At 37.0% G+C, this 57,671-nt stretch carries 49 protein-coding genes and 1 rRNA gene (1 of these 50 running past the window's edge); 37 read left to right on the plus strand and 13 right to left on the minus strand.

The window, feature by feature from the left end:
• From FA727_RS11275 to dnaA, 9 genes are all read right to left on the minus strand, one after another.
• A 16S ribosomal RNA gene (locus tag FA727_RS11275) occupies positions 1 to 196 on the minus strand; the annotation flags it as partial.
• 293 nt (positions 197 to 489) lie between these two features.
• A complete protein-coding gene (locus tag FA727_RS11280; protein WP_136831070.1) occupies positions 490 to 1,584 on the minus strand; it encodes an HD-GYP domain-containing protein in 1,095 nt (364 codons plus the stop codon).
• Between the two features lie 162 nt (positions 1,585 to 1,746).
• Positions 1,747 to 4,314, minus strand: a complete 2,568-nt coding sequence (gyrA, locus tag FA727_RS11285) for a DNA gyrase subunit A (protein WP_136831071.1) — start codon at positions 4,312 to 4,314, stop codon at positions 1,747 to 1,749.
• A gap of 126 nt (positions 4,315 to 4,440) precedes the next feature.
• Complete coding sequence (gyrB, locus tag FA727_RS11290; protein WP_136831072.1) at positions 4,441 to 6,372, minus strand: DNA topoisomerase (ATP-hydrolyzing) subunit B; 1,932 nt, start codon at positions 6,370 to 6,372, stop codon at positions 4,441 to 4,443.
• A gap of 108 nt (positions 6,373 to 6,480) precedes the next feature.
• Entirely contained in the window at positions 6,481 to 6,738 is a 258-nt protein-coding gene (gene remB / locus FA727_RS11295; protein WP_306461669.1) for an extracellular matrix regulator RemB, read from the minus strand.
• 1 nt (position 6,739) lies between these two features.
• On the minus strand, positions 6,740 to 7,858 hold the full coding sequence (gene recF, locus FA727_RS11300) for a DNA replication/repair protein RecF (RefSeq protein WP_136831074.1): 1,119 nt from the start codon (positions 7,856 to 7,858) through the stop codon (positions 6,740 to 6,742).
• Positions 7,859 to 7,963: 105 nt separating this feature from the next.
• Positions 7,964 to 8,176: a S4 domain-containing protein YaaA gene (gene yaaA / locus FA727_RS11305; protein ID WP_136831075.1), complete on the minus strand. Its 213-nt coding sequence runs from the start codon at positions 8,174 to 8,176 to the stop codon at positions 7,964 to 7,966.
• A gap of 135 nt (positions 8,177 to 8,311) precedes the next feature.
• Complete coding sequence (dnaN, locus tag FA727_RS11310) at positions 8,312 to 9,448, minus strand: DNA polymerase III subunit beta (RefSeq protein ID WP_136831076.1); 1,137 nt, start codon at positions 9,446 to 9,448, stop codon at positions 8,312 to 8,314.
• A 294-nt stretch (positions 9,449 to 9,742) separates the two neighbouring features.
• Entirely contained in the window at positions 9,743 to 11,089 is a 1,347-nt protein-coding gene (gene dnaA, locus FA727_RS11315; protein ID WP_136831077.1) for a chromosomal replication initiator protein DnaA, read from the minus strand.
• A gap of 632 nt (positions 11,090 to 11,721) precedes the next feature.
• Here dnaA and rpmH point away from each other — a divergent pair.
• The 11 genes from rpmH (at position 11,722) to FA727_RS11370 (ending at position 21,866) form a co-directional block, all read left to right on the plus strand.
• Positions 11,722 to 11,856: a 50S ribosomal protein L34 gene (gene rpmH, locus FA727_RS11320; RefSeq protein ID WP_009796313.1), complete on the plus strand. Its 135-nt coding sequence runs from the start codon at positions 11,722 to 11,724 to the stop codon at positions 11,854 to 11,856.
• 150 nt (positions 11,857 to 12,006) lie between these two features.
• Positions 12,007 to 12,372, plus strand: a complete 366-nt coding sequence (gene rnpA, locus FA727_RS11325) for a ribonuclease P protein component (RefSeq protein WP_136831078.1) — start codon at positions 12,007 to 12,009, stop codon at positions 12,370 to 12,372.
• A gap of 130 nt (positions 12,373 to 12,502) precedes the next feature.
• Positions 12,503 to 13,282, plus strand: coding sequence for a YidC family membrane integrase SpoIIIJ (gene spoIIIJ, locus FA727_RS11330; protein ID WP_136831079.1), 780 nt, complete (start codon positions 12,503 to 12,505; stop codon positions 13,280 to 13,282).
• Entirely contained in the window at positions 13,279 to 13,896 is a 618-nt protein-coding gene (gene jag, locus FA727_RS11335; RefSeq protein WP_136831080.1) for an RNA-binding cell elongation regulator Jag/EloR, read from the plus strand. The genes spoIIIJ and jag overlap by 4 nt, the downstream gene beginning before the upstream one ends.
• 236 nt (positions 13,897 to 14,132) lie before the next feature.
• Positions 14,133 to 15,518: a tRNA uridine-5-carboxymethylaminomethyl(34) synthesis GTPase MnmE gene (mnmE, locus tag FA727_RS11340; RefSeq protein WP_136831081.1), complete on the plus strand. Its 1,386-nt coding sequence runs from the start codon at positions 14,133 to 14,135 to the stop codon at positions 15,516 to 15,518.
• A 52-nt stretch (positions 15,519 to 15,570) separates the two neighbouring features.
• A complete protein-coding gene (gene mnmG, locus FA727_RS11345) occupies positions 15,571 to 17,460 on the plus strand; it encodes a tRNA uridine-5-carboxymethylaminomethyl(34) synthesis enzyme MnmG (RefSeq protein ID WP_136831082.1) in 1,890 nt (629 codons plus the stop codon).
• A 57-nt stretch (positions 17,461 to 17,517) separates the two neighbouring features.
• Positions 17,518 to 18,234, plus strand: a complete 717-nt coding sequence (rsmG, locus tag FA727_RS11350; protein ID WP_136831083.1) for a 16S rRNA (guanine(527)-N(7))-methyltransferase RsmG — start codon at positions 17,518 to 17,520, stop codon at positions 18,232 to 18,234.
• Positions 18,235 to 18,357: 123 nt separating this feature from the next.
• The gene (gene noc, locus FA727_RS11355; protein WP_136831084.1) at positions 18,358 to 19,233 is read left to right on the plus strand and encodes a nucleoid occlusion protein; all 876 of its coding nucleotides are present in this window, start codon (positions 18,358 to 18,360) and stop codon (positions 19,231 to 19,233) included.
• Between the two features lie 213 nt (positions 19,234 to 19,446).
• Entirely contained in the window at positions 19,447 to 20,208 is a 762-nt protein-coding gene (locus FA727_RS11360; protein WP_126410923.1) for a ParA family protein, read from the plus strand.
• The gene (locus FA727_RS11365; RefSeq protein WP_136831085.1) at positions 20,201 to 21,061 is read left to right on the plus strand and encodes a ParB/RepB/Spo0J family partition protein; all 861 of its coding nucleotides are present in this window, start codon (positions 20,201 to 20,203) and stop codon (positions 21,059 to 21,061) included. The genes FA727_RS11360 and FA727_RS11365 overlap by 8 nt, the downstream gene beginning before the upstream one ends.
• A 97-nt stretch (positions 21,062 to 21,158) precedes the next feature.
• Entirely contained in the window at positions 21,159 to 21,866 is a 708-nt protein-coding gene (locus tag FA727_RS11370; protein WP_136831086.1) for a DUF554 domain-containing protein, read from the plus strand.
• Positions 21,867 to 21,914: 48 nt separating this feature from the next.
• On the opposite strand, the gene yyaC is transcribed toward FA727_RS11370, so the two are convergent.
• Complete coding sequence (gene yyaC, locus FA727_RS11375; RefSeq protein ID WP_136831087.1) at positions 21,915 to 22,544, minus strand: spore protease YyaC; 630 nt, start codon at positions 22,542 to 22,544, stop codon at positions 21,915 to 21,917.
• A gap of 195 nt (positions 22,545 to 22,739) precedes the next feature.
• Here yyaC and FA727_RS11380 point away from each other — a divergent pair, with 195 nt between their 5' ends.
• The 20 genes from FA727_RS11380 to rlmH all read left to right on the plus strand — a co-directional run bounded on the left by FA727_RS11380 (position 22,740) and on the right by rlmH (position 44,944).
• The gene (locus FA727_RS11380; RefSeq protein ID WP_126410919.1) at positions 22,740 to 22,937 is read left to right on the plus strand and encodes a DUF951 domain-containing protein; all 198 of its coding nucleotides are present in this window, start codon (positions 22,740 to 22,742) and stop codon (positions 22,935 to 22,937) included.
• 226 nt (positions 22,938 to 23,163) lie between these two features.
• Complete coding sequence (locus FA727_RS11385) at positions 23,164 to 25,176, plus strand: molybdopterin-dependent oxidoreductase (RefSeq protein ID WP_136831088.1); 2,013 nt, start codon at positions 23,164 to 23,166, stop codon at positions 25,174 to 25,176.
• 111 nt (positions 25,177 to 25,287) lie between these two features.
• A complete protein-coding gene (ychF, locus tag FA727_RS11390; protein ID WP_136831089.1) occupies positions 25,288 to 26,388 on the plus strand; it encodes a redox-regulated ATPase YchF in 1,101 nt (366 codons plus the stop codon).
• Positions 26,389 to 26,536: 148 nt separating this feature from the next.
• On the plus strand, positions 26,537 to 26,824 hold the full coding sequence (gene rpsF / locus FA727_RS11395) for a 30S ribosomal protein S6 (RefSeq protein ID WP_136831090.1): 288 nt from the start codon (positions 26,537 to 26,539) through the stop codon (positions 26,822 to 26,824).
• 69 nt (positions 26,825 to 26,893) lie between these two features.
• The gene (gene ssb, locus FA727_RS11400) at positions 26,894 to 27,385 is read left to right on the plus strand and encodes a single-stranded DNA-binding protein (RefSeq protein WP_136831091.1); all 492 of its coding nucleotides are present in this window, start codon (positions 26,894 to 26,896) and stop codon (positions 27,383 to 27,385) included.
• A 45-nt stretch (positions 27,386 to 27,430) separates the two neighbouring features.
• Positions 27,431 to 27,667 carry a 30S ribosomal protein S18 gene (rpsR, locus tag FA727_RS11405; protein WP_126410939.1) on the plus strand — a complete coding sequence of 79 codons (237 nt, stop codon included), beginning with the start codon at positions 27,431 to 27,433 and terminating at the stop codon, positions 27,665 to 27,667.
• A 409-nt stretch (positions 27,668 to 28,076) separates the two neighbouring features.
• The gene (locus FA727_RS11410; protein WP_136831092.1) at positions 28,077 to 29,018 is read left to right on the plus strand and encodes a YybS family protein; all 942 of its coding nucleotides are present in this window, start codon (positions 28,077 to 28,079) and stop codon (positions 29,016 to 29,018) included.
• A gap of 89 nt (positions 29,019 to 29,107) precedes the next feature.
• Positions 29,108 to 31,081, plus strand: a complete 1,974-nt coding sequence (locus FA727_RS11415) for a DHH family phosphoesterase (protein WP_136831093.1) — start codon at positions 29,108 to 29,110, stop codon at positions 31,079 to 31,081.
• Positions 31,078 to 31,527, plus strand: coding sequence for a 50S ribosomal protein L9 (gene rplI, locus FA727_RS11420; protein WP_136831094.1), 450 nt, complete (start codon positions 31,078 to 31,080; stop codon positions 31,525 to 31,527). Before FA727_RS11415 ends, rplI begins: the two co-directional genes overlap by 4 nt.
• Positions 31,528 to 31,972: 445 nt before the next feature.
• Complete coding sequence (gene dnaB, locus FA727_RS11425) at positions 31,973 to 33,334, plus strand: replicative DNA helicase (RefSeq protein ID WP_126410911.1); 1,362 nt, start codon at positions 31,973 to 31,975, stop codon at positions 33,332 to 33,334.
• Positions 33,335 to 33,522: 188 nt separating this feature from the next.
• Positions 33,523 to 34,815, plus strand: coding sequence for an adenylosuccinate synthase (locus tag FA727_RS11430; protein WP_136831095.1), 1,293 nt, complete (start codon positions 33,523 to 33,525; stop codon positions 34,813 to 34,815).
• A gap of 302 nt (positions 34,816 to 35,117) precedes the next feature.
• Complete coding sequence (locus FA727_RS11435) at positions 35,118 to 36,578, plus strand: M23 family metallopeptidase (RefSeq protein ID WP_136831096.1); 1,461 nt, start codon at positions 35,118 to 35,120, stop codon at positions 36,576 to 36,578.
• 313 nt (positions 36,579 to 36,891) lie between these two features.
• Positions 36,892 to 37,599: a response regulator YycF gene (gene yycF, locus FA727_RS11440; protein WP_126411059.1), complete on the plus strand. Its 708-nt coding sequence runs from the start codon at positions 36,892 to 36,894 to the stop codon at positions 37,597 to 37,599.
• 9 nt (positions 37,600 to 37,608) lie between these two features.
• Positions 37,609 to 39,450 (plus strand): cell wall metabolism sensor histidine kinase WalK, encoded by a 1,842-nt coding sequence (walK, locus tag FA727_RS11445; RefSeq protein ID WP_136831097.1) that lies wholly within the window; start codon positions 37,609 to 37,611, stop codon positions 39,448 to 39,450.
• Positions 39,447 to 40,769, plus strand: a complete 1,323-nt coding sequence (locus FA727_RS11450; protein ID WP_136831098.1) for a YycH family regulatory protein — start codon at positions 39,447 to 39,449, stop codon at positions 40,767 to 40,769. Before walK ends, FA727_RS11450 begins: the two co-directional genes overlap by 4 nt.
• Complete coding sequence (locus FA727_RS11455; RefSeq protein WP_136831099.1) at positions 40,756 to 41,559, plus strand: two-component system regulatory protein YycI; 804 nt, start codon at positions 40,756 to 40,758, stop codon at positions 41,557 to 41,559. The genes FA727_RS11450 and FA727_RS11455 overlap by 14 nt, the downstream gene beginning before the upstream one ends.
• 6 nt (positions 41,560 to 41,565) lie before the next feature.
• On the plus strand, positions 41,566 to 42,360 hold the full coding sequence (locus tag FA727_RS11460) for an MBL fold metallo-hydrolase (RefSeq protein ID WP_136831100.1): 795 nt from the start codon (positions 41,566 to 41,568) through the stop codon (positions 42,358 to 42,360).
• 496 nt (positions 42,361 to 42,856) lie between these two features.
• A complete protein-coding gene (locus FA727_RS11465; protein ID WP_136831101.1) occupies positions 42,857 to 44,065 on the plus strand; it encodes a S1C family serine protease in 1,209 nt (402 codons plus the stop codon).
• A 160-nt stretch (positions 44,066 to 44,225) separates the two neighbouring features.
• On the plus strand, positions 44,226 to 44,384 hold the full coding sequence (locus FA727_RS11470) for a CxxH/CxxC protein (protein WP_126411053.1): 159 nt from the start codon (positions 44,226 to 44,228) through the stop codon (positions 44,382 to 44,384).
• Between the two features lie 80 nt (positions 44,385 to 44,464).
• Positions 44,465 to 44,944: a 23S rRNA (pseudouridine(1915)-N(3))-methyltransferase RlmH gene (rlmH, locus tag FA727_RS11475; protein WP_126411052.1), complete on the plus strand. Its 480-nt coding sequence runs from the start codon at positions 44,465 to 44,467 to the stop codon at positions 44,942 to 44,944.
• On the opposite strand, the gene FA727_RS11480 is transcribed toward rlmH, so the two are convergent.
• The 3 genes from FA727_RS11480 to FA727_RS24035 form a co-directional block, all read right to left on the minus strand.
• On the minus strand, positions 44,846 to 46,597 hold the full coding sequence (locus FA727_RS11480) for a recombinase family protein (RefSeq protein ID WP_136831102.1): 1,752 nt from the start codon (positions 46,595 to 46,597) through the stop codon (positions 44,846 to 44,848). The genes rlmH and FA727_RS11480 overlap by 99 nt on opposite strands.
• 69 nt (positions 46,598 to 46,666) lie before the next feature.
• On the minus strand, positions 46,667 to 48,187 hold the full coding sequence (locus FA727_RS11485) for a recombinase family protein (protein ID WP_136831103.1): 1,521 nt from the start codon (positions 48,185 to 48,187) through the stop codon (positions 46,667 to 46,669).
• Complete coding sequence (locus tag FA727_RS24035; RefSeq protein ID WP_019382834.1) at positions 48,180 to 48,356, minus strand: hypothetical protein; 177 nt, start codon at positions 48,354 to 48,356, stop codon at positions 48,180 to 48,182. Before FA727_RS24035 ends, FA727_RS11485 begins: the two co-directional genes overlap by 8 nt.
• Positions 48,357 to 48,925: 569 nt before the next feature.
• Between FA727_RS24035 and FA727_RS11490 the strand changes: the two genes are divergently transcribed.
• From FA727_RS11490 to pglX, 6 genes are all read left to right on the plus strand, one after another.
• Positions 48,926 to 49,348, plus strand: a complete 423-nt coding sequence (locus tag FA727_RS11490) for an NUDIX hydrolase (protein ID WP_136831104.1) — start codon at positions 48,926 to 48,928, stop codon at positions 49,346 to 49,348.
• 480 nt (positions 49,349 to 49,828) lie between these two features.
• Positions 49,829 to 50,410, plus strand: coding sequence for a recombinase family protein (locus FA727_RS11495; RefSeq protein WP_136831105.1), 582 nt, complete (start codon positions 49,829 to 49,831; stop codon positions 50,408 to 50,410).
• Between the two features lie 154 nt (positions 50,411 to 50,564).
• The gene (locus FA727_RS11500; RefSeq protein WP_136831106.1) at positions 50,565 to 51,161 is read left to right on the plus strand and encodes a BrxA family protein; all 597 of its coding nucleotides are present in this window, start codon (positions 50,565 to 50,567) and stop codon (positions 51,159 to 51,161) included.
• Positions 51,162 to 51,163: 2 nt separating this feature from the next.
• Positions 51,164 to 51,706, plus strand: coding sequence for a BREX protein BrxB domain-containing protein (locus FA727_RS11505; RefSeq protein ID WP_136831107.1), 543 nt, complete (start codon positions 51,164 to 51,166; stop codon positions 51,704 to 51,706).
• Positions 51,707 to 51,718: 12 nt separating this feature from the next.
• Positions 51,719 to 55,306, plus strand: a complete 3,588-nt coding sequence (gene brxC / locus FA727_RS11510; RefSeq protein ID WP_136831108.1) for a BREX system P-loop protein BrxC — start codon at positions 51,719 to 51,721, stop codon at positions 55,304 to 55,306.
• A gap of 46 nt (positions 55,307 to 55,352) precedes the next feature.
• A protein-coding gene (pglX, locus tag FA727_RS11515; RefSeq protein WP_136831109.1) for a BREX-1 system adenine-specific DNA-methyltransferase PglX crosses the window boundary here: on the plus strand, positions 55,353 to 57,671 show its 5' portion. 1,209 nt of this gene lie beyond the right edge of the window; only the first 2,319 of its 3,528 coding nucleotides appear in the window; it begins with the start codon at positions 55,353 to 55,355; the stop codon falls past the right edge of the window.

Here is a 57,671-nt window from a genome sequence, read left to right on the forward strand (position 1 = left end):
ACATGAGTTCAAAAGCATTATCCGGTATTAGCTCCGGTTTCCCGAAGTTATCCCAGTCTTACAGGCAGGTTGCCCACGTGTTACTCACCCGTCCGCCGCTAATCTTTGGGAGCAAGCTCCCAAAGATCCGCTCGACTTGCATGTATTAGGCACGCCGCCAGCGTTCGTCCTGAGCCAGGATCAAACTCTCCAATAAAGAGTAAGAATTAGCTCTTAATTTTTTCGCGTTAGCGAAAATATTTTTCATTAAAATAAAACTAACGTTGACGTATGATTTGTTTAGTTTTCAAAGTACAAGATGATACCTTATTTAATTTGCCGCTCAGAAGCGACTTTAATAATATATCATTTTCAGCTTTTCTCGTCAACACTTTTTTAAAATTAATTTTTAAAAGCATTTCGACGTCATCGAGCTGACTTTTATTATTATAACAGCCTACTATTGATTATTCAAGGTGAAATATTATGGTAATTTATCCCTCTTAAGTCCTAACTTTTAATAACTTCATCAATGAACACATCACGATGTTTTTCTAATTGAATAATCGTTTGTGACTCCACTAGTTTAATCAAAGGTCTTGTCGGTGATTTTTCTTCTATAAAGACAATTTCAGCTGTTTGTCCATCTGATAGTTTTACTTTGCTACCGATAGAAAAATTCATAATTCCTGACTGTAACGCTTTGATTGCTGCGATATCAAATTTCCCGAAGTTATCCTCTATTATCTTTTCTAACACTCGGAAAGGAGACTGCTTTTTACGATAAAGACGTGCTGATGTCATCGCATGGAAAGTATCTGCAACTGCAATGATTTTCGCGAATGGATGGATTTTTTTACTTTCACCTAAAGGGTATCCAGTTCCATCAAGTCTTTCGTGATGTTGGAAGATTGCTATTTTTGCAGCATCCCTTAACAGTGGGCTGTTTTGAATCATTTTATAGCTGTATGTAGGGTGTTTTTTTATTTCTTCAAATTCATAGCTTGATAAGGCACCCATTTTATTTAAGATTTGCGGAGATATTTTTGCCATTCCACAATCCGCTAAGCAACCAGCTAATCCTAACTGAACGATATCTCCTTTGCTATAGTTAAGCTTTTTTCCGATAAATGCGCTTAACAGGCCAACAGCAATGGAGTGCTGGAACAAATACTCTTTCTCAGTGGAAAGATGGTGAAATAGAAAGATCTCACCCGATTGAGTATCTAGTTGTTCAATTAACGGTAATAATATCGACCTTACTTTTGCTAAATCTGGTGATAGACCTGATTGCCATTGCGTGAATTCTTTCTTGTAATCCCTTGTTGCGCTTAAAAAGGCGTCTGCAAGATTAGTAGTTTTTTCAGTAGTACTGTTCGGTTGGGCCTTCTCTTTTTCTTCCTCAATCACTTCAGAAGGAACAAAAGGTAGTCCAGTAACAAGCGTTTTTTGAACTTTAACTTCTCTAATTAAAAAAGCTTTTAATAACTCTATTAATTCTTCAGTTAAAATTGTTTTATTAGGAATGATAGGGCGATTTGTTAGACTTACAACGTCTTCTGTTAAAATACATCCCTCTTGAAGCTCTTTTATATGAACACGCATTGGGAACCACCTCAAAGCAATAGTAGGTTGTAGAAAATTTTGAAATCTCTATTCTATTTTACTTGATTTTTCCTATTAAGGCTATGAAAAGAAGTCCACTTCATAAAACGAGGGCCACAAAAACAAAAAGCTGTAGAGCATTTACGCCCTACAGCCTCTTTGCTATTCTTCAGAATTATCTTCGGAACTTTCTTCAGAACTATTTTCAACAACTTCTTCGGAACCTTCCGAAGAAACGTTCTCTACAACTTCTTGAGAATCATTTTCTTCATTTTCATTTTGTTCTTGCTCTTCTTCTTTTTCAACCTTCGCCACAGTAGAAACAAATTCGTCGGCACTTTCATTAAGACGAATCAGCCTTACACCCTGTGTGCTTCTACCAGTCATCGAGATATCTTTAACTGCCATACGGATAATAACTCCGCCAGTTGTGATGATCATAAGATCCTCTTCACCGGTAACAGCCTTCATCGCAACAAGGTCACCGTTTTTCTCGGTAATATTACATGTCTTAATCCCTTTACCACCACGGCCTTGGATACGGTATTCTTCAGAAGGGGTACGCTTCCCGTAGCCATTTTTCGTTACGATCAGAATTTCGGAACCTTCTTCTAATACTTCCATTCCAACGACTTCATCATTTTCATTCTTAAGCGTAATTCCTTTTACCCCTGTAGCTGTTCTACCCATAGAACGAACATCGGATTCTGGGAATCGAATGAGCATACCATTTTTCGTACCAATAATAATTTCCTTATTTCCGTCAGTTAAACGAACAGAAATTAATTCATCGTTTTCGCGAAGATTTACGGCAATTAGACCATTGTTACGAATATTAGCAAATGATGAAAGTGGGGTACGTTTTGAAATCCCTTCTTTTGTCGTAAAGAATAGGAACCAATCGTCCACGAATTCAGAAACAGGGATTATCGCATTGACCCATTCACCCTTATCTACTTCTAAGAGATTAATAATTGGAAGTCCCTTAGCTGTTCTTGAAAATTCAGGAATCTCATAACCTTTCGCACGGTATACCTTTCCTTTATTCGTAAAGAATAAAAGCGTGTCGTGCGTAGAGGTTGTGATCAGATGTTCAACAAAATCATCTTCATTTGTTCCCATTCCCTGAATCCCTCTACCACCACGTTTTTGTGCGCGATAAGTGGATACAGGAAGTCGCTTCACATAGCCGTTATGTGTAATCGTCACAACGATGTTTTCGCGCGGGATCAAATCTTCATCCTCGATTGTTTCAAGACCTGCCGTCACAATTTCTGTGCGGCGCTTATCGTTAAAGCGGTCTTTAATTTCAAGTAATTCTTCGCGAATGATTTCTAAGATCTTTTCTTCATCCGCTAAAATAGCTTTTAATTGCGCGATTAATTGAACTAAGTTTTGATACTCTTCTTCAATTTTGTCACGTTCTAAACCAGTTAAGCGTTGTAAACGCATATCTAGAATCGCTTGTGCTTGCTTGTCTGATAAACCAAAGGTTGACATTAAACCTTCACGAGCAATTTCAGTAGTTCGTGAGCTACGAATTAAACTAATCACTTCATCAATGCGATCAAGAGCTATTCGTAACCCTTCTAAAATATGAGCACGTGCTTCTGCTTTGCGAAGTTCAAATTCCGTTCTACGACGAATAACAACCTGCTGATGCTGTAAATAATAGTGTAAGCATTCTTTTAAGTTCAGAACTCTTGGATGTCCATCCACAAGGGCTAACATATTGATTCCGAAGCTTGTTTGTAAGGCTGTTTGCTTATATAAATTATTTAAAAGGACATTTGCATTCGCATCCTTACGAACTTCAATGACAATACGCATTCCTTTACGGTCTGATTCATCACGTAAATCCGTAATGCCCTCAATCTTCTTATCACGAGCAAGTTCAGCGATTTTTTCAATTAATCTTGCTTTGTTTACTTGGTAAGGTAATTCCCTAACGATAATTACTTCTTTACCATTTGATTTTTGTTCAATTTCCACCTTTGCACGGAGAGTAATAGAACCTCTTCCTGTTTCATAGGCCTTCCGAATACCACTTCTGCCTAAGATGAGTCCAGCAGTAGGGAAATCAGGTCCAGGGATAATATCCATAAGTTCCTGAATCGTTATTTCTGGATCTCTACTGATCGCTAAAACTCCATCGATAACTTCGCCAAGCTGATGAGGTGGGATATTTGTCGCCATTCCTACCGCAATTCCCGTCGTTCCATTTACTAATAGATTCGGGTAACGAGCTGGTAGTACAACAGGTTCTCTTTCTTCACCATCATAGTTATCTTGATAATCGATTGTATCTTTGTTCAGATCTCTTAATAATTCCATCGCAATTTTAGACATACGAGATTCTGTATAACGCATCGCCGCTGCAGAATCACCATCGACAGAACCAAAGTTACCATGACCATCAACAAGCATATAGCGTTGGTTGAAATCCTGCGCCATACGAACCATCGTTTCATAAACAGCGGAATCACCATGAGGGTGGTACTTACCAATTACATCTCCAACAATACGGGCCGATTTCTTATAGGGCTTGTCTGCATGAATTCCTAGATCATGCATAGCATATAAAATACGGCGGTGAACAGGTTTCAATCCATCACGAACATCAGGAAGTGCACGAGAAACGATAACGCTCATCGCATAATCTAAGAATGAAGCTCGCATTTCCTGGCTTATATTGATTTCTTTTATTTGAGAATTTGATGTTTCAGACATGGAGGAACCTCCTTTTCAAAATAAAATCTGCACCTGAACTTCAAGTAATAAAGAGGATAGTGGGCATACCAGCTATCCTCGTAGATTTAAGAATTTAGCTTACTAATAATGACGAATAACCAATAATTAGATATCTAAGTTTTTCACGTACTGGGCGTTTTCTTCGATAAAGTTTCGTCTTGGCTCTACCTTGTCACCCATTAACATTTCAAACGTTTCATCCGCTTCGATCGCATCTTCCAAACTTACCTGCAGCATCGTTCTTTTCTCGGGATCCATAGTAGTTTCCCAAAGCTGTTCAGGATTCATTTCTCCAAGACCTTTGTAACGTTGAATATTTGGTTTTGGCTGGCTCGGAAGCTCTGCAAAAATGCGCTCAAGTTCTTTATCGTTATACGCATACTCAACTCTTTTACCTTGTTGAACCTTGTATAGGGGAGGCTGAGCAATATAAATATAGCCTGCCTCAATAATTTTTCTCATGTATCGATAGAAGAAGGTTAAGAGCAGGGTACGAATATGCGCACCATCAACATCGGCATCGGTCATAATAACAATCTTATGGTAACGGGCCTTCGAAATATCAAATTCATCCCCAATACCAGTACCACAAGCTGTGATCATCGCTCGAACCTCGTTGTTTGATAAAATGCGGTCAAGACGCGCTTTTTCAACATTGAGGATTTTACCTCTTAGTGGCAAGATCGCTTGAAAATGACGATCACGGCCTTGCTTTGCTGAACCACCGGCAGAGTCACCCTCAACGATATATAATTCACTGATAGATGGGTCTTTTGATGAACAGTCCGCTAACTTACCAGGTAGACTCGAAACCTCAAGGGCGCTTTTTCTTCTTGTTAATTCCCTTGCCTTTTTCGCAGCTAGTCTCGCTCTCGTAGCCATTAAGCCTTTTTCAACGATTTTCTTTGCATCTGAAGGGTTTTCAAGCAAGAATTTTTCTAAGTGCTCCGCAAAAATCGTATCTGTTGCCGCTCTTACTTCAGAATTTCCGAGCTTCGTCTTTGTTTGCCCTTCGAACTGTGGATCCGGGTGCTTGATCGAAATAATCGCTGTTAAGCCTTCACGCACATCATCACCAGTAAGGTTCGCATCGTTTTCTTTAACAAGTCCATTTTTTCTCGCATAATCATTAATGATTCGCGTTAAAGCCGTTTTGAAGCCGGATTCATGCGTTCCACCTTCATACGTATGAATATTGTTGGCAAAAGAATAAATATTCTCAGTATAACCTTCGTTATACTGAAGAGATACCTCAATCGTAATGCCATCTTTTTCACCTTCGATAAAGATTGGCTCTTCATGAAGAACTTCCTTTGTACGATTCAAATGCTCTACGTAAGACTTAATTCCACCTTCATAAAGGTACTCATTACGCTTCTTTTCTTCCACACGTTTATCTTCGATAGAGATTTTTAAGCCTTTGTTTAAGAAAGCAAGCTCACGTGTACGAGCTGCAAGTGTATCGAAATCATATTCGATTGTCTCTGTAAAAATTTCTGGATCTGGTTGAAAATGAACCGTCGTTCCTGTATGGTCTGTATCCCCAATCACTTTTAGATCCTCACATGGGACACCACGCTCGTATTTTTGATAGTGAATTTGACCATCACGATGAACATAAACTTCAAGATAAGTGGATAGGGCGTTTACTACCGATGCACCAACCCCATGCAGTCCTCCTGAAACCTTATATCCTCCGCCACCAAATTTACCGCCGGCATGAAGCACGGTCATAATAACCTCAACGGCAGGGCGACCCATTTTCTCTTGAATTCCTACTGGAATACCTCGACCATTATCGACTACTGTAATACTGTTATCTTTTTCAATAAAAACGTCTATTTCAGTACAAAAACCTGCTAAAGCCTCATCAATACTGTTATCAACGATTTCCCAAACTAAGTGGTGGAGTCCTTTCCCACTCGTAGATCCAATATACATACCTGGACGTTTTCGAACCGCTTCTAGACCCTCTAATACCTGTATCTGGTCAGCACCATAATCTTGTGCTTGCACTGCTTCCTGTTCAGTTGCCACAGTCAATCACCTACACTTTCTAATGTACTTCGTAAAAAGCCTGTTTCGGCCACTTGATGGTGCTAGTGTAAATTTTTTCTTAGGAAAAAAGTAATCATTCTATATTCATTAAAATTCTTGAATAGCAAGCTTAGCAGAGCGTTTTTTCAATGTTCCAGAAGCTAAAGGGGAGTAATAAACAGCGTCCACTGTAATAACAATGGACTTAAAGTCTCCTTTTGTGAGTGGAACAATTTTGTTGCTCTCACTTTCTAATAGCTCTTTCATAGATTGGGAAGATTTCACGGTTTCTTTATCAAGAATGGCGACTATATCTTTTGTTCTCACAAGGATATCTTCTCCTAAATGAACATACAATGTTCTCACCTCACTGAAGTTTTTCAATCCTTCCAGTTTCCACTTTAAAAGTCGAAGCTTCCTTTAAGGTTTGATGATCGATCCCATCAACACTTGTTGTCGTCACAAATGTTTGAACCTTGCCTTGAATGGTATTTAACAAATGGGATTGCCGATAATCATCCAGTTCAGAGAGAACGTCGTCCAATAATAGGATTGGATATTCATCGATTTCTGAACGAATTAACTCTATTTCAGCAAGCTTTAGAGATAAAGCTGTCGTTCTTTGTTGACCCTGTGAGCCAAATGTCTGCACATCTCTATTATTCACATGAAAAAGGAGATCATCTCGGTGTGGACCGAATAAAGTCACACCTCTTTCGATTTCCCTTACTTTTGACTTCACATATTTTTCTTCGAATACTTCTACCATTTTCGACAAAACTTGTTCTTCTGATACGTCTACAGAGGGTTTATAGTGAATTTTCAACGTCTCTAAATCTCTTGATATTCCTTTGTGAATGGGGATCGCCCATTTTTCTAGTAACTCAAGAAATTCGAACCGCTTCGAAATAATTTTCACAGCCGTCTCAATAAACTGCTCGGTTAAAATATCGAGCATGGTCATATCGGTCTGTTTTTTTAATTGTAGTAGTTTCAAATAATGATTTCGCTGCTGTAATATTTTCTGATATTGACCGATATCATGTAGATACACAGGGGAGACCTGCCCAATTTCCATATCAATAAAACGACGCCTTACTTGAGGGCTCCCTTTTACTAAATGGAGGTCTTCCGGCGCGAACATGACGACATTCATATTTCCAATGTATTGACTGAGCTTTTGCTGCTCAATATGATTAACTTTTGCTTTTTTTCCTTTTTTTGAAATCACTAACTCCATCGGGATGGAACCGTGTCTCTTTTTAACCCTACCTTCTATTTTAGCATATTCCTCGTCCCAGCAAATAAGATCTTTGTCATTTGATGTTCGATGGGACTTCGCCATGGCTAAAACATAGATAGATTCCATAACATTCGTCTTCCCTTGAGCATTTTCTCCAAGAATAACATTGACCTTATTATCAAAGGGAATTTCTGTTTCGTTATAATTCCGGTAATTTTTTAATTTCAAATGCTCAATATACATCGACGATACATCCTTTTTTTTACCTCTTAATCGCGCTATGAAAAAATAATAATTCCGGGGTAGAAGGAAAGAACTATTTCCTGTACCAACCACCAATAAGCCTTATCAGACTATGATAAAAGCACCGAAATTTTGTATTTCAATTTTGTCACCGACTCTTAGCTTTCGACCTCGTCTTTGGTCTTGTTCACCATTAACGAAAATCTCGTACTCACTTAAGAACCATTTAGCCATACCACCAGAATCAATTATTTCTGCTAACTTCAGAAATTGTCCTAATGTAATATATTCTGAGTTAATCTGAATTTCTTTGTTCACCGTTTCACCTTTTCCAATTCGTCTTCTTATTATATTTTACTAAATATTTCACACATAGACAAAGAAAAGAAAATTTCGAAGAGGGGACATGAAAAAATAAAAGCCACCAGTAGCATTACTGGCAGCTTTCATAATTTAGTAAGTTCGTACAGGTAAAATAAGTTGAAGAAGCGAATCATCATTCAGTGGACGTATCAAGAATGGTCTCATCGCACCAGTAAAGCTTATTTTAATTTCATGGCCCTCTAATGTTTTTAGTGCATCCATCACATACTTCGCACTAAAAGATATTTTTAGTTCCTCTCCATCAATCGATTGAGCTACTAATTCTTCAATAACTTTTCCGATTTCTGGCGTGTTAGAAGAAATTTCAATTCCCTTGCTTTCTAACGTTGCTAAACGAACCACATTATTACGACCTTCACGTGCTAATAGGGAAGCACGATCGATAGCATGAAGGAAATCTTTCGTATTCACGATTACTTCTGTTTTGCTTTCAGCTGGAATTAATCTTGAAGTATCAGGATAGTTTCCTTCCAATAATCTTGAGAAGAATAATAGATGCTTCGCTTTAAACAAGACTTGGTTCTCAGTAATAACGATTTCTACTAATTCATTGTTGTCATCAAGAATTTTGCTTAATTCGTTTAAGCTTTTACCTGGAATGACAACATTATAATTATGAGCTGTTTCGATTTCGATCTTCGCTTTTCGTAATGCTAGACGATGACTATCTGTTGCAATACAGATTAATTCGCCGTTTTCAACTTTCCAGTTTACACCTGTCAACACAGGGCGTGTTTCTGAGGTGGACACTGCAAAAACTGTTTGTCGAACCAATGCTTTTAAAAGGTCTGTTGGGATTTCAAATGCATTTTCTTCTTCAACTTGTGGCAATCTTGGATACTCTTCAGGGTCTAGACCATTTAAGTTAAACTCTGATTTACCAGAACGGATCACGACTTGCAGCTGATTTTGTACTTCCATTTCGACAAAATCAGTAGGAAGCTTTTTCACAATTTCACTAAAGAATTTAGCTTGTAAGACAATTGAGCCAGTTTGTTTGATCTCAACGATCTCATCTCCAGCTTCTTCTTTCGGAATATAAGATTCAATCGATATATCTGAATCACTACCAGTTAGTGTCACTCCTTCATTAGTTGCAACAATTTTGATCCCTGTTAAAATCGGAATCGTAGTTCTGCTAGTTACAGCTTTCATAACATCTTGAACACTTTGAACGAGGCGGTCCCGTTGGATTATAAATCTCATTTTTTTAATCCTCCGTTTTAGCTTATTTTATATATATTTTTTTTATAAAAAGTAATAGAAGTACTAGTAGGGCTTGTGGATTTGTGGATAACTACTGAATTCGAAAGGAAACACAGCCTATCCACATGTGGACAGACTGTGCGTAAACATTCGAAAGTTATTCACAGAATTAAGATCCTCTATTTTATTCATACACATTCAAAAAGAAAAAAACGAACTCTAGTAGAATAAATAACATGTAAAAATGCATTAGTTATGGTTCGTTTTTTTGGAATAGATAAATTGGTATAGGAACTATATTTTTAATCGCTCATTGATTTCTTTCATTTGGTTCTGGAACTGTAGATCGGTTTGAAGCAGATTTGAAATCTTTTCATGAGCATGGATGACGGTAGTATGGTCACGGCCTCCGAATTCTTCCCCAATCTTCGGAAGTGAAAAATCAGTGAGCTCACGTGCCAAATACATAGCAATTTGGCGAGGAAAAGCAACGGACTTTGTTCGTTTTTTTGCTTTGAAATCCTCGAGCTTCACGCTGAAATATTCCCCAACAGTCTGCTGAATATCCAAAATCGTAATGATTTTCGGCTTCGAACTTGGAATGATATCCTTCAAAGCTTCTGCAGCTAAATCAGCATTAATATCCTTATTGATTAATGATGAATAGGCAACAACACGAATAAGTGCACCTTCTAGCTCACGAATATTCGAATCGATTTGGTTGGCGATATATAGCATCACTTCATTCGGAATGTCTAATCCTTCTGCCTTTGCCTTTTTTCTTAAAATCGCAATCCTGGTTTCGAGATCCGGCGGTGTAATGTCGGTAATGAGACCCCATTCGAATCTTGAACGCAAGCGGTCCTCTAATGTTGGAATTTCCTTAGGTGGACGGTCACTGGAAATGACGATTTGCTTGTTTTCTTCATGCAAAGTATTAAAGGTATGGAAAAATTCCTCTTGAGTTGATTCTTTTCCTGCCAAAAATTGAATATCGTCTATTAATAGGACATCCACTTTGCGGTATTTATTGCGAAACTCAGCTGCTTTATTGTCACGAATGGAATTAATAAATTCATTCGTGAACTTTTCAGAGGATAAATACACAACTTTTGCAGCTGGATTATGCTCTAGAACATAATGTCCAATCGCGTGCATTAAGTGTGTTTTTCCTAATCCTACTCCTCCATAAATGAAAAGGGGATTGTAGGCCTTCGCCGGAGCTTCCGCAACCGCTAATGATGCTGCATGAGCAAAACGGTTTCCAGATCCAATAACGAATGTATCAAACGTATTTTTTGGATTGAGCATTGTTAATGGCAGTTCAGAAGGTTCCTCATCCTTTTTAAATGTCTGTGGAGGATTAGGAAGATCGATCTCTTCCTCGTTTTTGTTTTGCGGAATGATAAATTTAACATTCAATTCTTCTCCAGTAAGTTCGTACAAAATGCTGGAGATCAATTCAGAATATCGCTCTTCTAGCCAATCTCTAGCAAATTCATTTGGGGCTGTCACGGTCAGCGTGTCTTTTTTCAAAGAATGAGCTGTAGTAGCCTTTAACCAAGTGTCGAAGCTTGGTTTGCTTATCATTTTTTCAATGCTAGAAAGAGCTTGATTCCAAAGATCCGCAATATTTTCCAAGTGTTTTCCCTCCTTTTCTTTTTATAGAATCTGTCTAGCCTTATGGAAAGACCTTGTCTGTTATACATAATCCAAGTGCAATGGCTAAAAATATAGCATTATAAGAATTTAACCTGTGGAAAAACATATTATAAGGAAATAAAGTGGTATTTCGACAGTATCCACTATCTGTGGACAAAGTTCTTCAAGAGGAGTGAATAAACTGTCCACAGATTATCCACAGTTTGTGGATAAATTAGTTATACACAAAGTTATATCCAAGGTGAAAACACAACTATAATATCAAATAATCCATTGAGGTGCAATGGGTTTTCTTGCTTTATCCACAAGAAGTACAGCATGTGCATGAAAATTATCCACATAAATCTAATGTGTGCAAAAGCTGTCAATATGTGTTGTGGATAATAAAAAAGTTGTCGAAAGTTATACACAACTTGATAAACAAAAGGATTGCAGACAAAAAAATACTTTCGTGGTAGAATAGATTCTTGTGTTCCTTAGCTACAAAAATAGTTCCAAAAATATTTTGCTCAGGGCGGGATAATTTTTAATTGAGGTTGACATTTTTAGGGTTTGGTTTATATAATTATTTAGACTGTCTTTAACAGCTATTCCTCAGGGAGGTGTCATATATGAAAAGAACGTTTCAACCAAATAAGCGTAAGAGAAGTAAAGTTCATGGATTCCGTAGTCGTATGAGCTCTGCAAACGGACGTAAAGTTCTAGCTCGTCGTCGTCAAAAAGGAAGAAAAGTATTATCTGCTTAGGCCACTGAATAGTCAGTGGTCTTTTTTCTCATTCTAGAAGATTTTATTTTCTGGATAGGACGTATAGATATGATCGCGAAAGATGATAATCTTAAGGTGTTGTCTATATAATATTTTGTTGGTGAAGTTGCGTAGGTTGTAGGTGATAGTATGAAGAAAGAAAATAGAGTAAAAAAGAATAAGGATTTTCAAGAGATTTTCAAAAAAGGAAAGTCTTTTGCCAATCGACAATTTGTTGTTTACTCATTAAGAAGACCAGGGCAGACGCATTTTCGAATTGGTTTATCAGTCAGTAAGAAGCTAGGGAACGCAGTGAAGCGAAACCAAATTAAGAGATACATACGCCAAGCTTTTTTAGAGCTTGAAGATGATTTACAAAATGAATTCGATTACATCATTATTGCGAGAAAGCCAGCAGCTGATATGGATTTCTTTGAAATCAAAAGTAGTTTAACTCATGTTTTAAAGCTGTCAAAGGTATTAAATGTGAAAAAGATAAATAAAAAATCACAATAAATTTCTAGATCATCCATATTTCTAAAGCATGGCCTATAAAAAGATGTTACAATACTCTTGATTCGTCAAAAATAGGCCTTTTTGTTTAATAGCGAACTAATGAAATTTAAATATAAGGAGGAAATTACGGTTGAAAAAGAGAATGTTTTTTTTAATCGGATTGGTTTTACTCACAACCTTGCTGACAGGGTGTACGGAATATAACCAGCCAATCACTTCAGAAAGTGAAGGGATTTGGAATGAGTATATCGTTTATCCATTGTCACAATTTATCGTAATGGTAGCAGAGTTCTTAGGAGGAAACTTCGGACTTTCCATTATTGTGGTAACCATCTTAATTCGTTTGCTCATTTTACCACTGATGATTAAGCAAACAAAGAGTTCAAAAGCGATGCAAGCGATTCAGCCTGAAATGCAGGCGTTAAAAGAAAAATATAGCTCCAAAGATCAAAAAACACAGCAAAAACTTCAGCAGGAAACAATGGCATTGTTCCAAAAGCATAATGTCAATCCGATGGCTGGATGTTTCCCGATCTTTATTCAAATGCCAATTTTAATTGGTTTTTACCATGCTATTTCAAGAACGAGAGAAATTGCGGAACATGACTTCCTATGGTTTGATTTAGGCTCTCCAGATCCAATTTATCTGTTACCATTAATTGCAGGTGTTACGACGTTCATTCAGCAAAAAATGATGATGGCTGGTACAGCTAATCAGAACCCACAAATGGCGATGATGCTTTGGATTATGCCAATCATGATTATCGTTTTTGCAATTAGCTTCCCAGCAGCATTATCTTTATACTGGGTAGTGGGGAATATCTTTATGATTGTACAAACGTATTTCATTAAAGGTCCAGATTTAAAAACACAAAAAGAAACTGGTAAAGCGGGAGGAGCAAAAAAGTGAGACAAGTAACTGCTACCGGACAAACCGTCGTAGAAGCAGTCAAATCGGCTTTAGCTCAATTGGAAACAACAGAAGACCGCACAGAAGTGTCGATTATTGATGAAGGTAAAAAAGGGATTTTCGGTTTTGGATCAAGACCGGCAATTGTGAAAGTAACCGTTAAAATTGATCCAGTAGAAGAAGCACAACAATTTTTGCTAGATGTTAGTGAAAAAATGGGTGTCGCAGCCAATATTGAAGTGAAAAGAGAGGGAAAACAAGTTCAATTTCTCCTTTCTGGAGAAAAAATGGCTCTTTTGATCGGAAAAAGAGGACAAACTTTAAATTCACTTCAATACTTAACACAACTTGTTATTAATCGTTTTGCCGATCAGTATTTTACAGTTATTCTTGATGCAGAGGATTATCGCAAGAGAAGAAATGAGACATTGATTCATTTGGCTGAACGTCTTGCTGAAAAGGCACAGAGAACAGGCCAAAAAGTTACGTTAGAACCAATGCCTTCTTATGAAAGAAAAGTCATTCATACAGCATTGATGGGGAATAAGCGAATCAAAACTTATTCAGATGGTGTAGAACCGAATAGGCATATTGTGATTACGCCAAATAAGTAATCTTTAAACACTTTACTCTTAATTTCGAGTAGGGTGTTTTTTTATGTCTGCAAATGGTTCGTGGATAAGGGAGTTTTATTGTTATTCACATGTGGATAAGATAAAATAAAGCATATTGACGATAAAAACATGTGGATAACTAAGGAGAAAGGCTTTTTCTGAAGAAAAGCATGTGCTATTCTATAATTTTGGAATAGGTATTTATAGATTTTGTTTGACGAAAAGAGGTGTCAAGGGTGCAATTAGATACAATCGCAGCAATATCAACTCCAATGGGAGAAGGCGCAATTGCTATTGTACGTTTAAGTGGTGAGCAAGCAATCGAAATTGCAGGAAGGCTTTTTCAAGGAGTTGGTGGGAAGAAGCTAACGGATGTTGCATCCCATACCATACATTATGGGCATTTAATCGATCCACGGACAGAAGAGGTTGCTGAGGAAGTAATGGTTTCTGTGATGAAGGGGCCAAAAACTTTTACAAAAGAAGATGTAGTTGAAATAAATTGTCATGGTGGCCTCGTTTCAGTTAATCGTGTGCTACAGCTTGTCTTAAATGCAGGAGCAAGATTGGCAGATCCAGGTGAATTTACAAAACGAGCTTTCTTAAATGGGCGGATTGATTTATCCCAAGCAGAAGCGGTTATGGATTTAATTCGCGCGAAAACGGATCGGGCTATGAACGTGGCATTGGGTCAAATGGAAGGGCGATTATCGCGATTAATTTCAAGACTTCGTCAAGAAATTTTAGAGACGTTGGCTCATGTGGAAGTAAATATTGATTATCCTGAGTATGATGATGTGGAAGAAATGACACATCAACTTTTAATAGAGAAAGCACAATATGTAAGAGAAGAAATTAAGAAACTCTTACAAACTTCCCAACAGGGAAAAATTTTACGAGAAGGACTTTCGACTGTTATTGTCGGACGACCTAATGTTGGAAAGTCGTCCTTGTTGAATAGTTTAGTGCATGAGAACAAAGCGATTGTAACAGATATTCCTGGAACGACCCGTGATGTCATAGAAGAATATGTGAATGTAAGAGGAGTACCTTTGAGACTTCTTGATACGGCTGGAATTCGTGAAACGGAAGATATTGTCGAGCGAATTGGGGTCGAACGTTCAAGGCAAGTTTTAAAAGAGGCGGATTTAATTTTACTTGTTCTGAATTACGCGGATGATTTAACAGTAGAAGATGAGAATATTTTTAAAGCGGTTGAGGGAATGGACGTTATCGTCATCGTGAATAAAACCGATTTACCTCAGAAAATCGATTTAGATCGTGTGAAAGACTTAGCGAAGGATCATAAGCTTGTGACAACATCATTGCTTGAGGATGTTGGGATCGATGAATTAGAAGAGGCAATTGCTGCTTTATTCTTTGCAGGCTCGATTGAGGCAGGAGACATGACGTATGTATCGAATAGTCGCCATATCGCCTTGTTAAATCAATCTCTAAATTCAATCGAGGAAGCAATTACAAACGTTCAAGCAGGGGTTCCGATCGATATCGTTCAAATCGATTTAACAAGAACGTGGGAGCTTTTAGGAGAAATTATCGGTGAAAGTGTACATGAGAGCTTAATCGACCAGTTATTCTCACAATTTTGTTTAGGGAAGTAAATAGAAACAGAAAATAGTGTTATTTATAACGTAGAAGCTAGGAGGCAGCGTAATGCAATACGAGGCTGGAAATTATGATGTCATCGTCATTGGTGCTGGTCATGCGGGAGCGGAAGCAGGATTAGCAGCAGCTCGTCAAGGTGCGAAGACTTTGGTATTAACAATCAATTTAGATATGGTAGCATTCATGCCGTGTAATCCATCTGTTGGTGGGCCGGCAAAAGGGATTGTTGTAAGGGAAATCGATGCCTTGGGTGGAGAAATGGGCAAAAACATCGATAAAACATATATTCAAATGCGCATGCTCAATACAGGAAAAGGACCTGCTGTACGAGCATTGAGAGCTCAAGCAGATAAATTTGCCTATCAGCATGAAATGAAAAAGACAATGGAAGACGAACCGAACTTAACCCTAGTACAAGGGATGGTTGAGCAATTAATCATCGAAGACGATACATGTAAAGGGGTTATTACGAAAACGGGTGCGAAATATACGGCTAAAACGGTTGTTATTACGACAGGTACCTTCTTACGTGGGGAAATTATTTTAGGCGAACTCAAATATTCAAGTGGTCCGAATAATCAGCAGCCTTCCATTCGACTTTCTGAACACCTAGAAGAGCTAGGATTTGATCTTGTTCGTTTTAAAACAGGAACACCTCCGCGTGTAGACAGTCTTACGATTGATTATAGTAAAACGGAAATTCAACCTGGTGATGATGAGCCAAGGGCTTTTTCTTACGAAACAACGAAATATATTACGGATCAGCTACCATGCTGGTTGACGTATACGAACGAAAAAACGCATCAAATTATTGATAGTAACCTGCATCGTTCACCTATGTATTCCGGTATGATCAAAGGAACTGGTCCTCGTTATTGTCCATCGATTGAAGATAAGATCGTTCGCTTTAATGATAAGCCGAGACATCAAATTTTCTTAGAACCTGAAGGTAGAAATACGCAGGAAGTATACGTCCAAGGACTTTCTACAAGCTTACCAGAGGATGTACAGCATAAGATTCTACAAACACTTCCTGGTTTAGAAAATGTGCAAATGATGCGTGCTGGCTATGCGATTGAATATGATGCGATCGTACCGACACAGCTTTGGCCAACATTAGAAACGAAGAAAATTAAAAATCTCTATACAGCTGGCCAAATTAACGGAACATCTGGATATGAAGAAGCAGCTGGTCAAGGCCTAATGGCTGGCCTTAATGCTGGAAGAAGAGCTCTTGGAAGAGATGAAGTGATCCTAAGTCGTTCAGATGCTTACATTGGTGTATTAATCGATGATTTAGTAACAAAAGGAACAAATGAACCTTATCGTCTTTTAACATCACGTGCTGAATACCGACTTCTTTTAAGACATGATAATGCTGATTTACGTTTAACGGAAATTGGTCATCAGGTTGGCTTGATTAGTGAAGAGCGTTATCAAAAATTCTTGGCTAAAAAAGCGGCAGTTGAAGCGGAAAAGGAAAGATTACAATCGATTATTATTAAGCCAAAGCAAGAAGTGCAAGAGCTTATTAAGAGTCAGGGTGGAAGCGAGTTGAAGGATGGGATTAAAGCCATTGATTTGCTGAAGCGTCCTGAAATGAGTTATGGACATATTGCCCAAATCGTTCCGAGTGAAGTGGAATTAGATGATGAAGTAACAGAGCAGGTTGAAATCCAAGTGAAGTATGAAGGGTATATTGAAAAATCTCTTCAGCAGGTTGAACGTTTAAAGAAAATGGAAAACAAAAAGATTCCAACCGATATCGACTACGATGCGATTCCGAGTCTTGCTTCTGAAGCTAGACAAAAGCTTAAGAAAGTACTTCCTCTTTCGATTGCACAAGCATCACGTATTTCAGGAGTAAATCCTGCAGATATCTCCATCTTGCTTGTTTATTTAGAACAAGGAAGAATTGCTAGAGTTTCGAATGAATAGGAACCTTTAAATAGGTTCCTCTCTTTTCGTATTAATAATTAGGAAAGGGTTTGACCGATGAAAACGGAAGAATTTCTAGGAATGCTGCATGAGAAAGGGATTGACCTTTCACCTGAGCAAATGTCCCAATTTGAGACATATTTTCATACGCTAGTAGAATGGAATGAAAAAATGAACCTAACGGCGATTACGAATAAGCCAGAGGTTTATTTGAAGCATTTTTATGATTCTATTTCTGCAGCCTTTTATTTTGATTTTAAAAGACCAATACATATTTGTGATGTTGGAGCAGGTGCTGGATTCCCAAGCGTTCCAATCAAAATAGCCTTCCCTGACATACATGTGACCATTGTTGACTCTTTGAACAAGAGAATTACCTTTCTCGAGCATTTAGCCAAGGAATTAAAACTAGAAAATGTCCGTTTTATCCATGATCGTGCGGAAACCTTTGGTCAAAATAAGGATCACCGCGAGGCCTATGATGTCGTAACAGCTCGTGCAGTAGCGAGACTTTCAGTTCTAAGTGAGCTTTGCCTTCCTTTAGTGAAGGTTGGCGGGAATTTTGTAGCGATGAAGGCTGCGAATGCGAAAGAAGAAATCGAGGCGGGAAAAAAGGCGATTACTACCCTTGGTGGGAAAATGAAGGATTTCCACTCCTTTACCTTGCCACTTGAAGAAAGTGAACGAAATATTATCATTGTGGACAAAGAGAGGCCCACTCCAAAGAAATATCCTCGTAAACCAGGTGTTCCGAATAAGACTCCGATTGAATAAAAGGAAATGTCCTACCTTTTTTGGTGAAAGTATGGCATAATTTTTAGTAGAGTTTCATGCAGGAAACAAGCTTTTAATAGAGAATTAATTAGTTAGGGAGTTTCGTAAAGGTGGTGCAAAGTGATGAAGCAATCTTTCTCACGCTTTTTTGGCCTGGGCGAAAGGGAAGACCAAACTGAAATAGAAGTAGGCGAACAAACGGAATTTGTCGCGCACGAAAATCGTGAAGAGATCCGCAAGATCCCGATAGATGATATCGTGCCCAACCGTTTTCAACCTAGAACGGTTTTTGCTGAGGATAAAATAGAAGAGTTATCTCGTACCATTCATACTCATGGTATTATCCAACCAATTGTGGTGAGAGAATACGAAGAGAATAAGTTTGAAATCATTGCCGGTGAACGTAGATGGAGAGCAATGAAAATGCTTGGTTGGGATACAGTCCCTGCCATCGTCAAAAATATGAATGATACAGAAACGGCTTCAGTAGCCTTAATTGAAAATCTTCAAAGAGAAGAGCTTTCTCCAATTGAAGAAGCAATTGCATACGGAAAATTACTTGAACTTCATAATTTAACGCAAGAGGCGCTTGCTCAAAGACTTGGGAAAGGTCAGTCCACTGTTGCCAACAAGCTTCGTTTGCTTAAATTGCCGCAAGAGATTCAGGACGCTTTATTAGCTAAAGCAATTACAGAGAGACATGCACGTTCCTTAATACCATTAAAGGATCCAGCCAAACAAATTCAATTGCTTGCTGAGATTATTGAGAAGAACTTAAACGTTAAGCAAACAGAAGAGCGAGTTGTAAAACTGTTAGAGCAACCAAAAGATAAAGTTAAACCAAAGCGGAAAGCATTTAGCAAGGATATGCGTATTGCTGTAAATACGATTCGCCAGTCTTTAACAATGGTTTCTGATAGTGGAATCAATTTAGATTCGGAAGAAGAAGAATTTGAAGAATACTATCAATTTACAATCAAAATTCCAAAGAAAAAGTAGCTTACTGAACTAATTTTTTTATCAATATGAGTCGATTTTTAGGAGAGAAATTAAACATTTTGTTTAGTTTCTCTTATTTTTTTGTCGTTAAATATAATCTGGAAAACAAAAATATGATTCTCTTTTCTTTTTTCATGATAAAATAGAATACATGATTGCTAGTTTGTATATAAAGAGGCAAAAAATAGTAGGGAATTGAAGGTAGGTGATACCGTGGGTAAAATTTTATCAATTGCAAATCAAAAAGGGGGAGTTGGCAAAACAACCACCTCCGTTAACTTAGGCGCCTGCTTAGCATATATAGGGAAAAAAGTATTATTAGTTGATATTGACCCTCAAGGAAATGCAACGAGTGGGGTAGGGTTAGAGAAAGCGGATATTGATCAATGTGTCTATGATGTATTAGTAGATGATGTTGAAGCAGTAAAGGTTATTCGACCAACCGGCGTGGAAAATCTTTTCGCTATCCCTGCAACGATTCAGCTTGCTGGAGCGGAGATCGAACTTGTTCCAACGATTTCAAGAGAGGTTCGCTTGAAGAGAGCGCTAGAAGAAGTAAAGGATCAATATGATTATATTATCATCGATTGTCCTCCATCTTTAGGACTTCTTACGTTGAATGCTTTAACTGCCTCTGACGCTGTTTTAATCCCTGTTCAATGTGAATACTACGCTTTAGAAGGATTAAGCCAATTGCTTAATACCGTCAGACTTGTACAAAAGCATCTAAATCAAGATTTGAAAATTGAAGGTGTTTTGTTAACAATGCTTGATGCACGTACGAACCTTGGTTTACAGGTCATTGAAGAAGTGAAAAAATATTTCCAGGACAAGGTTTATCAAACTGTTATCCCAAGAAATATTCGTTTGAGTGAAGCTCCGAGTCATGGAGAACCAATCATCATCTATGATCCTAAATCTCGAGGCGCTGAAGTGTACTTAGACTTAGCAAAGGAAGTGGCTGTAAATGGCTAAAGGATTAGGAAAAGGATTAGATGCTTTTTTTGCTAATATGGAGCCTGAAAAAGAAGAGGTAGTAAGAGAAGTTAGTTTAAAAGAGCTTCGTCCGAACCCTTATCAACCACGGAAAATCTTTGATAAAGAAGCCATCGAAGAATTAAAAAATTCGATTTTAGAGCATGGTATCTTACAACCGATTATTGTGAGAAAAAGCATTAAGGGTTATGAAATTGTAGTCGGAGAACGTCGCTTTAGAGCTGCATCAGAAGCGAAGCTTGAAAAAGTACCGGTTGTTGTTCGTGACTTATCTGAGCAACAAATGATGGAGTTAGCTATTTTAGAAAATCTTCAGAGGGAAGATTTGACGCCAATTGAAGAGGCAGCAGCTTATCAGTTACTTATGGAAAAGCTTTCGTTTACACAAGAACAGTTGGCAAAACGACTTGGCAAAAGTAGACCGCATATTGCAAACCATATTCGGTTACTTTCATTGCCTCCACAAATTCAGCAACTCATCTCTGATGGGAAAATTTCAATGGGCCATGGTCGTGCGCTATTAGGGCTTAGAAAAAAAGAAAAGATGAATCCTATTGTTGATAAGATTCTTAAAGAAGGATTAAATGTTCGTCAACTAGAGCAATTAATTCAAGAAATAAATGAAAATGTTTCACGTGAAACAAAGAAAGCAAAACCGGAAAAAAATGTCTTTATTCGTGCCCAAGAATCCTTCCTGCGTGAAAGATTTGGGACAACCGTCAATATTAAGCAAAACAAAAATAAGAAAAAGGGAAAAATTGAAATTGAATTTTTCTCATCAGAAGATTTAGAGAGAATACTAGAATTGCTAGAATCGAATCAATCTTCATAAGCCATCTTAGGATGGTTTATTTTTATGGTGATTTGAGATGTATTTTTGAGTGATCTCTATTCATAAACGAAATTTATACAACTAAAGGTGAGACAGAATGTTTTTATTAGGAACCATTGTGAATGGATTGCTCATTATTATCGGAACTTTGTTAGGAAAACTGCTCCATCGCATCCCAGAAGGTGTAAAGGGGACAGTCATGCATGGAATTGGTCTTGCTGTTGTTGTCTTAGGTGTTCAAATGGGTCTTAAAAGCTCCAATTTCTTAATCATTATCATAAGTCTAGTTTTCGGTACGGTAATTGGCGAATTTAGTGATTTAGAGGGGAAACTCAATAGGCTTGGGGACTGGATTGAATTAAAAATAGGTAAGGGGAACGGACAAGGGAGTATCTCTCAAGGTTTCGTTACTGGAACACTTATCTTCGTAATCGGTGCGATGGGAATCATCGGTGCTCTTGATAGCGGAATAAGAGGCGATCATGCAGTATTATATACGAAGTCGATTATCGATGGATTTACAGCGATTATTTTGACAACTACATTAGGAATTGGTGTGATTTTCTCTGCTATTCCTGTGATGGTATACGAAGGATTAATTGCGTTATTTGCCACGCAAATTGACCGCGTTGTTCCTCAAGCATTGATGGATAGCTTTATTGTCGAAATGACTTCAGTAGGTGGTGTCATGATTTTTGCCATTGGTCTCAATATGATCGGAATTACGAAAATACGTGTTGCCAATCTACTACCTGGAATTTTGGTCACTGCAGTAATTGTGACTGTCATGTATTTCTTTGCATAAGTATTAAGAGAGACTGTCGAACGACAGTCTCTCTTAATTTTAATATATTTATCTTATCTGTTCCTGATCCCATTCTAATTTTAAATTCGACCAATTGTTCTTAGGGTGGTAAGTAGTACTCGCTTCATATATGCCATTTGCAATCACCTTTGCCATTTTTAGCACTAGGTTTAATCGAGTATTTTGTAAAACGAAAAACTCCATGAATCCACTCACATTAACGATGCCAGTAATATGAAGTTCCCCAACGTCAGGTAATTCCTTTTTGACACCTGCTCCAGGCTTTACAGGACCTTCACCAACTTGAATAGCTCCTACACTTTTCAATCTCCCCAAACACGCGTCAATCCCAATAATAATTGGGTTTAAGTGCTTTGCTTCAATTTCTTTCATTTTTTCTTCTAAATTGACAGCATGAATAGGATCTTCAAGTGTCCCATACACATGAAAGGGTGCAATTTCTTTTTCTTCTAAAAGTGTCCCGATTAGTGGACCTAATGAATCTCCAGTGGAACGATCTGTACCGATACAAACAAATACAACTGGACGATTGACTACTCTTACAGGTAATAATGAAACGAGCTCAATGGCGATTTTCTGCGATGCCTTTTGTTCATCAAAGAAAATTCGTGACTCTGAATCATTGCCTTTATCAAACAAGCTAGATTTTAGATTCATTGGTTCCACTCCCGAAAAATTAGTAGTAACAGTATATGGAAAAATAGTGAAATCTATACGTACTAGTTTTGAATCTCGCAGAAATAGTGGGAGAAAAATTTTTGAATCTAGTGGACAAGCCCTACAAACTTTCATGAAAAATTGCTAAAATAGTTATATTGTATAAAAGGAAGTAGTTATGAAGGAGTGATCACATTGGAACAAAAGGAATTCGGCCTAAATGACATAGTAGAAATGAAAAAACAACATCCTTGCGGTACAAATCGATGGAAAATCATCCGTTTAGGAATGGATATTCGAATTAAATGTGAAGGTTGTTCCCACAGTGTGTTAATTCCTCGAAAAGAGTTTTCACGTAAATTAAAAAAAGTATTAGTGAAGCATGAAGAGTAATCTTTGTGCTTTTTCTTTATCCATTTATTCTTGCAAAGGTTGTTTGTTAAAATCTTAAGGCCGATTTTAACGTAGAAATATATATATTATGCTTATTAGTTTGTCTGCAAGGTTTTTTTCTTTGAAAAAAACCTTAATGGTCCATTTTGGATGGCCCTATTTCGTTGTAGAAATTTCATAATTGTATTATTCTTAGAAAAATGAAGGCGGATGGAGGGGAGTAAATTTGTCTAAGGTGTATACATCTGCATGTCCGTTAAATTGCTTTGACAGCTGTGGATTTAAAGTCGTAGTTGAAGATGGAAAAGTAACGAAGGTAGACGGAGATGAAACTCATCCGATCACAAAGGGAAAGATCTGTGGTCGTGGCAGAATGCTTGAGAAAAGAACGAATTCTTCTGAGCGATTATTATATCCTCTGAAAAAAATAGATGGAGAGTTTACTAGAATTTCATGGAAGCAGGCTTTGGAGGAAATTTCCGAGAAAATGAAGACTTTAAAGGCTGAACATGGTTCTACTTCGATTCTTCATAGCCATGATTATGCGAACGGTGGATTGCTAAAAAATCTCGATAAACGCTTTTTTAATTGTTTTGGTGGGGTGACAGAATTAATTGGTTCTATTTGTTGGGGTTCTGGAATCGAAGGTCAAACATGGGATTTCGGTGATGCCTATAGTCATTCTCCTGAAGATATTTTCAATAGCAAGAACATCATTGTTTGGGGAAGAAATGTAGCAAGAACGAACTTGCATCTTTTTCAAGCCTTGCAGGAAGCAAAAAAGCGTGGTGCGAACCTAATTGTAATTGATCCGATTTTTAACGCTACTGCCAAAATTGCGCACGATCATATTACTGTGAAGCCAGGGATGGACGGATTATTGGCAGTAGGAATTATGAAGGAAATGCTACGTCTTGGGCTCGAAAACCAGGAGTTTATCCACAATCATTCAGTTGGTTTTGATGATTTGCTGGGATTATTAAATGGAGTTTCGATTGAAGAAATTGCAGAGAAAACGGAAGTATCGGTTGAAAAAATAACACAGCTTGCTTACGTATATGGTGACAGACCTACATCAACCTTTATTGGTTTAGGCATGCAAAGATATGAAAATGGAGGCAACACCATTCGCCTAATTGATGCGCTTGTAGCGATAAGTGGAAATATTGGTATTGCAGGTGGCGGAGCGAATTATGCACATAAACAGGTTGGACAAAGCTTTGACGTAGCGGAACTGTCATTAGCTAACGAAAAACAAGAGCATCGTTACTTTACGATGATGGAGCAGGCGGAGAAAATTCTTTCCGCAAAAACGCCAGAAATTAAAATGATCTTTGTGACATGCGGAAATCCTTTAACACAGGTTCCAGATACAAATGTCGTGAAAAAGGCATTCTCCTCTGTCGAAACACTTGTTGTGATCGAACAATTTATGACGGACACAGCAGAAATGGCTGATTATGTCCTACCAACAACAACAGTCTTTGAAGAAGAGGATGTTTACTACTCATCGATGTATCATGCCTATGTAAATTATGGACCACAGCTTGTATCGGCACCAGGGGAGGCGAAATCGGATCTATGGATCTGGAGCGAGCTGGCAAAACGATTAGGCTTTGGTGAGAAATTTAACTATACACGCGTACAATTTTTAGAAATCGGCATGAAGGGTCTAATTGAAAAAGGACTGTCTCTATCTCAGCTGAAAGAGATTGGTCATGCTGAGCTGCTGGTTGATGAAATTCCGTGGAATGACTTTCATTTTAAAACGCCAAGCGGTAAATATGAATTTACATCAAAGCGTGCTGAACAAAAAGGCTTATCAGGTCAATTAACTTTAGCTTTACCAAAGGAATCGAAATGGACAAATGTTGAGCTAGCAAAAAAATTCCCATATCAGTTATTAACCATTCATCCATTGCGTTCCAATCATTCTCAGCACTATCATTTGCTTTCACCTGAGCCAAAAGTTCGTGTGGAAATCTCCGAAAATATTGCCGAACGGTTGCAATTTAAGGATGACGATTATGTCCGCGTATGGAATGAACGGGGAGAAATTTTTGGTTATGTCACTGTTTTGAAGCAGGGCGTGCATAACGATATTGTTAAAATTGATGAAGGTATTTGGGCTAAATTTGGCGGCTCTGTAAATCAATTAACATCTAGCCAAGTGTCAGATAATGGTTTGGGTAGCATTTTATATGATTGCTTAGTTAATATTGAAGCGGCCAATGAATAATGGATGTTACCTTGTCTTTTAGGAGGGAACTCTCTATAATTGGTTAAGGTTAATTATTTTGAGAAGAAAATGATTTATTATTTTGCATATAGATATGAGGAGTGACTTTGGATGGCCTTAACGGCAGGGATTGTAGGTTTACCGAACGTTGGAAAATCTACTTTATTTAACGCAATTACACAAGCAGGAGCAGAATCGGCTAACTATCCTTTCTGTACAATTGATCCGAACGTAGGGATCGTAGAAGTTCCTGATGAACGTTTAACAAAATTAACAGAATTGGTTCAACCGAAAAAGACTGTTCCAACAACCTTTGAATTTACAGATATTGCAGGAATCGTAAAGGGTGCAAGTAAAGGGGAAGGTCTTGGAAATAAATTCTTGGCTAATATCCGAGAAGTAGATGCGATTTGCCAAGTAGTTCGTTGTTTTGAAGACGAAAACATCACACATGTTTCTGGTATAGTTGATCCTTTAGACGATATTGAGACGATCAATTTAGAGCTTATTTTAGCTGACCTAGAATCTGTTGAAAAACGCCTTGCTCGTGTTGGGAAATTAGCGAAGCAAAAGGATAAAGAGGCAGTTGCAGAACTTGAAATTTTAGAAATGCTAAAAGAGGCTTTTGAAGCTAGTAAACCAGCAAGAACAGTTGAGTTCACGGATGAGCAATTTAAAATTGCAAAAGGACTTCACCTTCTTACGATTAAACCAATGCTGTATGTAGCAAACGTTGGGGAAGATGATGTTGCGGATCCATCTGCAAATGAATATGTTCAAAAGGTAAAAGAATTTGCGGCACAAGACAATGCTGAGGTTATCGTGATTTGTGCTAAAATTGAATCTGAAATTGCTGAACTTGAAGGGGAAGAAAAAACAATGTTCCTTCAAGAGCTTGGAATTGAAGAATCAGGATTAGACCAATTAATCCGTGCATCTTATCATTTACTTGGACTAGCTACTTACTTCACTGCTGGAGTTCAAGAAGTTCGTGCTTGGACATTTAGAAAGGGTATGAAAGCACCACAATGTGCTGGAATTATCCACTCTGACTTTGAAAGAGGCTTTATCCGTGCGGAAACAGTTTTCTATGATGATCTGTTAGCAGCAGGAAACATGGTCGCTGCAAAAGAAGCTGGAAAAGTTCGTTTAGAAGGTAAAGAATACGAAGTAAAAGATGGCGACATCATTCACTTCCGTTTTAATGTATAATAGTTTTCTAAAACATCCTGTCCAAAACAGGGTGTTTTTTGTTGCTCTTGTACTTTTGTCATATGTATGTTATAATTTCTTCTTGTGAGTAATGAATATTGCTCCTTGCCCTATTGAAGGGCCGTTAGTCCAAAAGGAGGTGAACGTGATGAGAGCGTACGAAATTATGTACATCATCCGCCCAAATATTGAAGATGAAGCTAAAAAAGCACTTGTAGAGCGCTTTGATGGTATCTTAACTAGTAATGGTGCGGAAGTTGCTGAATCAAAAGAGTGGGGTAAGCGTCGTCTTGCATACGAAATCAATGATTTCCGTGATGGCTACTACCAACTTGTAAAAGTTAACGCTGATGCAGCTGCTGTGGAAGAATTCTCTCGTTTAGCTAAAATTAGCGAGGATATCATCCGCCACATCGTAATCAAAGAAGATAAGTAATTTAAGACATATAGTCATTTAACCAAATGTTTCACGTGAAACATTTGTCAAAGAGAGGAGTTGATTCTGATGATGAATCGTGTAGTTCTAGTCGGACGTTTAACGAAAGATCCTGAATTGCGTTATACACCAAATGGTGTTCCCGTTGCGACATTTACTCTTGCTGTGAATCGTACTTTTTCGAATCAACAAGGGGAAAGAGAAGCAGACTTCATTAACTGCGTCATTTGGCGTCGTCCAGCTGAAAACGTAGCAAACTTCTTGAAAAAAGGAAGCCTTGCTGGTGTTGATGGTCGAATTCAAACACGTAATTATGAGGGACAAGATGGGAAACGCGTTTATGTTACAGAAATTGTAGCTGAGAGCGTGCAATTCCTTGAACCGAAAGGTGGTTCTGGAGGCAATGCTGGTGGCTTCGGTGGCCAGAGCCAAGGAGCTCCTTACGGTAATCAGAATCAACCATCTCGCAACGATAACCAAGGCGGGTATACCCGTATAGATGAAGATCCATTTGCAGGTGGCGGTCAAATCGACATCTCGGATGACGATCTTCCATTCTAATTAGATTCGATCTAATAACTATAGAGGAGGGAAATAACCATGGCTATGGGAGGACGTAGAGGCGGTCGCGCTAAGCGCCGTAAAGTTTGCTATTTCACAGCAAACGGAATCACTCACATCGATTATAAAGATGTAGATCTACTTAAAAAATTCATCTCTGAACGTGGAAAGATTTTACCAAGACGTGTAACTGGTACAAACGCTAAATACCAACGTAAATTAACTGTTGCTATTAAGCGTGCACGTATGATGGCATTATTACCATACGTTACAGGTGAATAATAAATGACAAAAAGACAGTTTGGTTCCGTTAACCAGCTGTCTTTTTTACTATGTTTAAGTTTAGTTTGATAACGCATCGAATGTTGTTAAACCTACGCTTGTGCTCTTTGATACGCTGTTTTCGCAATGATTGTGGTTTTTTTCGTAAATGTCCTAATTTTTTTCTTCGAAAAATCCAAAGGCCGACATTTACACTCCCAACTGGGTTTAGAGTCACACATTATTTTTGCACGGCACTTTTCGCTTCTCCCATATGTTTTTTTAGGTAAAACAGGAGATTTGTATGCCAAACTACGAATCAAAAAAGCAACAATGTCTGCGAAAAGAGCCTTTTGATAGAACCGATTGGTTGAAGCCCGAGAGTATTATCGATAAAATAGGTCTTAGGACTTTGTCAGGAGGTTTGAGAGTGAAAAATGTACATAAGCTAACAGAAGGAGCTTTGTTTCTTGCTACCTTTGCTGTTTTATTGCTGATGACGCTTTACATACCTGTACTAGGGATTGTCAGTAATTTGTTTTTGGCCTTACCATTTATTATGTTTGCTACGAAAAATGATCGAAAGAGCTCCTTTGTCTTTTTTATTGGAGGGCTATTGATTTCTTTTATAGTTGGGTCAATTTTGGCTTTACCTTTAACCATTTTATATGGTCTTACAGGAATTGTTCTTGGGGATTGTATTCGAGAAAAGAAGAGTAGAGTAAGTGGATATATCGCTGGAACTTTAGCTTTCTTAATCGTCACGATTCTAACATATGCGGTAACTGTCACATTTTTTAATATAGATATCATTAAAGAATCGATTCAAACGATTAAACTATCCATGGATCAATCGAAGGAAATCTTAGGCTCATTAGGACAAACGCCAGATCCGAAAATGATGGAACAATTTGAAATGGGCATAGACATGCTCGAAACGCTTGTACCAAGTTTATTCGTGATGTCCTCCATTCTAGTCGTGATGATCATTGAACTAGTTTCTTTTCCAATCGCGAAAAGGTTGGGGGTTGCGATTCCAAAGTGGTCACCTTTTAGAGAGTTACAACTTCCAAAAAGCCTATTATGGTATTACTTAGGTGTGTTAGTAGCATCTCTTATCTTTAATCCTGAAGAGGGGACTTTTTGGTATACAGCACTCATTAATTTAGCCTTTGTTCTGCAGTTATTTATGGTTTTACAGGGGCTATCGCTCATTTATTATTTTTCTTATCAGAAAGGCTATCCGAAGGCCCTACCGATCATTATGACGGTTTTAACAATCCTTGTTCCATTCCTTCTTTCTATTGTAAGGATATTAGGTATAATTGATTTAGGTTTTGACTTTAGAAAGCGTATAAGTGAAAAAAAATAATGGATCGATTTTAAAAATTGAAGTGTGCATGATAACATCGATTTGTATATATATTGGAAGAAAAGCTTAGAAATTTGGGAGCTGAAAAAATGCCTTCTTATTTGGATAAATGGCCGACTCGCTATCCGATTTTTGCCTTGATCTTGATTGACCTAGTGATACTAGGAATATTAGCTTATTATAATTGGATCATATGCCTAATTGGAGTAGTGATCGCCGCCATTCCATTTTACTATCTGTTTTTAATTGAATATAAGCAACGCCAGGAAACGGAGAAGTATATTACGACGCTTTCTTACCGCTTGAAAAAAGTGGGGGAAGAGGCGTTAATGGAAATGCCGATTGGGATTATGCTCTATAATGACGATTATTATATTGAATGGGCGAATCCATTTTTAGCATCCTGTTTTGATGAGGAGACGTTAGTAGGACGTTCCCTTTATGACGTAGGGGACTCGGTGATTCCTTTAATTAAACAGGAAGTGGAAACGGAGATTATTCCTTTATTGGATCGGAAATTTAGAGTGGTTCATCGTGCTGAAGAAAGATTGCTTTATTTCTTCGACATCACCGAGCAAGTTGAAGTAGAAAAAATGTATGAAGATGAGCGAACGGCTATAGGAATCATCTTTTTAGATAACTATGATGATTTGACACAAGGGATGGACGACCAAGCGAGAAGTAGCCTAAACAGCCTTGTAACGTCCATACTAAACAAGTGGGCTAATGATAATGGCGTCTTCTTAAAACGTGTTTCTTCAGACAGATTTATTGCTGTTTTTAATGAACAAATTCTTCATTTATTAGAAAAAGGGAAATTCTCCATTTTAGATGATGTTCGTGAAATTACATCTAAACAAAATGTTCCACTTACGTTAAGTATCGGGGTAGGGACTGGCGTTCCTTCTTTACCAGAGCTTGGTGAGCTTGCACAATCGAGCTTAGATTTAGCTTTGGGGCGTGGAGGAGACCAAGTTGCGATTAAACAAACGAATGGAAAAGTGAAGTTCTTTGGCGGAAAAACAAACCCTGTTGAAAAACGGACGAGAGTACGTGCACGCGTGATTTCTCACGCCTTAAAGGATTTGATCACAGATAGTGACAAAGTCATCATTATGGGCCATAAGAATCCTGATATGGATGCCATTGGCGCGGCCATTGGAATTCAAAAAGTAGCTCAAATGAATCAATGTGAAGGGTACATTGTGATGAATTTTAACGAAATCGATACTGGAGTTCGCAGACTGATGGATGAAATTAGAAAGCATGAGTGGCTATTCTCACGCTTTATTTCCCCAGAGCAAGCTCTTGAGATTGCGACAGAAGATACGCTCTTGGTCGTGGTTGATACACATAAGCCTTCTATGGTCATTGAAGAAAGATTGCTTCATCGCATTGATCATGTTGTCGTCATTGACCATCACCGTCGTGGTGAGGAGTTTATTGAGAACCCATTACTTGTTTATATGGAGCCGTATGCTTCTTCCACAGCCGAATTGGTGACGGAGCTGCTTGAATACCAACCGAAGAAAAGTAAAATTGATATGCTAGAGGCAACAGCCCTATTGGCAGGGATCATTGTTGATACAAAAAGCTTTACCTTAAGAACGGGTGCAAGAACCTTTGATGCAGCCTCCTATCTTCGTGGACAGGGAGCGGATACGGTACTTGTGCAGAAATTCTTAAAAGAGGATGTTGAAACCTTCTTAAAACGAGCGAAATTGATTGAATCCGTCTATTTTTACAAAGATGGAATTGCCATTGCAAAAGGGAATGCAGAACAAGTGCTTGATCAAGTGTTAATTGCCCAAACGGCGGATACACTTTTAACAATGGATGGAATAGTAGCTTCCTTTGTCATATCCAAGCGCTCGGATAACATGATAGGGATCAGTGCTCGTTCATTAGGGGATATCAATGTTCAAGTCATTATGGAAAACATCGGTGGTGGAGGTCACTTGACCAACGCAGCTACACAGGTTTATGATATGGAAATCGAAGAAGTAGAACAGGCATTGTTAGAAACGATCGAAGAATATTTAGAAGGGAGAAAGAAGCAATGAAAGTAATTTTTCTAAAGGATGTTAAAGGAAAAGGGAAAAAAGGCGAAGTAAAAAACGTTGCTGACGGGTATGCACAAAACTTTTTACTTAAGCAAGGACTCGCTGTTGAAGCAAACTCATCGAATGTTAGCAGTTTGAATGCACAAAAGAAAAAGGAAGAAAAGTTAGCAGCAGAAGAGCTAGCTGACGCAAAAGAACTAAAAGAAGTGATTGAGCAGTTAACGGTTGAGCTTTCTGCAAAATCAGGTGAGGGTGGACGACTATTTGGTTCTATCACAAGTAAACAAATAGCAGATGCTCTTCAAAAAGTACATGGTATAAAAATCGATAAGCGTAAAATTGAACTGGATGATGCGATTCGAGCACTAGGCTATACAAAGGTTCCTGTTAAGCTTCATACAGAAGTAACAGCTACCCTTAATGTACATGTAAAAGAAGGAAACTAATTTTGGAAGTACCATTTCCGTGAAAACATGATAAAATAATGAAAGAAATGTGATCGGTTGAATGCTGGTCACATTTTTCTAATTCGCTATTTTCGTAATGATTGTTTTTTTTCGTAAATGTCCTAATTTTTTTCTTCGAAAAAAATCTAAAGCCGACATTTACACCTCCTATGGGGTTCCTATTCACACATTATTTTTGCACGGCACTTTTCGCTGCCATCTGACTTCTAATTGAGTTTAAATTAGAAATGTACTTACCAAGTTATAACTCAAAAGCAACAAGTTTTTTTCGTAAGAAAATAAACAATGTTTGCGAAAAGAGCCTTTTAATTAAAATTTTTTTCTATTTAGTAGTTTAATTGTCCAGCAATCATACACACTTTATATACTTAATTAATAGATTTATGGATATGTTTCTAGTCATCTGTAAGGAGGTTTTCCTATAATGAGTGATTTATTTGCAGATCGACTTCCCCCACAAAATATTGAAGCTGAGCAAGCTGTACTAGGTGCTATTTTCTTAGAACCTTCTTCATTAACGCAGGCAACCGAAATCTTGATTCCTGAGGATTTTTATCGTGCAGCACACCAAAAGATATTCAATGTGATGCTAACGCTAAATGATGCAGGGAAGGCGGTTGACTTAATCACTGTTTCCGAAGAACTAGCAGCCACGAAATTACTTGAGGATGTTGGCGGAATCAGCTATTTAAGTGAACTTGCAGGTTCAGTACCAACTGCTGCGAACATTGAGTTCTATGCAAAAATTGTTGAGGAGAAGTCCCTTTTAAGAAGATTGATTCGCACAGCTACAGAAATTGCTACAGATGGTTATCAACGGGAAGATGAGGTAGATGCACTTCTTGTTGAGGCAGAAAAAAAGGTTATGGAAGTATCCGGTCGTAAAAACGGAGGAGCCTTTCATAACATTAAAGATGTTCTCGTTCGCACGTACGATAATATTGAATTAATGCACAATCGTGTAGGTGATATCACTGGAATCTCGACAGGATTTGTTGAACTCGATAAAATGACGGCTGGATTCCAACGAAATGACTTGATTATTGTTGGAGCTCGTCCATCTGTTGGTAAAACAGCCTTTGCCTTGAATATTTCACAAAACGTTGCGACGAAAACAGGTGAAAATGTAGCGATCTTCAGTTTGGAGATGGGTGCGGAACAGCTTGTTATGCGTATGCTCTGTGCTGAAGGAAATATCGATGCCCAACGCTTAAGAACGGGTTCCTTAACTGATGAGGACTGGGGTAAGCTGACAATGGCAATGGGAAGCTTATCAAATGCGGGCATTTTCATCGATGATACACCTGGTGTTCGTGTGCAGGATATTCGTGCAAAATGCCGTCGTTTGAAACAGGAGCATGGTTTAGGGATGATCTTAATTGATTACTTGCAGTTGATTTTAGGAAGTGGCCGTTCTGGCGAAAACCGTCAGCAAGAGGTTTCTGAGATTTCTCGTTCCTTAAAGCAGCTTGCCCGTGAGCTTCAGGTACCAGTTATTGCACTTTCCCAGCTTTCTCGTGGGGTAGAGCAACGTCAAGATAAACGTCCAATGATGTCTGATATTCGTGAATCAGGAAGTATTGAGCAGGATGCGGATATCGTAGCCTTCCTATATCGTGATGACTACTATGATAAGGAATCAGAGAACAAAAACATCATTGAAATCATCATAGCGAAGCAACGTAACGGCCCAACAGGAACAGTCTCCTTGGCCTTCGTGAAGGAATATAATAAGTTCGTTAATTTAGAGCGGCGATTTGATGATGCTGCAGTTCCAACCGGATAAATTCAGAAAAAGATTAGCTACGGCTAGTCTTTTTTATTTGTTGGGAAATAATTTCGAATTATTCACGAACAAAATATAAGTATTTTTGAAAAAATGTTCGTGTTTCATTGACTTTCTTTATGTAGAATTGTACACTTATTTTGTTTGGAAAGAACAATGATCGTTAACCTTATGGAGGTGCTTCTTTAATGTCATCAGTAGTAGTTGTTGGAACACAATGGGGAGATGAAGGTAAAGGGAAAATTACCGATTTCCTTTCAGAGAATGCGGAAGTAATCGCTCGTTATCAGGGTGGAAACAACGCAGGTCATACCATTAAGTTTGACGGAGAAACGTATAAATTACACTTAATTCCTTCAGGGATTTTTTATAAAGATAAGATTTGTGTAATCGGAAATGGAATGGTTGTTGATCCGAAGGCACTTGTAAAAGAACTTGCGTATTTACATGAAAAAGCTGTAACGACTGATAATCTACGTATTAGTAATCGTGCTCACGTAATTCTTCCTTATCATTTAAAGTTGGATGAGGTTGAGGAAGAGAGCAAGGGAGATAACAAAATCGGTACGACGAAAAAGGGAATCGGACCTGCTTACATGGATAAAGCAGCTCGTATCGGTATTCGCGTAGCTGATCTTTTGGATAGAGAAGTATTCGAAGAAAAATTAGCGCGCAATTTAAAAGAGAAAAATCGTTTACTTGAGCGCATCTACGAAACAGAAGGCTTCAAAATTGAAGATATCTTAGACGAATACTACGAATATGGCCAACAAATCAAGCATTATGTTGTTGATACATCTGTTGTATTAAACGATGCTCTTGATGAAGGTCGCCGTGTACTATTCGAAGGTGCTCAAGGAGTTATGCTGGATATTGACCAAGGTACGTATCCATTTGTAACTTCTTCAAACCCTGTAGCCGGTGGAGTAACAATCGGTTCGGGTGTTGGTCCAAGTAAAATCAAGCACGTTGTTGGGGTATGTAAGGCATATACAACACGTGTAGGAGATGGCCCGTTCCCAACAGAATTGGATAACGAAATTGGTCACCAAATTCGCGAAGTAGGTCGTGAATACGGTACAACAACTGGTCGTCCACGTCGTGTTGGTTGGTTCGATAGTGTCGTTGTTCGTCACGCTCGTCGTGTAAGTGGAATCACAGACTTATCTTTAAACTCCATTGATGTTTTAACTGGTATTGAAACGTTAAAAATCTGTGTGGCGTACCGCTACAATGGGGAAGTAATTGAGGAATTCCCAGCTAGCCTTAAGGTATTAGCGGAATGTGAGCCTGTTTTTGAAGAACTACCAGGCTGGACAGAAGACATTACTGGTTGCAAATCATTAGATGAGCTCCCAGCAAATGCGCGTCATTATCTTGAAAGAGTAGCACAGCTTACTGGAATTCCATTATCAATCTTCTCAGTGGGTCCAGATCGTTCACAAACGAATGTTGTGATGAATCCTTGGCGTCAAAACTAAAGAAATGAAGGAGTATGCAAACTGCATACTCTTTTTTTGTTACATGAATGCAACATTCACGTAAAATTATTAGAAAATTTTCTAGAATTGATCCAGTTTCTCTCAAGTCTCTCTATCTCAGACAAAATCCCTTGATTCCCTATAACTAAGCCTCTATTGCATGTACGATTTGTACAAGCTTTGTAAGAATTCGTCAGCTATTATACATTTATGTTACATTATGGAGTCTATTAATCTTTAAAAATTAAACTATGGTACATTAAAGAAGGTGAAAAGTTGTCGGTAGTCTAGGGAGGATTTACATGAATACAAGATTTAAGAGTCTGTCCAAACTCACGGGCAATGGAAGCAAAGGCTTTAAGAAGGTTACTTTTTCTGTAATCGCTTTAACGACCCTAACATTAGGAGTTGGTGCGCATGTATTTGCCGATTTAGCCTTTAATACCGTTTATTATGTGTATGTCGATGATGATTACATCGGTACTGTGTCAGACAAAAAAATAGTTGAAAATATCGTTGATAATAAAGTGGAGGATAAACAGGAGGTTCTTGATACGAAATTAAACCTTACTGTTGGACCAGAGCTTACATATGTTCCTGAACATGTGTTCCAAAATGCTTCCGATACGGATGATCAAGAGGTGGTTAAGAAGCTAGATGAACTTCTATCGATCAAAGCTGTTGCCACTGAGATTTCATTTGGTGAAGACGCACAAGTATATGTGAAGGATTCAGAAGTAGCCAAACAAGTGATTGAAGCATTAAAGCTTAAATATGTAACAAAAGAACAGCTAGAACAACTTGAACAGCAAAAAACCACTACTACAGAAGCTTTACCACCTTTAAAGGAAAATGAAACACGGATATTAGATGTCAAGCTCTCAAAAGAGGTTGCTTATACGAATAAAAAGGTCACTCCTTCGAAAATATTAGCAGTTGAAGAAGCTGTTAATTATATCTTGAAAGGGACTTTAGAAGAAAAGAAGTATAAAGTCCAAGTTGGAGATGCTCTTAGTCAAATTGCTAGTGATCATGATATGAATCTAGAACAATTGCTTACACTAAATCCTGAATTGCAGGAAGACGATTTTATTAAAATAGACCAAGAGCTAAACGTGACAGTGTTAAAGCCGTTAGTTGAAGTGATGGTCGAGAAGGAAGTCTTTCTGAAGGAATCGATTCCTTATGACAAAATTGTCGAAGAAGACGAAACGATGTATAAGGGCGATACCGAAGTGAAGCAAGAAGGAAATGACGGTTCTAGAGAGGTAGCATATAAAATATCAGAACATAATGGTGTTCTTTTAAATAAAGAAATACTTAACGAAAACATCCTTGAAGAGCCAACTGCCTATATTGTGGTCAAAGGGACGAGGGTCATTCCTTCTCGAGGTGAGGGAACATTTGCTTGGCCAGCAGTTGGAGGGTATATTTCCAGTAAACAAGGAACTAGATGGGGCAAATTTCATAAAGGGATTGATATTGCACGACCAAGTGATCGAACCATCAAGGCAGCCGATAATGGAATTGTGAAATTTGCAGGTAATTCTAGCGGCTATGGAAATAAAGTCGTGATTGACCATCAAAACGGTTATGAGACTGTATATGCTCATCTATCTTCTATTAATGTGAGTGTAGGACAAACCGTGAGCAAAGGTTCAAAAATCGGAGTGATGGGTTCCACAGGGAATTCAACAGGTATTCACTTGCATTTTGAAATCTATAAAAATGGCAATCTGGAAAACCCATTAGATTACTTGTGATAAGAAAAGCAGAAGGTCTTATAGATCGGAGCTTTTCTCATCCTTAGAAAGAGTCTCTAGTAATGATAGAGGCTCTTTGTTGCTTCATAGTGGGGGAATGTCTAGCTCCAGCGGCTAACCCCTCGAGTCACTTCAAGCCAGATGTTGAAGTTAAAGTACAAACTTCATCATCTGGCTTTCCAGTGCTTTTCGGGGCTGTGCAAGCCGCTTGCGCTTTTCGATGTAATAGATGAATTCCCTTTGATAAAATGGTACAGTAAATGAAAGAATGTTTTTAAAGGGGTATTCAATCTTATCTTAAAGGAGAAAAGGTATGGATAAAAAAATTCTGGTCGTTGATGATGAAAAACCAATTGCGGATATTCTCCAGTTCAATCTGAAAAAAGAGGGATATGATGTATATTGCGCTTATGATGGCAATAAAGCCCTTGAAATGGTGGAGGAAATCAAGCCGGATCTGATTTTATTGGATATCATGCTACCTCAAAGAGATGGCATGGAGGTTTGTCGAGAAGTCCGTAAGAAATATGAAATGCCAATTATTATGTTAACAGCAAAGGATTCAGAAATAGATAAAGTTTTAGGCTTAGAGCTAGGGGCTGATGATTATGTGACCAAGCCTTTTAGTTCTAGAGAGCTTATTGCTCGTGTGAAAGCAAATTTAAGAAGGCATCAACATGTATCTTCACAAGCTGAAGAAGATGAAACAAATGAAATCGCAGTGGGACAATTGATCATTCATCCTGATGCCTATATTGTTTCCAAACGTGGAGAGAAAATCGAATTGACACACCGAGAGTTCGAGTTGCTTCATTATTTAGCGAAGCATATTGGACAAGTTATGACGAGAGAACATCTTCTTCAAACGGTGTGGGGCTACGATTATTATGGTGACGTGAGAACAGTCGATGTGACGATACGTCGCCTCCGTGAAAAAATCGAAGACAATCCGAGTCATCCTACATGGATCGTAACAAGAAGAGGAGTAGGGTACTACTTAAGAAATCCTGAACAGGAGTAATCCATTTCCATGAAAAAAGTAGGTTTTTTTCGTTCCATTCATTTGAAGCTTGTACTCATTTATGTATTGCTCTTATTGGTCGCGATGCAAATTATCGGTGCGTATTTTGTTCGCCAGTTAGAGTCTACACTATTAAGAAACTTTGAAACGTCTATTCAAGAGCGGGTCGATTTATTGTCTTACTATGTGGGCGAAGAAATGGCGAAGGAAAGAAATCCAGAGGAAGAGGGACCGACGTTACAAGAAGATGTCTACAATATTTTAAAGGATTTCAATAATACTGCAGATATTGTAGAGGTTCAGGTCATTGAAGGAACCTCCTCAAGAATTATCGGGACGTCTGATCCAAATAATCAAGGGATCGTTGGCCAAAGAACGACGGATCGATTAATTTGGAAGGTCATTGCGACAGCTGACAAGGATGGAGATGAGCAAACGCTTATTGACCCTAAGTCTGGTAATCGAATTTGGAAACTAGCAGAACCGATTAACGTGGATGATGATGTGATCGGAGTGATATTTTTAATCGCCAATGTTGAAAATGTCTATTCTCAAATGAAGACGATTAATCAAATTTTCGCCACGGGTACAGCCATTTCATTAGGAATTAGCGCACTTTTAGTTGTCTTTCTTGCACGTACGATTACGAGACCGATCACAGATATGAGAAAACAAGCAATTGCTATGTCAAAAGGGAATTTTTCGCGAAAAGTTAAAGTGTATGGCTATGACGAAATCGGCGAATTGGCGATGACTTTTAACAGTTTGACGAAAAAACTGCAAGAGGCACAGGCTACAACGGAAGGGGAAAAACGAAAACTTTCCTCCGTCCTTTCCTACATGACGGATGGGGTGATTGCCACCGATCGGAAAGGGCGAGTCATCCTGATTAATGAGCCTGCTGCAAAAATGTTGGATGTTTCACGTGAAACAATTTTATCGACATCGATCGTTTCTCTTTTAGGCATCGAGGAAGAATATACGCTGGAAGAGTTAATCGAAACGAAGGAATCGATTATTTTAAATTATAGCACTGCAACAAAACCGTATGTATTACGGGCGAATATAAGTGTGATTCAAAAAGAAACAGGTTTTGTAAATGGGTTAATTGCGGTACTTCATGACATTACTGAGCAGGAAAAAATCGATATGGAAAGACGTGAGTTTGTAGCGAACGTTTCGCATGAACTTCGTACGCCATTGACGACGATGAGGAGCTATGTAGAAGCCCTTGCTGAAGGAGCATGGAAAGACGAAGAAATTGCCCCTAATTTTCTAGAAGTAACGCAAAATGAAACAGAGCGAATGATACGCCTTGTAAATGACCTGTTGCAGTTATCTAAATTAGATAGCAAGGACTATCAGCTAACAACTGAGTGGGTTGATTTTGTCCAATTTTATAGTCGGATTATTGATCGGTTTGAATTAGCGAAGGAGCAAAATGTCCGTTTTGAGCGAAAACTGCTTGACCAAGCGACCTTTGTGGAGATCGATCCAGACAAACTAACCCAAGTATTAGACAATATTATTTCTAATGCATTGAAATACTCCCCAGAGGGTGGAAAGATTACCTTTAAAATGGTGGAAGAAGAAGAAATGATCATTATTAGTGTTTCCGATGAAGGTGTCGGAATCCCGAAAGATAATCTCGAAAAAATCTTTGAACGTTTTTATCGAGTGGATAAAGCTAGAACAAGAAAGCTTGGCGGTACAGGCCTTGGTTTAGCGATTGCTAAAGAAATGGTAGAAGCTCACGGTGGTAAGATTTGGGCTAGAAGTGTAGAAGGAAAGGGAACTACTGTTTCGTTTAGCTTGCCTTATTTACAAACGGAAGAGGATGATTGGTCATGACATATGAAAATATAAAATCAATCATCTTAACAATCCTTATTGTGATGAGTATTTATTTAACATGGAGCATTTGGACGTATCAACCAAAGAACGAATTAATGGAAGATCCTTCATTCGTACCGAGTGTTTCGATTAGTGAAAGTAAAGAGATTAATCAGGTTATAAAACCGGTTCAAATTTATTATCACAGTGATAATGCTCATTATGGGACGACCCAAATTGGTGAAATTGATCGGATTATAAAAGAGGCTAGTACTTGGAGTTTCACTGATTTAGAAGATGTGACAAATCAAACGGGCGAACTATCGGATTTTATTTATGAAAATGGACATGCTCAAATCGTATTTCCTGACAATGTACCGATGGAAATATACAAGAATGTACTGGGAATTAAAGATGACAATACGTCAAATGTAACATTTGATCAAATCATTATTGATCTAAATAATATTAACAAGCAAAACGGGAATGTCTATTTTATATCAACAACTGATCACCGAGCATTTCGCTCAAGTGTAACGGCATCCTTTATTACAAATTTTAAAGAAGATTACTTTGAAAAAGGTTCAACCAATAAGTATTTTGCTCCGTATGCACTAGAAACTTTGTCAGAAAATCAAAAGCTGTTGGTTGGTACCGAGCCGGTGACGATCAATGCTTACAATTATTTGTTAGATGTGATTGAAACGACCAAATTCCGTGATGCCTTATTTCGATATCCGGATTTGGTCAGAAGAAATTCGACAGAATCAGGAGAAGAATACAAGGATTCATCTACGCTGCTCAGTGTAAATATGAAGACGAATACTCTCTTGTATGTTGATACAACGCAGGAAAAGGATGTTACGGTTGATTCGAGTCATCTACTCCGACAAAGCATCGATTTTGTCAACGGTCATCAAGGCTGGACGGATAACTATTATTTTGTTGGGATTGACGAGCTAGAGCAAACAGTATTATTCCGAATCTATGATTCAGCAGGACACCCTGTTTTTAGTGATAATGGAATGTCAGAGATTTTGCAAATATGGGGTAAAACGAGCATCTATCAATACTTACGAAATAATTTTATGCTGGATAACCAACCAGTTGAATCATCCGCAGTTGAACTGATGTCTGGTGTGGACACACTTGAACGGCTAATAAACCGAGAAAATATTGAGCCGGAGTTTATTCAAGAATTAGTTCTTGGTTATGAGATGAAAAGAACGAACGGAGATCCTCTCATTCACTTAGAGCCTACCTGGTACTATAAATATAAGGATCAATGGTGGAATATGAATTCAGGAGAGGAGGGGTTGGAATTTGGATTGGAGTAGAATTAAAACAATCTTTATTGTAACCTTCCTCATTCTCAATATCTATTTGCTTAATGAGTTTTATAAAACATATGATAAGCTTGATTTTATGTCTGAAACTTCTTTCGAAAATAAGTTAAAGACGGAAGAAATTGAGTATAAAGAGCTCCCTAAGAATATTAAGAGGGACAAGTATGTCAGTGCTACTCCTAAGAAATTCACAAAGGATGAATTGGGAAAAATTGCAGATACAACTTTGACAGGACAGTCGATTACAATTAAAAATGAGACAACGATTGAAGCAATTTTGGACGAGCCGTATCCAATTAACCAGGAGAATGTCGCTGAGCAACTGGGGCCTTATTTGCAAAATAATATTTATAAGGGTGACGAGTATAAATTCTGGAAAGTAAATGAAATAGATCAAACGATTACCTACTATCAACAGGTAGACGGTAAACAACTATATAAAAACCTAAATGGTGAATTGACCTTTTATGTGAATGAGGAACAGGAAATTACCGGTTATAAGCAGACGATTCTTGAAAACTTTGAGGAGTTTTCAGAGGGTGTAAATGTCTATCCACCCATCAACGCAATCGAAACCTTATATGAAAATGGAGAATTGCCATTTGGAAGTAAGATTACGAAGGTAGAGCTTGGCTATTATACCTATGTACACTTAACCTCATCACAGGTTTTAACGCCGATATGGCGAGTTGTGGTCAATGGAGAAGAGGATTTGTTCGTTAACGCAGTTGATGGTCAAATTATTCAATTAAACAATGAAGAGAAAAAGATAGTGGAGTGAAGGAAAATGGGGATGCGCTTTAGTGTGCTCGCGAGTGGGAGTACAGGAAATGCTATATTTGTCGAGACGGAAGAGCATTCCTTTTTAGTGGATGCAGGTTTAAGTGGCAAGCAAATGGAAGCTTTATTTGCTAAAATTGATCGTGATATGAGCAAGCTTTCAGGATTACTCGTAACTCATGAGCATAGCGACCATATTAAAGGCGTCGGAGTTGTGGCTCGGAAGTATAAGCTTCCGATTTACGCGAATCAGAAGACATGGGATGCGATGAGCGGTTTAATCGGGGAGATTCCTACAGAACAAAAATTCACTTTCGATATGGAAACTGTGAAGAGCTTTGGTTCCTTAGATATTGAATCATTTGGCGTGTCTCATGATGCGGCGGAGCCTATGTTTTATACTTTCCATCATGAGGGGAAAAAGCTCGTACTAGTTACAGATACAGGGTATGTGAGCGACCGCATGAAGGGTATTATTTCAAATGCTGACATGTATGTGTTTGAAAGCAATCATGATGTACAAATGCTTCGCATGGGGCATTACCCATGGAGTATTAAGCGAAGAATTCTAAGTGATGTCGGCCACGTTTCCAATGAAGATGCGGCAATTGCGATGAGTGAAGTGATTGGAGATCAAACAAAGCGAATTTATTTGGCTCATTTAAGCTTAGATAATAATATGAAGGATCTAGCGACGATGTCGGTAACACAAACCCTACAGGAACAAGGCGTTATTGTAGGAGAGCAGGTGGAGCTCTACGATACAGATCCGAAAATCCCAACGGCATTAACTGCTGTCTAAAACGAGTGTGGAGCGATTTCCACACTCGTTTTTTCTGTAAGCTCTGTTAAAAGTGGGTGTTGAACATTTTACATTAAGAAATAGACGGATAAACTCTGTCTAAATCAAGGAGTTTACTTACTTCTCTATAAATAAGTGGAATTTTTCCTGTTAAGCTATTCATTTTTCATGATTTTGAGGATTTTTGGGTCATTTAGCGGAAAATCTCCGCTTACCTAATATCCATTAATTTTTTCATAATAAAAGGAATTTCTCCGGTTAAGTGGGTAGGGTACTTAGGGTAGACCTGGTGAAAATCAAAAAATCAACATGGAAGAGCCTTTTTGTTAGGAAACGACTGAAATCGTAACACAGTAAGAAAAAAATATGAACAAATCTGTAAGATTGCAGAAACTCACTGCTTTTTGTTAGATTTTTCATGTTTGGCGATTATAATTAGGTATATAAAGGAAGAATAACTTCTAGCAATCGTTCTAGTGAAAGGAATGGTAAGAATATGGGTTATTACGACCAAGACTATGAAAACCGTTATAAAAAACCAAAGGGGAATAAAGGTGGTTATGTACTTGCAAGTCTTGTAGGAGTAATTTTAGGGGCCTTACTGGTGGCTGTGGCATTCCCAAGACTAATGGATAACAACCTTATTCCAGGAAATTCTGCTCCTGCAGAGGAAGCCACGGAAAATCGGAATGCCGTCGAAACAAGAAATGTAGCAGTGAATGTGGAGACTGATATTACGAAAGCAGTTGATAAAGCGGCTGATGCGGTAGTAGGAATTTCGAATATACAAGGGACTGGCTTTTGGGAAGGAAGTAATGGTGAAGAAGCGGGTACTGGCTCTGGCGTTATCTATAAAAAAGAAGGCGGCAAGGCCTATGTGGTGACGAATCACCATGTGGTCGAAGGTGCCAGTTCATTAGAAATTTCTCTGACAGATGGCACAAAGATCCCCGCGACATTGCGTGGAAGCGATGTATGGACCGATTTAGCTGTCCTTGAGGTGGATGGAAGTAAAATCGAAACAATCGCCGAATTTGGCGACTCTGATGCATTAAGAACAGGAGAACCTGTGATTGCCATTGGAAATCCGTTAGGTGCGATTTTCTCCGGTTCCGTGACGCAAGGAATTATTTCTGGACTGGAGCGGGCAATTCCAGTGGATATTGACCAAAATGGTATTGTGGATTGGCAGGCAGAGGTTTTACAAACAGATGCTGCGATTAACCCAGGAAATAGTGGGGGTGCCCTCATCAATATTGCTGGCCAAGTCATCGGGATTAATTCGATGAAAATTGCTGAAAGTGCTGTAGAGGGTATTGGCCTTGCGATTCCAATCAATTCAGCTATCCCAATTATTGAGGATTTAGAAAAGCTAGGCAAAGTGAATCGTCCATATATGGGCATCGAACTACAATCGGTGAACGAGATTCCATCCTATTATCAAAAAGAAGCATTGAAGCTTCCGGAAGACGTTACGAATGGGGTTGCGGTTATGCGTGTCGAGCCGAATTCCCCAGCATCACAGGCTGGTCTGAAGGAGCTTGATGTCATTGTGGATTTAGATGGGGAAAAGGTTAATGATACGATTGAATTAAGAAAGCATCTATATACGAAGAAAAATGTTGGCGAATCGCTAAAAGTGAAATTTTATCGTGAAGGGAAGCTTCAAGAAACAACCATGAAGCTGGCAGGAAACACATTATAAAAATACATCGTGGACAAAATAAAGCAGGAAGGGGATACCTTTCCTGTTTTTTGTTGTGGATTGGTCTAAGATTCGAGAAAATGTTAGAATGTGTTGTGGATTAATAAAGCAGTTATCCACAAAATGAAAAAATTCTGATAAAAAAGGATGTAGAACAAATATGATATACGCTTGCGAAGAACATGTAGATCTGGCGATAGATACGATTGTAGACGAGTTTGAAACGTTTCCGATGCTCTCAAAAGTAGAGGGAGAAGAGTTATCAACAACCTGTGAATATTGTCAAAATACAGCTGTATATGTTGTGGCGAACGAATGATCTCATACAAGATGTGGATAGAAAATGTGGATATGTGGATAAGTTTTGTGGATATCTTGTTCATAAAGTGAGGATTAAATGTGAATATCTCGATTATTACCGTTGGAAAACTGAAAGAAAAATATTTAAAGCAAGGAATCGACGAATATTTAAAGAGATTGTCGAGCTATGCGAAAGTGGAAGTAATAGAAGTACCAGATGAAAAAGCTCCTGAGGAATTAAGCGAAACCGAAATGGTGCAGGTGAAAGACAAAGAGGGGGAACGAATTTTAGCAAAAATTCATCCCGATACATATGTGATTGCGTTAGCGATAGAAGGAAAGCTGAAATCTTCGGAAGAGCTTGCGGACACCCTAGATAAATTAGCTACCTATGGAAAAAGTAAGATTGCGTTTGTGATCGGAGGTTCTTTAGGCTTGAGTCAGCAGGTGTTGAACCGTTCTGATGAAAAATTATCTTTTTCAAAAATGACGTTTCCTCATCAGTTGATGAGGTTGATTTTGGTGGAGCAGGTGTATAGGGCATACCGGATTAACAGGGGAGAACCGTACCACAAATAGAGGCAAAAAAAGTTGAAGATAAGGTGGATATTTTCCATTTGATTCAGAAATAGAAGGTGTTGATAAGCCTTCTTTTTCTGTTTCTAAATATAGCATGTGGATAAGTGTAAATGTGTTTGAAAGGTTAACTTCCGTAAAATCAAATTCAAGCTCAACCTTATCAATTTGACGTAGCTGATCATTTGTTCGTCCAACAGTGATCTGTTTAACCAACAGCTGTAGCAATTGCTTTTGTTTATCTCTTGTAGAGGACTTATAGACTTCTACAAATTTTCCTAATAGAAGATGTACCAATTCTGGAGGAATAACTTTTGTATCAGATTTACTTATTTCCGTTATTAAGTTATTCCTCTTTTGTTCAATTGCACTCTTTTCAATAGCCACTTGCTGTAATCGTTCTTGCAAAACCGTAACAGGAAAAAGATTTTGTTCAAAAGCTTCTAGATATCTATTTTGAAGTGCTAGTGTTTCCTCTAACTTCGAATCAGTTTCTTCCAGTTCTTTTTTTAATTTTTTTATGGATTCAATTGAGGTTTTTGTTAGTGAGTTAATAGTTTCATAAAACTTTTGTTTATTGGATAAAAAGCTCTCTATACGTTGGAACAGAGCATTTTCAGCATCATAGGCTTTAACTGAATTGGCTTTACAGGCTGCTGATCCCTTGTTGTGAAAATCACTGCAAACATAATATCTGTGCTTTCTTTTGGTACCGTCACTTAAAGTGTAAGTAGTAATTGAAGGTACCATCCCTTGTCCGCAATCAGGACAGCGTAAGATACTGCTCAATAGAAACGGTTCGTTGGATTGTCTTTGCTTGAACGATTTACTTTTCCTACGAGATTGAACAAGACTCCAAAGTTCATCATTGATAATCGCTTCATGCTGACCTTCTACTAAAATAGGATTATCATTTCTGCCTCTTCTTCTCTTCTTATCCCAGTTTTCAACCTTTAACCAACTAATTTTTCCGTTATAGACCGGGTTGTCTAAAATAGTTGCCACTCCATTTATAGAAAAATGACGATCACGTTTGGTTCGATACCCATTTTTATTAAGCTGATTTGCAATGGCTTTTAAACCCTTTCCTTGGGAATAAAGAGTGTATATCAGTTTAACTACTTCAGCTTCCTCTTTATTTTTTACGAGTTCCTTTTCAATAGAATCATAACCAAAAATAACACCGCCATTCCATGAACCTTCTAAGGCTCGTTGTTTCATACCAAGCTTAACGTTCTCAGACAATGTATTTCGTTCCATTTCGGCAATAGAAGCCATCAGCTGAACGACTAGACGGCCTATTGGACTACTGGTATCAAAGTTCTCGGAATAAGAGATAAACTTTACTCCGTAATCTTCAAATTTGTCTAACAAAGTAAGAGTATCTAACATATTCCGCGATAAACGTGAGATTTTCCATACAAGTACCGCCTGAAATTTTTCCTGTTCAACGTCTGCTACAAGTCTTTGCATAGCAGGGCGGCCGGTGATATTCTTTCCAGAAATCCCTTCATCCACATACTCGTCGACGATTTCCCAATTATAAAGATTTGCGTATTGTCGAAGCGTTTGTAATTGAGCGCTAATGCTATATCCCTCAGATGCTTGTTCCTCGGTGCTAACACGTGCGTAAATAGCTACCTTTTGAATTTCCATTTCGTTACCTCCTTGTATTAATGATACAGCGAAAATAAAAAAAGGAGAAAGGACAGTTCTCCTTTTCTCCTATACTAATGACAAGTTATCGGGACTAAAATTATAAATTATGCTCTTTATTTTACGCTGTTTAGTCTTCTCTTCTTTAAAGATATGAATTTCCTTAATTATATAATGACACAGTGATTTTCTTTCCTCATCAGAAAGTACTTCATATAAATCTGAAAAATTTTTTACAGAGTAAGCAATGATTTCGTTGGAGATTTGACTTTTTTTAAATCTTATTTGAACATTAATTTCTTCTAGTATTAATTTTTGTTTATTTAACTGTTCTTGATAACCCAAAAGTCTATTTTTAAATACTTTCTCGTCGAATGGGACAGTTTCATCGTCGAGTAAGTCCATGACAGTTTCCATCTTTTTATTAATATGTTTTATTTCTTTTTCAATTTTCTCTGCCTCTTTATATAAAGGTTCGAGTTCAAAACACAGTAATGAATCTGTTGCAGATTTAATATAAGGTGCTAGATTGAGACTTTGGAAAAAATTGTTTAGCTCATGTAAAATGGTTTCTTCTGCATATTCCTTTTTTACAAGGTTTGATGAACAAGCTGCCTTGCCACTATTTTTATTTTTACTGCATTGATAATACTTATATTTAGAGCTGCTATTACCTTGAACCATAGAAGACCCACATTCAGGGCATTTTAAAAGTCCTGATAGTGGATAGGAACCGGGATGAACCTTTTCTTGTTTATAACTTCTTGTTTTCATTGTCTCTTGGGCTAGATCCCAAAGAGGTAATTCAATAATTTTCTTATGGACACCTTTTCGGTATTCTCCCCTCCACTTGGTATTTCCTATATATATTTGGTTTTCTAGAATCGTTTTGACAGCATTAATGGTCCAATACTGCTTATTTTTTGTTTTAATTCCTTGAAGGTTTAGATATGAAGCAATTTTTTTATAGCCCCACTTTTCAATTGCGTATTTTTTAAAAATAAATTGCACTACTTTAGCTTCTTTAGGTTCAATAACTAACTTTTTATTAGATGTTTTATAACCATAGACTTTACCACCTAAAAATTTGCCTTCTTCTGCTCTCTTTTCCATACCAGAGAAAGTTCTCATGTTAATAAATTCTCGTTCAAGTTCGGCTACTAATGCTAATATATGAACAAGAATTTTTGAAGCTGGATCTTCAGTATTAACATTGTCTTTAATTGATATAAGGTGTTTTCCTAATGAGTTAAGTCGTTTCATAATATACAAAGTATCTAATGTATCACGTGAAATTCGATCTTGTTTGAAGACAATGATATAGTCTACATTATCCTTCGATCTAATTACATTATTGTACATTTCTTTAAACCCATCTCTGCCTTCAAACGATTTTCCTGATTTAAGATCATCAGTAAACGTATCAACTAACTCAATATCATTTTCTTCACAGTATTTCTTAATTTCTTCAAGTTGTTTTTCAATTGATGTGTTATCAGTAAATTTATTGGGGCTTTTTCTCAAATAAGCATAAGCTCTTTTTTTTCTACGAACTTCCTTATTTCTCATGTTTTTTTTATTTTTACTCATTAACTACACTCTCTCCATTCATGAGTTTTTTTTCTAGGGTCATTGAATGTTTAATAATTAGTTCAGAAATATAATATAAAAAGTCAGAAGCATTTATTTCAGCTTGGTCCTTATCTATGAGAAATGAATCATAGTATGAATTATAGTCAGATGATATTTCCTTCTTCATAATTAATCTTCCTCGAATATAAAAATCCAAATAATTGCCGGCTATATCTGGTTGAAAGACATAGTACCTTCGAAATTTTAATATTTTAAGATATTAAGAATAAAAATTTTAAGTTTAAATATTCAGAAAAATATAATGGTATTTATGGGTGAAAAGATCGGTTAAGAATGTTAAAATAAGGAAAGTGAGGGATTAAATCCTTTGCTTCCATATGGCAAGGCCATTGTGGATTTAGAGCAAAATAATCCACCCTAACGGTTCACAGTGTAGCGTGGTGGATTATTTATTTACATCAATGTTTTAATATAAGCAAAATAACAAGAAGTTTAATTCTATGAATTCTTTTTAGTATGAGGGGGGCGAATATGTATTTTTTACTATTTTTCTTAGTTCTTATGGTATTAATCATCCTAATTGTTATAAAGAGAAACAATAAAAAGATAGCCCTAGCTTTAGCTGTTATACTGTTTCTGCTTACTATTGGTGGAATTATGTTTATCAGAGATGTTGTGCAAAATTTTGCCCCATAGTTACTAACCGAGATAAGAATATAAACAGGAGTATGAAGAATGAAAAGCTCAAATAAAATAGTTGTTGCTCTTAAAGGTGTTATTGTAAATGAAGGCAGGGTATTAATAGTTCAACGTGCAAAAGAAGATAAAATCGGCGGCGGGACTTGGGAATGTGTTGGTGGAAAAATAGAGTTTGGAGAAGAGTTAGAATCTTCACTCTTACGAGAAATTAAAGAAGAAGTAGGATTATCTGTTACAGTAGAGAAACTTTTATATGCTACTACCTTCAAAACTGATCCAACAAGACAAGTTGTTATTTTGACTTATCTATGTAGTAGCGATAGTAGTAATGCTATTCTTTCTAAGGAACATTCTAGTTTCAAGTGGGCCACTAAAGAACAATTGAGATTACTATTGTCTCCGGAAATAATAACTGATTTTGAGAAAAATAATGTTTTCTCTATAGAAGTATTGAATTAATATCATCTTCCTTGAAAAGTGATTGTATCAATAAGTGGTTCATTTACCGTGGAGAAAAATCATAACAAATCATTTACTAAACAAATAGTTAAGGGGGAAAACATTTGATAAGATATCTTATTAGTATAATTAGCTGCCTTCTTCTATTTATTAGCGGGATGTACAATATAATTACTCATGGTCTTACATTTCCATTTCTTATTCTCTCATTGGGAGGTTTAATTGGCTTTATTGGTAGTTTATTTTACAAAGTGAAGAAAAAAGAAGCTTAACAACCTTATGGACTGAAACCTTTTCAGTCCTTTTTTTTGCTTATAACTTTTAAGAATTATAGTGAAAAGAATTCTACTTGATCAATAGAATTGCTCAAAACTCCAGAGTATTGAACATGTATAGTACGTACTGTAAAATAAAGGTGTTAGGTATAATCAATACTTATGTTCAATAGTAAGTGCAAACTGGTGTAAAGAGGTGGTTTATATGAAATATGGCTACGCGAGGGTAAGTACAACCCATCAGGATTTAGAAGTACAGCTGCAACAATTAAAAAAGGAAAACTGCGATCAAATTTTTTCTGAAAAATATACTGGTACAAATAAAAAGCGGGAAGAATTTCAAAATTTAATAAATCTCTTGCAAGAAGGAGACACATTGGTGGTTACAAAATTAGACCGCTTTGCTCGGAGTACACAAGATGCTCTAGAAATCATTAAAGATTTATTTAATAGGAATATTAAGGTCCATGTACTAAATATGGGCATTATTGAAAATACACCAACCGGTCGTCTAATTTTTACGATTTTTTCAGCCTTTGCTGAGTTTGAAAGAGATATGATTGTAGAACGAACCCAAGAAGGAAAAATGTTGGCCAAGCAGAATCCTGATTTCCGAGAGGGAAGACCAAAAAAATTTTCAAGGCAACAAATTAATCATGCCTTATCATTACTAGGAAATCATTCGTATAAGCAAGTTGAAGATATGACAGGTATTTCAGTATCTACGCTTGTACGAGCTAACAAGAAAAAAAGGGCTGAGAAAATTATAGAAAAGGAACTTATTTAAAAAGTACTATTGTACAGGTGTAAACAAATTTAATATAAACAAGTTAAGAAGTGAGAACTTCCGCTTGATTTGCTTATTAAATAATAAGTCAATTCATGTAAAATGGAAATGATAGATACGATTTACCGAGTGATTTTGAAACGAGGGATTTTTAATGGAATATTCAGCTGGTTTTACGAGCGAAGGATGGTTCCAACAGGAAATTGAATATGTTTTAGACCAACTTCACAAAGGTTTTAGCCGCAAAGAAATAAGAAGTAAAGTAATTGAGGATAATGTTTTCTTGTTAAGAAGTGAGTCTGCTATTAGTAAAAGGTTTCAAATGGTTTATCGCAGAGCAAAGACATTATATCCAACATTATCTGATTACTATTTCAATGGCACCAATGCTGATCAAAAAGTACTGTTATTATATAGCTTCCTTAAATGTTATCGATATGCTTACGAAAATTTCTATGAATTGATTGTTTATCGATATCAACATAAGAATGGAACTTTACAGGTCTCAGATATGAGTTTTTACATGGAAGAAAAGGAACAACAATCAGAGAAAATCGCAAATTGGCATATAGCTACAAAACAGAAAATCAATAGTACACTTCTATTATTTTACAGAGAAAGTGGTATGATTGAATTATTGGAAGATGAGTATAAAGTCTCTCCTTTACATGTGAGTCAAGCTCTTAAACAGTATGCTGAAGAACAGGACACTTTGTTAAAAGCATTAATAACATTAAAGGCAGGTGGTTAAGAGTGACCATATATAAACGATTAGAACAATTGGAAGAACGTATAAATGAAGAAGGTTTTACGACACCAAAAGGGATTGGCAGTGAAATTCCACATTTTGTTTTTGATTATCCGGCTGAAGATGAATTAACAGTACGTACATATGTTGAGGGATTATTAAAAAGAACTTCATTAAATATTAAAGAAATTAATCTTTTTGAATTTCTTATCAGTTTATTCGAAGAAGATCTACAAGAACTAATCACTATTGCTGAAGAAGAGGGCTATGTGGAGCTTTCTCAAGCTATTCAAACTGTTTTAGAAGATCAAGATTTGTTGGTGAACGCATTCATTGAAAAAGCGGATAACGTGGAATTGATTTTTATAACAGGTGTAGGAACAGTACATCCATTTATTCGCTCAAGTCATTTACTTAAAAAACTATCTAACCATGCATTTAGAACACCGCTTATATTATTTTATCCGGGTTATTTTTCAGGAGTAGATTTACGTCTATTTAACAAATTCCGACATGAAGATGAATACCAAATTACAAGGATTTCATAAGGAGTAGGAACAATGATTATTAAAGAGATTTTTGATAAGAAAATTGACCGACCAATTAATGGTGTTGTGCAAGCAGGTCAAATTGATGATAATACAATACAAACAGAATTAGAAGAATACGTTGTAACAACAGAAATCTTAGATAGCTTAAAAGGGTTTTATAAAAATTATGAGAAGGCTTATACAACTCCAACCAAAAATGTTGGTGTGTGGATTTCTGGTTTCTTCGGTTCCGGTAAATCACATTTCCTCAAAATTCTATCATATTTATTGGATGGTAAGAAAGTAGGAAATAAAACACCATATGAATACTTTAAAGATAAAATTTCTGATGTCGCACTTTTAGATACAATGTCTCGGATAGAATCAAAACCCTCAGATGCATTGTTATTTAATGTTGGTTCTGAAGCTGGTGCTAGTGCAGCACGTGGAACGAAAGAAAGTATTATCGAAATTATCTTACGTATTTTTAATGAACATTTAGGCTATTCAAATACGCTATGGGTAGCAGATTTTGAACGACAATTAGCAAGTGACCAAAAATACGATGCTTTTTGTTCTAAAATTGAAGAATTGTATAACGAAAACTGGCAAGATTTCCGTACTAAATTCCGCTTGAGGTATGCAAAAATTATTGCTGCGCTTTGTGAAATTGGCTATGAACAAGAAACAGCGGATTTCCTAGTAAAATCAGCACAAAAGGAATTTTCGATTTCAGCGGTTCAGTTAGGTGAGCTTGTTGCACAATATTGTAAATCTAAAGGCTCTGAATATCGCTTAATCTTTTTAATTGATGAAGTTGGTCAATATATCGGTACAGACAATAACCTTATGCTTGATTTACAAAACGCTGTTGAAGAAATTGGTGCTGCTGCTATGGGACAAGCATGGATTGCTGTTACTTCTCAGGAAAAGATTAAAGACGTCTCTAATATGAATGCAGCCAATACAAAAGACTTTTCGAAAATTCAAGGAAGATTTGAAACACGGATTAATTTATCGAGTTCAGATACAGACGAAGTTTTAAAACGTCGTTTATTAGAAAAGACAGAAACAGCTTCGAAAACATTAGAGTCCATTTTTGAACCGAATGAGCAATTAATTCGTAATCGCCTTTCTTTTGATAAAGATCGAACACAATATCGCTCAGGTTATCGTTCAACAAATGAGTTTGTTGAAACATATCCATTTGTACCTTATCAAGTAGATTTATTGCAAGCTGTTTTAGAGAAGATTGGTATACATGGTGAAGGAAGTTCTTACGCTTCAAGAGGGGAACGTTCATTATTAAAAGCTTTCCAAGAAGCAGCGATTTTTAATGGCCAAGAAGAGTTAGGCAATTTAGTAACGATGGCGGAGTTTTATCCAACTATTCGTCAACATTTAGAATCAGCTATTGTACAGACGATTTCGAGAGCTGAAAACCGCGCAAAAAATTCGGAAGGTCTTGTTGAATATGATGTTGATGTATTAAAAGTATTGTATTTGATTAAAGGGATAGACCACATTAAAGCAACATCAAATAATATTTCAACACTTTTATTAGAGAGTATTCAGTCTGAAAAAAATGAACTTGTAATTAAAGAATCGTTAAACCGTCTGGAGCAAACGATGTTTATTGAAAAACACGCAGACGGTACGTATTCATTCTTATCAGATGAAGAGCAAGAAATAAATAAAGAAATTCGTAACGTTGATGTTAATGCTATCAAAATTAAAGAAAGATTAGGTGATACATTTTTTGAGAAAATGTATCCAAACGCTAAATATAACTATCAAAAGGGAATGCTTTTTGATTACAATAAACGTTTTGATAATTATGCAAAAACAAATATGAAATATCCGTTAACAATGCAAGTCATTACGGGTGGGTTAACTCCTACAGAAGCCGCTTTACAGGCAATAGAAGGACAAATGGTAATTTATTTAAATGAGGAACTAATTGCTGAGGCAGAAGAAGCCATTCGTATTTCTGAACAGATTCGCCGTTATGTGAATTTAAAACGTAATCCAAGTACAACACAGGCGCAACATCGTATTTATGATTCGAAAATGGACAGTATTGGTGACTATGAGGTAAAGGCAGAAGAATTATTACGAAGAGCTTGTGAAGAAGCAACAATCTTCATTCAAATGCAAGAGCGTACATTCCGAGGGAATTTTGAAAAGCAAGTATCAGATGCCTTTGATATGTTAATCCAAAGCACATACAAGTATTTAGAATACATTGATGAACCAATTCAGATGAAAACGTTCAAAGAACAATGGAGAAACCTAGCTGAGAAAGGTATTTCAAATGATTTACTAGGTGAAACAGGTAATGTAAAAGCTTATAACGAAGTATTACGCTATTTAGATGAACTCATTCGTATGCATCAGAAACCATCGTTAAAGGATTTTATTGATAAATATAATCAGGTCCCTTATGGCTGGAGTGACTACGATACCATTGGCATGGTCCTAGCTTTAATGCACTCCGGTAAAGTAAAATTAATAATTGCTGATGAACACTTTACGCCAACAAGTTCACCTCAGTTTTATGATAAACTTGCTCGAACAACAGAGCGAGATAAAATACGTGTGATTCCCGAAATTGAAGTGGATCCAAAAGTGCGTCGAGATTTCATTGGTTTATATAAAGATTTGTTTGGACGAATGGATATTGGGGATTCTTATCAAGAGTTCGCCAATGCAATTCAAACTGCAGTTAAGAATTATCTTATCCAACCATTAGAGGGAATTGATGACCGTCGAAAGAAAACTATATCTTCTGAGTTTGCTTATCCTGAAGGAGCAAAAATTAGTTCTTTAAAAATTGATATTCTCCGATTAACACAAATTCGGGAACCAGAACAACTTGTAAAGGCATTTATTGATGCGGAGGATGATTTATACGATTGGCAAGATGCGATTGAACAGTTAGTTGGTTTCTATCTAAAAGCACCAATTGAACGGTTTGATGAAGCAGTATCGTTTTTAAATAAAGCTCAAAATGATTTACGTTATACTCAATCACAGAAGGTAAATCTGTTAAAGAAAAACATTACCGACATTTTAACCAAAGCATCACCATATAATGAAATTCCGCAATTGCCTAGTTTAATTGAAAACCTTGACCAAGCAATCCAAGAAGAAGTAACAGAACAAAAACAAGGGCTTGCAAGTCAAATTACACAATTAGAGAAAAAACTAGATGATTTGAAAGATTATTATTCAAATAACGATATTGTTTTAGCTTTAATTAATGATAAGATGCAACAATTCAAGGCGTTACAGCAAGAAATTCTAGGCAGCAATAGTTTGATTACCATTCAGATGAATTTATCAAAATTACGTTCGGTTACCGAATCAATTCAAATAGAGGCGAAACAGAAAGAGGAAGAGTTAAATCGACAAGCTAAAGTAACTCCATCCACTCCGGATGCACCTCCTATTGTTGTACGTGAAAAAGGAACAAAAATTATTTCTTCAAGCCAATTAAAAAATATGATTTCACACACAAGTATCGAAACACAGTCTGACTTAGATGCTGTACTAGCAGAGTTACGAACACAGTTATTAAAAGAACTAAAAGAAAATATTTTAAAAATTGAATTGTAGACATTGGAAGGGGCTTCCCTTCCTTTGTTGTAATGAGGTGGAAAAAGTGAACAAAACGGAATTGAAAAACTTTGCTATTCAATCACGTCGTCAATTAATCGATCAAGTAAAAACAAAGGCACTAATGTACGGTATTGACGAAAAGAATGATTTAGAAATTCAAGAGCAATTTGGGCAATTAATGATTAATGATAAGCCATATCCTCTTTATATGAAACCAGCATTCAACTCATTAAAAAATCAGCTTAAACAAAAAGGGTATAAGCAGTTAGTTGAAGAGGTTGCCTATACATGGTTTAACCGTATTATTGCCATTCGTTATATGGAAGTACATGATTACTTACCTGAAAAAGTAAATGTTTTGTCAAGTAGTTTAGGACGAGTAGATCCTGATATCTTATTTGAATATGAAACAATGGATTTACCAGTAAAACAAGAAGAAATTCGTGAATTATTAGATGCAGGGGATACAGAAGGTGCATATCGCAAGTTGTTTATTTCACAATGTAATACATTAAACAGTATTTTGCCATTCCTATTTGAACAAATTCAAGATTATACGGAGCTTTTACTACCAGACTTTCTACTTGATGCAGAATCAGTCATTAAGGTACTAGTTCAAAATGATGAATTAACGAATAGTTTTGATGAAATTGAAGTGATTGGTTGGTTGTATCAATATTACATCGCGGAAGAAAAGGATCGAGTATTTGCGCAAAAAAGCAAATATAAAAAAGAGGAAATTCCTTTTGCAACTCAACTCTTTACACCAAAGTGGATCGTGCAGTATATGGTACAGAACTCACTTGGACGCTACTGGACTGAGGCACATCGAGAAGATGAAGATTTAATCAGTAATTGGGAATACTTCATAAAGCATGAAGAAGAGGATTTTCACGAGAAAATTGCTCCATATGTGAATAAAGAGTTAAGAGTAGAGGATATTAAGCTACTTGATCCTGCAATGGGGAGTGGACATATCTTAGTTTATGCGTTTGAAGTATTCCATCAGATTTATGAAAAGTGTGGGTATCCAGAACGTGAAATTCCACGATTAATCATAGAAAACAATTTATACGGATTAGATATAGATGATCGAGCCTATCAATTAGCAGCATTTGCAGTAGTTATGAAGGCGGCATCTTATTCTCGTCGATTTTTGCGTAGTGTTGAACGAGAAGGCATTCAATTAAATTTAGCATCCATACAGGAAACGAATTATATTTCAGACAGCGTGATCGCGTATATTGCTCAGGAAGATGCGGGAGAGCGATATTACCAAGTAAAAGCATTCTTTGACCAATACCACAATGCTAAAACATATGGTTCGTTAATTAATATTACAGAACGGGATATCACATTTATTGAAGAACGGTTAGAACATTTTGAAAATAACCCTGTAGAAGATTTATTTTTTGCAGAACAACATAATATAGCAAAAGAAGTATTGCCAGCAATAGTTCAGCAAACGAAAATTATGCGGAATGAATATGATGTTGTCGTGATGAATCCGCCGTATATGGGTAACAATTGGATGAACCAAGATATGTCAAAATTTCTACAAGATTTTTATAAAGATTCTAAATCAGATTTATTCGCAGTTTTTATGGAAAAATCCTATCTGAAAAAAGAAATAGGGATTGTATCTATGATCACAATGGAGTCATGGATGTTTTTAAATAGTTTTGAAAAATTAAGAGAAAACATTTTAAAAAATAATACTATTATTAATTTAGTACATCTTCCATATGACGGTAAAGGTAGAACTAGTTTAGGAATTAACTTTGGTACGAGTGTATTTGTCTTTAGAAATAGTTTAATCAAAGATTATTCAGGAATTTATCAATGCATCAAATATAATGAAATCGATAGTGAAGGTATTCCTTTAAATTTCCCAACTATAAATGATAGATTTGCATTGTTTAACCAAGAAAATGCCTTCAAATTCCCCAATATTAAAATTGCATATTGGGCTAGTAAAGAAGTCATAAATATTTTTAGTGAATATCAAACTATAAATGATATTGCATTTCCTAGATTAGGTATGGCAACTGCAGACAATAATAAATTTTTACGTATGTGGTATGAGTGTAATTTTAATAAATTAGGTTTGAATATAAGTTCACGTGAAGAAGCTAAGGCTTCTAAGAAAAAATGGTTCCCTTATAATAAGGGGGGTGAATATAGAAAATGGTATGGAAATATAGAATATGTTGTAAATTGGGAAAATGATGGAGAGAGTATAAGGAATTTTAAAGATCATAATGGTAAAGTCAGATCTCATAATTATAATTTAGATTTTATTTTTAAGGAAGGTATCACATGGTCTGCACTTACATCTGGGAAATTTAGCGCACGATTTAGT

The organism is Robertmurraya kyonggiensis (assembly GCF_005116465.1).
In the GTDB taxonomy this organism is placed as follows: domain Bacteria; phylum Bacillota; class Bacilli; order Bacillales; family Cytobacillaceae; genus Robertmurraya; species Robertmurraya kyonggiensis.

Coding starts and splice junctions, on each gene's coding strand:
- FA727_RS11280 (WP_136831070.1), bottom strand. CDS start 1,584: ATGCGTGTTCATATAAAAGAGCTTCAAGAGGGATGTATTTTAACAGAA.
- gyrA (WP_136831071.1), bottom strand. CDS start 4,314: ATGTCTGAAACATCAAATTCTCAAATAAAAGAAATCAATATAAGCCAG.
- recF (WP_136831074.1), bottom strand. CDS start 7,858: ATGTATATTGAGCATTTGAAATTAAAAAATTACCGGAATTATAACGAA.
- dnaN (WP_136831076.1), bottom strand. CDS start 9,448: ATGAGATTTATAATCCAACGGGACCGCCTCGTTCAAAGTGTTCAAGAT.
- rpmH (WP_009796313.1), top strand. CDS start 11,722: ATGAAAAGAACGTTTCAACCAAATAAGCGTAAGAGAAGTAAAGTTCAT.
- rnpA (WP_136831078.1), top strand. CDS start 12,007: ATGAAGAAAGAAAATAGAGTAAAAAAGAATAAGGATTTTCAAGAGATT.
- mnmG (WP_136831082.1), top strand. CDS start 15,571: ATGCAATACGAGGCTGGAAATTATGATGTCATCGTCATTGGTGCTGGT.
- rsmG (WP_136831083.1), top strand. CDS start 17,518: ATGAAAACGGAAGAATTTCTAGGAATGCTGCATGAGAAAGGGATTGAC.
- noc (WP_136831084.1), top strand. CDS start 18,358: ATGAAGCAATCTTTCTCACGCTTTTTTGGCCTGGGCGAAAGGGAAGAC.
- FA727_RS11365 (WP_136831085.1), top strand. CDS start 20,201: ATGGCTAAAGGATTAGGAAAAGGATTAGATGCTTTTTTTGCTAATATG.
- FA727_RS11370 (WP_136831086.1), top strand. CDS start 21,159: ATGTTTTTATTAGGAACCATTGTGAATGGATTGCTCATTATTATCGGA.
- yyaC (WP_136831087.1), bottom strand. CDS start 22,544: ATGAATCTAAAATCTAGCTTGTTTGATAAAGGCAATGATTCAGAGTCA.
- ychF (WP_136831089.1), top strand. CDS start 25,288: ATGGCCTTAACGGCAGGGATTGTAGGTTTACCGAACGTTGGAAAATCT.
- rpsF (WP_136831090.1), top strand. CDS start 26,537: ATGAGAGCGTACGAAATTATGTACATCATCCGCCCAAATATTGAAGAT.
- ssb (WP_136831091.1), top strand. CDS start 26,894: ATGATGAATCGTGTAGTTCTAGTCGGACGTTTAACGAAAGATCCTGAA.
- rpsR (WP_126410939.1), top strand. CDS start 27,431: ATGGGAGGACGTAGAGGCGGTCGCGCTAAGCGCCGTAAAGTTTGCTAT.
- FA727_RS11415 (WP_136831093.1), top strand. CDS start 29,108: ATGCCTTCTTATTTGGATAAATGGCCGACTCGCTATCCGATTTTTGCC.
- rplI (WP_136831094.1), top strand. CDS start 31,078: ATGAAAGTAATTTTTCTAAAGGATGTTAAAGGAAAAGGGAAAAAAGGC.
- dnaB (WP_126410911.1), top strand. CDS start 31,973: ATGAGTGATTTATTTGCAGATCGACTTCCCCCACAAAATATTGAAGCT.
- FA727_RS11430 (WP_136831095.1), top strand. CDS start 33,523: ATGTCATCAGTAGTAGTTGTTGGAACACAATGGGGAGATGAAGGTAAA.
- FA727_RS11435 (WP_136831096.1), top strand. CDS start 35,118: ATGAATACAAGATTTAAGAGTCTGTCCAAACTCACGGGCAATGGAAGC.
- yycF (WP_126411059.1), top strand. CDS start 36,892: ATGGATAAAAAAATTCTGGTCGTTGATGATGAAAAACCAATTGCGGAT.
- walK (WP_136831097.1), top strand. CDS start 37,609: ATGAAAAAAGTAGGTTTTTTTCGTTCCATTCATTTGAAGCTTGTACTC.
- FA727_RS11450 (WP_136831098.1), top strand. CDS start 39,447: ATGACATATGAAAATATAAAATCAATCATCTTAACAATCCTTATTGTG.
- FA727_RS11460 (WP_136831100.1), top strand. CDS start 41,566: ATGGGGATGCGCTTTAGTGTGCTCGCGAGTGGGAGTACAGGAAATGCT.
- FA727_RS11465 (WP_136831101.1), top strand. CDS start 42,857: ATGGGTTATTACGACCAAGACTATGAAAACCGTTATAAAAAACCAAAG.
- FA727_RS11470 (WP_126411053.1), top strand. CDS start 44,226: ATGATATACGCTTGCGAAGAACATGTAGATCTGGCGATAGATACGATT.
- FA727_RS11480 (WP_136831102.1), bottom strand. CDS start 46,597: ATGGAAATTCAAAAGGTAGCTATTTACGCACGTGTTAGCACCGAGGAA.
- FA727_RS11485 (WP_136831103.1), bottom strand. CDS start 48,187: ATGAGTAAAAATAAAAAAAACATGAGAAATAAGGAAGTTCGTAGAAAA.
- FA727_RS24035 (WP_019382834.1), bottom strand. CDS start 48,356: ATGAAGAAGGAAATATCATCTGACTATAATTCATACTATGATTCATTT.
- FA727_RS11490 (WP_136831104.1), top strand. CDS start 48,926: ATGAAAAGCTCAAATAAAATAGTTGTTGCTCTTAAAGGTGTTATTGTA.
- FA727_RS11495 (WP_136831105.1), top strand. CDS start 49,829: ATGAAATATGGCTACGCGAGGGTAAGTACAACCCATCAGGATTTAGAA.
- FA727_RS11500 (WP_136831106.1), top strand. CDS start 50,565: ATGGAATATTCAGCTGGTTTTACGAGCGAAGGATGGTTCCAACAGGAA.
- brxC (WP_136831108.1), top strand. CDS start 51,719: ATGATTATTAAAGAGATTTTTGATAAGAAAATTGACCGACCAATTAAT.